Source organism: Paenibacillus sp. FSL K6-2393, from assembly GCF_038002545.1.
Taxonomy (GTDB): domain Bacteria; phylum Bacillota; class Bacilli; order Paenibacillales; family Paenibacillaceae; genus Paenibacillus.
Map to the genome: position 1 here is coordinate 5,132,762 of NZ_JBBOCU010000001.1, position 57,671 is coordinate 5,190,432.

At 45.2% G+C, this 57,671-nt stretch carries 65 protein-coding genes and 1 riboswitch (2 of these 66 running past the window's edge); of the genes, 4 read left to right on the forward strand and 61 right to left on the reverse strand.

What is annotated here, in order from left to right:
• From MHI14_RS22615 to MHI14_RS22650, 8 genes are all read right to left on the reverse strand, one after another.
• Positions 1 to 507, reverse strand: the 5' portion of a protein-coding gene (locus tag MHI14_RS22615; protein WP_076327086.1) for a carbohydrate ABC transporter permease. It extends 393 nt beyond the left edge of the window; the window shows 507 of its 900 coding nt (coding positions 1-507); its start codon is at positions 505 to 507; its stop codon lies off the left edge, out of view.
• A complete protein-coding gene (locus MHI14_RS22620) occupies positions 504 to 3,089 on the reverse strand; it encodes a DUF5696 domain-containing protein (RefSeq protein ID WP_341131238.1) in 2,586 nt (861 codons plus the stop codon). The genes MHI14_RS22615 and MHI14_RS22620 overlap by 4 nt, the downstream gene beginning before the upstream one ends.
• Positions 3,090 to 3,103: 14 nt before the next feature.
• A complete protein-coding gene (locus MHI14_RS22625) occupies positions 3,104 to 3,724 on the reverse strand; it encodes a YIP1 family protein (protein WP_341131239.1) in 621 nt (206 codons plus the stop codon).
• Positions 3,705 to 5,171, reverse strand: coding sequence for an NHL repeat-containing protein (locus MHI14_RS22630; protein ID WP_341131240.1), 1,467 nt, complete (start codon positions 5,169 to 5,171; stop codon positions 3,705 to 3,707). Before MHI14_RS22630 ends, MHI14_RS22625 begins: the two co-directional genes overlap by 20 nt.
• Before the next feature lie 11 nt (positions 5,172 to 5,182).
• Positions 5,183 to 6,046, reverse strand: a complete 864-nt coding sequence (locus MHI14_RS22635; RefSeq protein WP_017689719.1) for a carbohydrate ABC transporter permease — start codon at positions 6,044 to 6,046, stop codon at positions 5,183 to 5,185.
• 2 nt (positions 6,047 to 6,048) lie between these two features.
• A complete protein-coding gene (locus MHI14_RS22640) occupies positions 6,049 to 6,960 on the reverse strand; it encodes a carbohydrate ABC transporter permease (protein ID WP_341131742.1) in 912 nt (303 codons plus the stop codon).
• Between the two features lie 75 nt (positions 6,961 to 7,035).
• The gene (locus MHI14_RS22645; RefSeq protein ID WP_341131241.1) at positions 7,036 to 9,963 is read right to left on the reverse strand and encodes an extracellular solute-binding protein; all 2,928 of its coding nucleotides are present in this window, start codon (positions 9,961 to 9,963) and stop codon (positions 7,036 to 7,038) included.
• 124 nt (positions 9,964 to 10,087) lie between these two features.
• A complete protein-coding gene (locus MHI14_RS22650) occupies positions 10,088 to 11,470 on the reverse strand; it encodes an ABC transporter substrate-binding protein (RefSeq protein WP_445670351.1) in 1,383 nt (460 codons plus the stop codon).
• A 529-nt stretch (positions 11,471 to 11,999) separates the two neighbouring features.
• On the opposite strand from MHI14_RS22650, the gene MHI14_RS22655 reads away from it, so the two are divergent.
• Positions 12,000 to 13,037, forward strand: a complete 1,038-nt coding sequence (locus tag MHI14_RS22655; RefSeq protein WP_091032990.1) for a LacI family DNA-binding transcriptional regulator — start codon at positions 12,000 to 12,002, stop codon at positions 13,035 to 13,037.
• Between the two features lie 149 nt (positions 13,038 to 13,186).
• Here the strand turns inward: MHI14_RS22655 and MHI14_RS22660 are convergent, their stop codons facing one another.
• Complete coding sequence (locus MHI14_RS22660; RefSeq protein WP_341131242.1) at positions 13,187 to 14,365, reverse strand: DUF4272 domain-containing protein; 1,179 nt, start codon at positions 14,363 to 14,365, stop codon at positions 13,187 to 13,189.
• 249 nt (positions 14,366 to 14,614) lie between these two features.
• Entirely contained in the window at positions 14,615 to 15,835 is a 1,221-nt protein-coding gene (locus tag MHI14_RS22665; protein WP_091032995.1) for an RtcB family protein, read from the reverse strand.
• A gap of 298 nt (positions 15,836 to 16,133) precedes the next feature.
• Here MHI14_RS22665 and MHI14_RS22670 point away from each other — a divergent pair, with 298 nt between their 5' ends.
• Positions 16,134 to 17,576: an erythromycin esterase family protein gene (locus MHI14_RS22670; RefSeq protein WP_091032998.1), complete on the forward strand. Its 1,443-nt coding sequence runs from the start codon at positions 16,134 to 16,136 to the stop codon at positions 17,574 to 17,576.
• Positions 17,577 to 17,631: 55 nt separating this feature from the next.
• Here MHI14_RS22670 and MHI14_RS22675 read toward each other — a convergent pair whose 3' ends face one another.
• The 20 genes from MHI14_RS22675 to MHI14_RS22770 all read right to left on the reverse strand — a co-directional run bounded on the left by MHI14_RS22675 (position 17,632) and on the right by MHI14_RS22770 (position 35,636).
• Positions 17,632 to 18,069: a GNAT family N-acetyltransferase gene (locus MHI14_RS22675; RefSeq protein WP_091033000.1), complete on the reverse strand. Its 438-nt coding sequence runs from the start codon at positions 18,067 to 18,069 to the stop codon at positions 17,632 to 17,634.
• A 40-nt stretch (positions 18,070 to 18,109) separates the two neighbouring features.
• Positions 18,110 to 18,535 (reverse strand): GNAT family N-acetyltransferase, encoded by a 426-nt coding sequence (locus MHI14_RS22680; protein ID WP_091033004.1) that lies wholly within the window; start codon positions 18,533 to 18,535, stop codon positions 18,110 to 18,112.
• A gap of 156 nt (positions 18,536 to 18,691) precedes the next feature.
• Complete coding sequence (locus MHI14_RS22685; RefSeq protein ID WP_341131243.1) at positions 18,692 to 20,770, reverse strand: S-layer homology domain-containing protein; 2,079 nt, start codon at positions 20,768 to 20,770, stop codon at positions 18,692 to 18,694.
• Between the two features lie 136 nt (positions 20,771 to 20,906).
• On the reverse strand, positions 20,907 to 23,576 hold the full coding sequence (locus tag MHI14_RS22690) for a LuxR C-terminal-related transcriptional regulator (protein ID WP_165980129.1): 2,670 nt from the start codon (positions 23,574 to 23,576) through the stop codon (positions 20,907 to 20,909).
• Between the two features lie 192 nt (positions 23,577 to 23,768).
• On the reverse strand, positions 23,769 to 24,308 hold the full coding sequence (gene pgsA / locus MHI14_RS22695; protein ID WP_341131244.1) for a CDP-diacylglycerol--glycerol-3-phosphate 3-phosphatidyltransferase: 540 nt from the start codon (positions 24,306 to 24,308) through the stop codon (positions 23,769 to 23,771).
• Positions 24,308 to 24,853 carry a ClbS/DfsB family four-helix bundle protein gene (locus MHI14_RS22700; RefSeq protein ID WP_341131245.1) on the reverse strand — a complete coding sequence of 182 codons (546 nt, stop codon included), beginning with the start codon at positions 24,851 to 24,853 and terminating at the stop codon, positions 24,308 to 24,310. The genes pgsA and MHI14_RS22700 overlap by 1 nt, the downstream gene beginning before the upstream one ends.
• A gap of 198 nt (positions 24,854 to 25,051) precedes the next feature.
• A complete protein-coding gene (locus MHI14_RS22705) occupies positions 25,052 to 26,977 on the reverse strand; it encodes an ABC transporter permease (protein WP_341131246.1) in 1,926 nt (641 codons plus the stop codon).
• Complete coding sequence (locus MHI14_RS22710; protein ID WP_036610294.1) at positions 26,974 to 27,729, reverse strand: ABC transporter ATP-binding protein; 756 nt, start codon at positions 27,727 to 27,729, stop codon at positions 26,974 to 26,976. Before MHI14_RS22710 ends, MHI14_RS22705 begins: the two co-directional genes overlap by 4 nt.
• 116 nt (positions 27,730 to 27,845) lie before the next feature.
• The gene (locus tag MHI14_RS22715; RefSeq protein WP_289391763.1) at positions 27,846 to 28,850 is read right to left on the reverse strand and encodes a sensor histidine kinase; all 1,005 of its coding nucleotides are present in this window, start codon (positions 28,848 to 28,850) and stop codon (positions 27,846 to 27,848) included.
• Positions 28,847 to 29,536 carry a response regulator transcription factor gene (locus tag MHI14_RS22720; RefSeq protein WP_341131247.1) on the reverse strand — a complete coding sequence of 230 codons (690 nt, stop codon included), beginning with the start codon at positions 29,534 to 29,536 and terminating at the stop codon, positions 28,847 to 28,849. The genes MHI14_RS22715 and MHI14_RS22720 overlap by 4 nt, the downstream gene beginning before the upstream one ends.
• A gap of 185 nt (positions 29,537 to 29,721) precedes the next feature.
• Entirely contained in the window at positions 29,722 to 30,486 is a 765-nt protein-coding gene (locus MHI14_RS22725) for an SDR family NAD(P)-dependent oxidoreductase (RefSeq protein ID WP_341131248.1), read from the reverse strand.
• Positions 30,487 to 30,533: 47 nt separating this feature from the next.
• Positions 30,534 to 31,253 (reverse strand): class I SAM-dependent methyltransferase, encoded by a 720-nt coding sequence (locus tag MHI14_RS22730; protein WP_341131249.1) that lies wholly within the window; start codon positions 31,251 to 31,253, stop codon positions 30,534 to 30,536.
• Between the two features lie 220 nt (positions 31,254 to 31,473).
• Positions 31,474 to 31,857, reverse strand: coding sequence for a VOC family protein (locus MHI14_RS22735; protein ID WP_249911329.1), 384 nt, complete (start codon positions 31,855 to 31,857; stop codon positions 31,474 to 31,476).
• A 155-nt stretch (positions 31,858 to 32,012) separates the two neighbouring features.
• Positions 32,013 to 32,486 carry a GNAT family N-acetyltransferase gene (locus MHI14_RS22740; protein WP_341131250.1) on the reverse strand — a complete coding sequence of 158 codons (474 nt, stop codon included), beginning with the start codon at positions 32,484 to 32,486 and terminating at the stop codon, positions 32,013 to 32,015.
• Positions 32,487 to 32,497: 11 nt separating this feature from the next.
• Entirely contained in the window at positions 32,498 to 32,800 is a 303-nt protein-coding gene (locus MHI14_RS22745) for a DJ-1/PfpI family protein (protein ID WP_445670376.1), read from the reverse strand.
• A gap of 27 nt (positions 32,801 to 32,827) precedes the next feature.
• Positions 32,828 to 32,909: riboswitch (ZMP/ZTP riboswitch) on the reverse strand.
• A gap of 55 nt (positions 32,910 to 32,964) precedes the next feature.
• On the reverse strand, positions 32,965 to 33,480 hold the full coding sequence (locus tag MHI14_RS22750; RefSeq protein WP_091033036.1) for a GNAT family N-acetyltransferase: 516 nt from the start codon (positions 33,478 to 33,480) through the stop codon (positions 32,965 to 32,967).
• Between the two features lie 34 nt (positions 33,481 to 33,514).
• Entirely contained in the window at positions 33,515 to 34,039 is a 525-nt protein-coding gene (locus tag MHI14_RS22755; RefSeq protein ID WP_341131252.1) for a YfiT family bacillithiol transferase, read from the reverse strand.
• A 47-nt stretch (positions 34,040 to 34,086) separates the two neighbouring features.
• Positions 34,087 to 34,626, reverse strand: coding sequence for a GNAT family N-acetyltransferase (locus MHI14_RS22760; RefSeq protein WP_133385909.1), 540 nt, complete (start codon positions 34,624 to 34,626; stop codon positions 34,087 to 34,089).
• Positions 34,627 to 34,634: 8 nt separating this feature from the next.
• The gene (locus tag MHI14_RS22765) at positions 34,635 to 35,174 is read right to left on the reverse strand and encodes a hypothetical protein (protein ID WP_091033043.1); all 540 of its coding nucleotides are present in this window, start codon (positions 35,172 to 35,174) and stop codon (positions 34,635 to 34,637) included.
• Between the two features lie 21 nt (positions 35,175 to 35,195).
• Positions 35,196 to 35,636, reverse strand: a complete 441-nt coding sequence (locus MHI14_RS22770; protein WP_341131253.1) for a cupin domain-containing protein — start codon at positions 35,634 to 35,636, stop codon at positions 35,196 to 35,198.
• 185 nt (positions 35,637 to 35,821) lie between these two features.
• Here MHI14_RS22770 and MHI14_RS22775 point away from each other — a divergent pair, with 185 nt between their 5' ends.
• Positions 35,822 to 36,595, forward strand: coding sequence for a sporulation protein (locus tag MHI14_RS22775; protein ID WP_341131254.1), 774 nt, complete (start codon positions 35,822 to 35,824; stop codon positions 36,593 to 36,595).
• 95 nt (positions 36,596 to 36,690) lie between these two features.
• Here MHI14_RS22775 and MHI14_RS22780 read toward each other — a convergent pair whose 3' ends face one another.
• Positions 36,691 to 36,975, reverse strand: a complete 285-nt coding sequence (locus MHI14_RS22780) for a hypothetical protein (RefSeq protein WP_341131255.1) — start codon at positions 36,973 to 36,975, stop codon at positions 36,691 to 36,693.
• Positions 36,976 to 37,038: 63 nt separating this feature from the next.
• Positions 37,039 to 37,608, reverse strand: a complete 570-nt coding sequence (locus MHI14_RS22785; protein WP_341131256.1) for a DMP19 family protein — start codon at positions 37,606 to 37,608, stop codon at positions 37,039 to 37,041.
• Between the two features lie 212 nt (positions 37,609 to 37,820).
• Here MHI14_RS22785 and MHI14_RS22790 point away from each other — a divergent pair, with 212 nt between their 5' ends.
• Positions 37,821 to 38,978, forward strand: a complete 1,158-nt coding sequence (locus tag MHI14_RS22790; RefSeq protein WP_341131257.1) for a glycosyltransferase family 4 protein — start codon at positions 37,821 to 37,823, stop codon at positions 38,976 to 38,978.
• Positions 38,979 to 39,273: 295 nt separating this feature from the next.
• Here the strand turns inward: MHI14_RS22790 and MHI14_RS22795 are convergent, their stop codons facing one another.
• The 29 genes from MHI14_RS22795 to MHI14_RS22935 all read right to left on the reverse strand — a co-directional run.
• Entirely contained in the window at positions 39,274 to 39,945 is a 672-nt protein-coding gene (locus MHI14_RS22795) for a DUF3298 and DUF4163 domain-containing protein (RefSeq protein WP_091033072.1), read from the reverse strand.
• Positions 39,932 to 40,456 (reverse strand): NUDIX domain-containing protein, encoded by a 525-nt coding sequence (locus MHI14_RS22800; RefSeq protein ID WP_133384059.1) that lies wholly within the window; start codon positions 40,454 to 40,456, stop codon positions 39,932 to 39,934. Before MHI14_RS22800 ends, MHI14_RS22795 begins: the two co-directional genes overlap by 14 nt.
• Before the next feature lie 299 nt (positions 40,457 to 40,755).
• Complete coding sequence (locus tag MHI14_RS22805) at positions 40,756 to 41,418, reverse strand: HAD family hydrolase (protein ID WP_091033077.1); 663 nt, start codon at positions 41,416 to 41,418, stop codon at positions 40,756 to 40,758.
• Complete coding sequence (locus tag MHI14_RS22810; protein ID WP_341131258.1) at positions 41,405 to 41,674, reverse strand: GNAT family N-acetyltransferase; 270 nt, start codon at positions 41,672 to 41,674, stop codon at positions 41,405 to 41,407. Before MHI14_RS22810 ends, MHI14_RS22805 begins: the two co-directional genes overlap by 14 nt.
• Positions 41,671 to 41,865 carry a hypothetical protein gene (locus MHI14_RS22815; RefSeq protein WP_341131259.1) on the reverse strand — a complete coding sequence of 65 codons (195 nt, stop codon included), beginning with the start codon at positions 41,863 to 41,865 and terminating at the stop codon, positions 41,671 to 41,673. The genes MHI14_RS22810 and MHI14_RS22815 overlap by 4 nt, the downstream gene beginning before the upstream one ends.
• A gap of 95 nt (positions 41,866 to 41,960) precedes the next feature.
• On the reverse strand, positions 41,961 to 42,131 hold the full coding sequence (locus MHI14_RS22820; RefSeq protein WP_094030640.1) for a YHYH domain-containing protein: 171 nt from the start codon (positions 42,129 to 42,131) through the stop codon (positions 41,961 to 41,963).
• Positions 42,132 to 42,240: 109 nt separating this feature from the next.
• A complete protein-coding gene (locus MHI14_RS22825; protein ID WP_341131260.1) occupies positions 42,241 to 43,017 on the reverse strand; it encodes a Cof-type HAD-IIB family hydrolase in 777 nt (258 codons plus the stop codon).
• 94 nt (positions 43,018 to 43,111) lie between these two features.
• Complete coding sequence (locus MHI14_RS22830) at positions 43,112 to 44,674, reverse strand: PH domain-containing protein (protein ID WP_341131261.1); 1,563 nt, start codon at positions 44,672 to 44,674, stop codon at positions 43,112 to 43,114.
• Positions 44,671 to 45,168 (reverse strand): PH domain-containing protein, encoded by a 498-nt coding sequence (locus MHI14_RS22835; RefSeq protein WP_047842183.1) that lies wholly within the window; start codon positions 45,166 to 45,168, stop codon positions 44,671 to 44,673. Before MHI14_RS22835 ends, MHI14_RS22830 begins: the two co-directional genes overlap by 4 nt.
• A gap of 132 nt (positions 45,169 to 45,300) precedes the next feature.
• Entirely contained in the window at positions 45,301 to 45,861 is a 561-nt protein-coding gene (locus tag MHI14_RS22840; protein ID WP_341131262.1) for a GNAT family N-acetyltransferase, read from the reverse strand.
• Positions 45,862 to 45,888: 27 nt separating this feature from the next.
• Positions 45,889 to 46,311, reverse strand: coding sequence for a hypothetical protein (locus MHI14_RS22845; protein ID WP_341131263.1), 423 nt, complete (start codon positions 46,309 to 46,311; stop codon positions 45,889 to 45,891).
• 103 nt (positions 46,312 to 46,414) lie between these two features.
• Positions 46,415 to 47,095 carry a zinc dependent phospholipase C family protein gene (locus MHI14_RS22850; RefSeq protein ID WP_341131264.1) on the reverse strand — a complete coding sequence of 227 codons (681 nt, stop codon included), beginning with the start codon at positions 47,093 to 47,095 and terminating at the stop codon, positions 46,415 to 46,417.
• A gap of 136 nt (positions 47,096 to 47,231) precedes the next feature.
• Entirely contained in the window at positions 47,232 to 48,011 is a 780-nt protein-coding gene (locus MHI14_RS22855) for a hypothetical protein (protein ID WP_133384053.1), read from the reverse strand.
• Between the two features lie 108 nt (positions 48,012 to 48,119).
• On the reverse strand, positions 48,120 to 48,263 hold the full coding sequence (locus MHI14_RS22860) for a hypothetical protein (protein ID WP_341131265.1): 144 nt from the start codon (positions 48,261 to 48,263) through the stop codon (positions 48,120 to 48,122).
• A gap of 178 nt (positions 48,264 to 48,441) precedes the next feature.
• Positions 48,442 to 48,771, reverse strand: a complete 330-nt coding sequence (locus MHI14_RS22865) for an HIT domain-containing protein (protein WP_176872724.1) — start codon at positions 48,769 to 48,771, stop codon at positions 48,442 to 48,444.
• A gap of 19 nt (positions 48,772 to 48,790) precedes the next feature.
• Entirely contained in the window at positions 48,791 to 49,243 is a 453-nt protein-coding gene (locus MHI14_RS22870; RefSeq protein ID WP_133384052.1) for an NUDIX hydrolase, read from the reverse strand.
• Positions 49,244 to 49,289: 46 nt separating this feature from the next.
• Entirely contained in the window at positions 49,290 to 49,880 is a 591-nt protein-coding gene (locus tag MHI14_RS22875; protein ID WP_341131266.1) for an HD domain-containing protein, read from the reverse strand.
• 30 nt (positions 49,881 to 49,910) lie between these two features.
• Positions 49,911 to 50,750, reverse strand: coding sequence for a GNAT family N-acetyltransferase (locus MHI14_RS22880; protein WP_133384050.1), 840 nt, complete (start codon positions 50,748 to 50,750; stop codon positions 49,911 to 49,913).
• Positions 50,751 to 50,974: 224 nt separating this feature from the next.
• A complete protein-coding gene (locus MHI14_RS22885) occupies positions 50,975 to 51,736 on the reverse strand; it encodes an aminoglycoside adenylyltransferase domain-containing protein (protein ID WP_341131267.1) in 762 nt (253 codons plus the stop codon).
• A gap of 26 nt (positions 51,737 to 51,762) precedes the next feature.
• Positions 51,763 to 52,656 carry a PhzF family phenazine biosynthesis protein gene (locus MHI14_RS22890; protein WP_341131268.1) on the reverse strand — a complete coding sequence of 298 codons (894 nt, stop codon included), beginning with the start codon at positions 52,654 to 52,656 and terminating at the stop codon, positions 51,763 to 51,765.
• Positions 52,649 to 53,314 carry a Type 1 glutamine amidotransferase-like domain-containing protein gene (locus tag MHI14_RS22895; RefSeq protein WP_341131269.1) on the reverse strand — a complete coding sequence of 222 codons (666 nt, stop codon included), beginning with the start codon at positions 53,312 to 53,314 and terminating at the stop codon, positions 52,649 to 52,651. Before MHI14_RS22895 ends, MHI14_RS22890 begins: the two co-directional genes overlap by 8 nt.
• A gap of 20 nt (positions 53,315 to 53,334) precedes the next feature.
• Entirely contained in the window at positions 53,335 to 53,877 is a 543-nt protein-coding gene (locus tag MHI14_RS22900; protein ID WP_341131270.1) for a GNAT family N-acetyltransferase, read from the reverse strand.
• A gap of 26 nt (positions 53,878 to 53,903) precedes the next feature.
• Positions 53,904 to 54,419 carry a nucleoside deaminase gene (locus MHI14_RS22905; RefSeq protein ID WP_091033118.1) on the reverse strand — a complete coding sequence of 172 codons (516 nt, stop codon included), beginning with the start codon at positions 54,417 to 54,419 and terminating at the stop codon, positions 53,904 to 53,906.
• Between the two features lie 93 nt (positions 54,420 to 54,512).
• Positions 54,513 to 55,082 carry a phosphoglycerate mutase family protein gene (locus tag MHI14_RS22910; RefSeq protein WP_341131271.1) on the reverse strand — a complete coding sequence of 190 codons (570 nt, stop codon included), beginning with the start codon at positions 55,080 to 55,082 and terminating at the stop codon, positions 54,513 to 54,515.
• Positions 55,083 to 55,097: 15 nt separating this feature from the next.
• Entirely contained in the window at positions 55,098 to 55,589 is a 492-nt protein-coding gene (locus MHI14_RS22915; RefSeq protein ID WP_341131272.1) for an NUDIX hydrolase, read from the reverse strand.
• Positions 55,586 to 55,771, reverse strand: coding sequence for a hypothetical protein (locus MHI14_RS22920; protein ID WP_076327133.1), 186 nt, complete (start codon positions 55,769 to 55,771; stop codon positions 55,586 to 55,588). Before MHI14_RS22920 ends, MHI14_RS22915 begins: the two co-directional genes overlap by 4 nt.
• Positions 55,772 to 55,809: 38 nt before the next feature.
• The gene (locus MHI14_RS22925) at positions 55,810 to 56,649 is read right to left on the reverse strand and encodes a hypothetical protein (protein ID WP_341131273.1); all 840 of its coding nucleotides are present in this window, start codon (positions 56,647 to 56,649) and stop codon (positions 55,810 to 55,812) included.
• Between the two features lie 62 nt (positions 56,650 to 56,711).
• Positions 56,712 to 57,173, reverse strand: a complete 462-nt coding sequence (locus MHI14_RS22930) for a hypothetical protein (protein WP_341131274.1) — start codon at positions 57,171 to 57,173, stop codon at positions 56,712 to 56,714.
• Positions 57,103 to 57,671, reverse strand: the 3' portion of a protein-coding gene (locus MHI14_RS22935; protein WP_341131275.1) for a class I SAM-dependent methyltransferase. Its footprint extends 247 nt past the window's final position; the window shows 569 of its 816 coding nt (coding positions 248-816); its start codon lies off the right edge, out of view; the stop codon is at positions 57,103 to 57,105. Before MHI14_RS22935 ends, MHI14_RS22930 begins: the two co-directional genes overlap by 71 nt.

Below are 57,671 nucleotides of genomic sequence, written 5' to 3' on the forward strand. Positions count from 1 at the left end.
CAATCCCACATCCGCCAGCATCCGTACAATGGACACCACATTGAACGAAGCCCCGCCATCAGCAGACGCATCGACCGCACTTGCATCTCCCATCAGATTGATTAATCCCGCAGACTCAGCTGCTGCAACTGCACTGGAAGCCAGAATAACCGGTAAAAAGAAGATTGCACGTGCCATCGTTCTGCCTCTGAACTTCTGGTTGAGCAATGTCGCCGTAAACAGACTGAAGAACAAAATCATCGGCACATTCAGCAGCATCGCTCCAACGGAGTCGACCAGAATCCGGTTGAATGTAGCGTCAACCAGAAGTGCATCCTTGAAATTTTTAAAACCAACGTATTCCAGGACGTATCCGCCCGGAGCAACAGACAGATTACTCAGACTGAATCGAATTGATTGCAGGAGCGGTGTGGCAAAGAGGAAGATGAAGCCGACCAACCACGGCGATATAAATGCAAGTCCAAGCAAAGCTCTCCGTGACTTCAGCGATAATCGAATGGTTCTCATCGGCTCACTCCTTCCACCACATAATCCGTCCCGCCAACTGTTGTTCCATCCACGGTAACTGCATCCGCATTGTAATTCACAAGGATAGATGTACCGCCAGTATAGATGATCCGGACAACGCCATCCTGAATGCGTTCATGCTTGAGAATCTGCTCGTTCGCCAGATTTCCCAGCACTTCATTGGCCTGCTTATACAAGGCAACGGCTTCATCCACCCAATAGCTGTACTCCGTTGCGTAGGCCGAATCATAATTCGTAAGTTTCAGCCGGGAAGATGGTTCATATGTCCATTGAAAATACGGAGCTGCCCCCAGCTCCAGGCTACGCAGCAATTGTTTGCGGAGATCCTGATCCCCCGATGTGTTCATCGGAGATGCCGCATAGTTCATGTATCCATGAATGACCATCGCATAAAACGGAACTTCTTCATCGGTAATATTGAACCGACTCGACCCTGCGGGAACATTCACAACATGTTGTGCACTACCCCAAGCGTAGCTATTTGCGGCAGATATCATCAGGTTCGGATAAGACTGTGCCAATTTTCCCAGCTGCTCCTTCACAATGTGCTTCGCCGTCTCCCGATGAATCACCCGACTATCCCGGTAATCTGAAGTCAGGGCCTGCCCGAGATCACGAAGGGATAATCCGCCGAGGTCCAGTTGATTGAATTTGTCAGCAAACTCACTCACTACATAAGGAAGCTTGGCCGCTGAGAGCAAATAATAGCTGTCCCTACTCTGATCCATGCGATTAAGCGCAGGATTGTATGGATACAGTTCTGCTGTCTCCTTCGTTACAAACCGCGCCGCATCCGAGGAAGGAGCAAAACGCATATCATCGTGATAAATGTGCTGGAAAGCCACATCCGGGAACAAAGCTCCCCCCGACTGCTCCAGCTTGGCGGACAACGCCTGAAGTTCGGAACGACTGCCTACTTCACTGTCCAACTTCACCTGGGTTGGCGTATGATGGCTGATGCCACCGCCGAACCATCCCTGATAACGCATTTGTACGCGGTTCACACCTTCTTGCTGTAACTTCGCCGCCATTTCGGTGGCCTGTTCGTACGTCGTCATGGCTAAAGTGGTCCGATAAGGCACGCTTAGGAACGAAGCCTTTTTGTCCACTGCACCAAGTACATCCACATAGAACGGCAACTCCATCTGTTCTCCGAGCGGCTTCAATACATCCTGCTCTATCAACTGTTGCTGATATAGGCGGGCCATCCCCGAGTAACTGGCATCTTCTCCATGAAGGAAATGATAGCGGACCTGAATATCTCCACGGAAAGGCTCATCGCTAAGCAGCTGAATCTCCTGCATTTTCTGCGAGGTGTACATCTCCAGCTCATCCTCACCCCGCAGGGAGAAGGTCGCATGCACGTGGTTGTAACTGTTCTGCCTGCCTCCAATATCTGCGGAGATACTGGCGATGCCGTCTCCTTTTTCAATGACTGCAAACCAGGCATTCTCCCCGTTTTTCAGACCAAACACAGGCATATACGCGGATTCACTAACCTGAGGACGACTGAGCGAATTATCATTTGGGTCTGCGCCGTATACGCGCTGTACATACTGTTCTTCCTGGGTTTTCCCATTGTTCAGGTGGATCAGGCTGCCGGAACCATCAGGAACGAGCATGTAGCCCTCTCCTTTCGTATCCGCAGCACCAAAATAAGCGAGCAAATCAATATTCCGAATGCGGTATTGCCCACTTTCCTCTATCTGGCTCAGAGGCACGGTCACAACAAGTGCTCCCTGCTCCAGTCGGTATTCCACTGAAATGACAAAGCTGGGCTTATCGGATACGCCCCCGCCTTCAACCCCGTTCTCCTGATTGTCAAAAGCGAGATCGTCCGCCGTATACCCCGCCGTCTCAAAAGCACCCAGCATCTTGTTCAACACAAGCTGCTTCGAGATCTGTCCATCGAGCCGTTCCAAAATATCTGGATTATTCTTGGTTGGATAATAACGGGCAGACGTGTATCTTGCGACAGTAGCGTCCAGCTTGGAAAGAACCTTCTCCTCCAGTCGCTGCTTGCTAATCAGTTTCGGAAGGGCATCAATACCAAGTGATGTATCACCAAGTGTATAGTTAACCCGAATCCCTTGATCGATCTGACCCACTGTGAATTGTTTGTTGCTTATACTCGAACTGAAATTTGGAAAGTTCTCCAGTGTGCCCATTGAATCTCGGAAAGACACGTTCAACTGGGAGGACAGCACTTCTTTTTCATATGCAGAAGCAAGACCATCCTCAGCCCGTTCTTTCGGATTGCTGTACCAAACCTCTCCACTTTTCGCGTCACGTACTGCAATTTCCGTTGTCTCCTCGTTATAGTACAGGGCCAATCCCTGATCCTCTGCGACCAGCTGCATACCAGGTACACCCTGCGAAGAGTCGCTAAGGAACTGCAACGGGTCCTCCGTGACGGGCATGGCTGTGGTTGTCGTATCCAGATAAGCTGCGGCTTCTACGGCAGGAATCCCCCTGTTGTTTATATACAGCAGCCCGGCTGCAATCATGATTACAGCTGCACCACCAGCCAGCACCGTATATAATCGTTGCCTTTTGTTCACGGATGCCGCCTCCTTTAGGTCCGAAAAATCAACTCGCGGTAAATGTTATAACCGAATTCGTACAGCTGTTGCAGCATGCTGAAGACCAGTGCGCCAAGGAATACAATAATGCCCATCACAATGAGTGTCAGCACCATCGTAATGATCGTTCTAATCACCGTGTACTGGTGCACCGTCATCATGCCAATGAACAGAAGCAGTACAAACCAGAAAAAAGCGACGCTATTAAACAGATAATAAAAAGCAGTCTCCTCCTGCACCATGAACCGGCTGATCACGATCATTGGGGCATAGATCAGAATAACCGGAATGAGCGAGTAACCTGTCGCCAGAACGATTTCCCTGAACTTGCCTTCTCCTTCCATTAAGGTCGTTACAGCCCAGTTGGCCATGCACCATAGAAAGAATGGCACTGCAACCGTGGCGATCTCGATGATGCTGTTAATCGTACGAGGATCGATGTAATTAACGAGAAATCCTGCGTACTGCTTTTGCAGAATCATCATAACAATGGTAAGCGCCAATGCTGCAAAAGCAACAAGCAGCCGTCCCCGGTTATCCGATTTGAGGTCCCAGAATGCATCAATGGGGTGAAAAATGAGATGCAGTGGAAACTTAATGAAATCCTGCTTCACGATCAACCTGCCTCCTCCGTCTCCATTTAACCGCCACCCGGGTCAGGATCAGAATGACAATCAGCGCTATTACAGCGGTCAGGAATGTACCGAAATGTTCCTTCATCATCTCCCGCCGATGCCGCTTAAACGCGACAGAATAACTCTTGCGATCCATTCCAAGTTCGAAGTAACCTAGCGCTTCCTCGTTTTTCTTCTCCATTAATAAGGACTTGCCGATACCGATATAAGCGATGTCATAGTTGGCATTCAGCTTCAGCACTTCTCTCCATATATTTACGGCCTCCGTGTCCTCGCCCCGATAGTGGAGTGCCACCGCTTCATTCACACGGGCACCAAAACGGGTTGGCTCATAGACAACAAGGTTGTTCTTGCCCCGATCCAGAACCAAGTGGTGCTCACCCGATTGTTCAATCGCGACAGGTGTTTTGAGCGTGCCCACCTGATTTCCTTTGCCACCATATATGTAGAGCAGATGACCTTCATCGTCGTACGTGAACACCCGGTTTTGTGTCGCATCCAATACACTGTACATGCCGTTACCCAGCACTTTCACATCAATCAGTTTGGAGGGACCCGGATTGTTGCGGAACCGGATATCGCCTTTGACGTCATAATAACCAAACCGCTTCAGTACATCTTCGCCGGACGGGTTAAGCCGCTTGATCGGTTCATTCGAGCCGGGATCAATATTCGTCGCATACACGAATCCTTTGTGGTCAATATCCGTATTGGAGAACTCCGTTGGGACAAATAGGACCATCTGTGCGCGCTGGGCTTTGGTGGACAACATGCGCCAGATATATTCGCCGTAGTCCCGCTCCACTTTGTTGGTACCGACGTATCCGATAAATTTCCCACTCTCGTCAAACTGCATAATCCCTTCGTAGACCCCCTGCGCCACAACATACACTCGGCCTACATGGTCCACCGTCAGTTTCAAAGGCTGGAACTGGAATTGGGTCGATAGGATATCCGACTCAGGCTTCGTGATGGTTTGTATCAGCATCCCCTCTCCATCAAGGACAACCACACGACTGTTTCCCGTATCGGCGACATATATGCGTTCTTCTTCATCTACAAACAATCCACCTGGAAGGTTAAAGGTCTCCTTGCTACCATCCATCATGAATCCATCGATTACGCGCAGCAGCTTAAAGTCTGGTTCCAATACGATGATTCGATTGTTGCCGCTATCCAAAATATAGATCAAACCGGAGGGTGAAACGTTCACATCACCGGGGTCTTTGAACTCACTAATGCCGAGGTCACGGCCTGATAGAGTACGCTCGGGCAGATAGGCATCTGGTGAAGGTACAGCCTCTTTCCAGTAGTTGTAGTTATAACTCTCATACGGCGCCGGGGAGGCCGCCGCAGGCACGGCATTCACCAGCAGCAGAGATACTGCCGCCAGGAGAACAAGCCATCTTTTCACTGTGCGTGCCATATCGTTCCCCCTTAATCCTTCATGCCCGAACTCGCCATCGTCTCAATGATTCGGCTCTGAGAGAAAATAAATAGCGTGATCGGCACACTCATCAAAATCAGTGCTACCGCAGCACCCGCTCCTGCCCGGGATATTCCGCCCTGAATAATCTGACCTGCTGCATAATGCAGAGTCTTGAGCTGCTCGCTGTAGATGTATCCATTGCCATCACTGCCCCATAACATCTGGAACAGCAGGATGATTAATGTGAGCCACGCGGGCTTCACATTAGGCATAACAATGGACCAAAAGATCCGGTATTCACTGGCGCCGTCAATCTTGGCTGCTTCCAGTAGTGCATCCGGGATCTGCTCCATGAACTGTTTCATCAGATATAACCCGAGTGAATAGGCAAATGCCGGAATAATGACGGCCCAGTAGGTGTCTATCCATCCGAGCCATGACATGATCATATAGTTCGGAATGGCCGTCACCGCAGGTGTGAACATCAGTGACAGTACGACCACCTGGAACATGAATACTTTGCCCGGAAACTTATGCTTGGCAAGCGGGTACGCCGCTGCGGAAGCTAGCAGCACATGGCCTACGATACCGATGCCTGTTATAAATACCGTGTTGAATATATAACGTGAGAACGGCACCCACGAGTCACTCAGCAGATTCAGCAGATCTGTAAAGTTGCTGAACGTGGGATTTTTGACAAACAAAGTTGGTGGAAAGGTAAAAATCTCATCCAATGGTTTGAATGCATTGTTGATCGCATAGATCAACGGCAGCACCATGAAGGCACCAAATACGAGCAGAAGGGCAAACAGGGAGAGGCTTCCCGATAGCGAGCGATTCACCCGCTTTTTGCCTGTCGCAATTGCAGCCATAGCTATTCTCCCACCCTTCGAAGCAGTTTCTGTACCAGCAAGTTGGTGCCCACCATAATCATGAACAGTACGGTGGCAATTGCTGATGCATATCCCATCTCAAACCGCGTAGTACCAAAGTCGATCAAATGGGTTACCACCGTCTCTGCCGCATAGTTCACGCTTGGGAACCCGGCCAGTGCGATCGACACATCGGCCACAGCAAACGAGGTTGTGAGCTGAATGACTGCGCCGAACATGAGCTGAGGACGCATCGAAGGCAAGGTAATGTACCATAGCTCCTGCCAGCGATTCTTAATCCCATCCACCGCTCCTGCTTCGTACAATGTCCGGTCCACCGTCTGCAAACCGGCGATAAACGCCAGAAATCCGGTTCCGAGACTCAGCCATAGCTGCACGAGAATGAGGATAGGCATAATGTAGGCTTCCGTCTTCAGCCACTGGATTGGCTCCAGCAGAAACCCCCATTTGATCAATAGCCCATTGGCAATACCATAACGATCTCCCGAGAAGATCATCAGCCAGATAAAATACACATTGCCCGAAATGGAGGGCGCGTAGAAGATCAGTGTCATGAACGCTCTCCATTTCGGTGTTAACTCATTAATGATCCACGCGAAGACAAAACAGGCAATATAACTGATCGGTCCGGTAATGATGGCAAACAGCAGCGTATTCTTGATCGCAATCAGGAATACATCATCCTCCAGAAACAGGCGAGTGTAGTTCTGCCAGCCAATAAAACGTGGAAATTCCAGCATGTTAAAGTAGGTGAAGCTGAGTATAATCGAGATGACAACCGGAATCACGGTAAACATGAGGAACAGGAGCATATAAGGTGCAAGCAGAACATAGGAATGTTTGCTGGCCTTCATTTCCTGGAGCTTCCAGCCCCACCACGATTTCATGCCCATCCTTGACGCTTTCTCAGGAGGACTGTTTTGTCCGTCTCGGAGTGATATTTGTGGCACGATTAACCCTCCCTCTGTTTACGGAAGACCAAATTCATTACGTTTGACGCGAATCTCGTCCTGAATATATTGGGTATAATCCATAATGGATTCCCTGGCTTCCACTTGGCCAACAACGGTTTTGTAAAATGCATTGAACAGATGGCGGCCTGTAAAATAACCACCGGGTACTTCAGGAATGCCCTTCACCGTTTCGAATTGTGCCTTGAGATTGGCGTAATCCTCCGCAGGCCACGGCAGGGAATCCAGCGCCTTGATGTTGGCCGTTGGATAACGGGCAGCGGCACCCATCAGTCCTTCCATCTCCCGTCCGAATTCAGCCTGAGTCGTTGTACTGGTCCACCACTTCATGAACTCCCACGCCGCGTCCTGCTCCTTGGCACCCTCCAGCATCATGACTGCGCTGCCTCCACCCGGTACATCCCGATTCAAGGTTCCATCCGCCTGAACGGTTCCTGGTACAGGAACGAATCCCCATAATCCCCGAATCTCCGGTGCAAATACGGACAACTGGTTGTACATGGTGTAATCCGTTAACCCAATGGGCATCTGTCCTGTCCGGAAACGGTTGGCAAAATCATATTCCCGCTCCAGCTTGTAATCGGTATAAAACTCCGTCCACTGCTTGAACGTCTCAATTCCGATCCGGGAATCCAGATCCGACTCCTTGTCATCATTACGATAGAAGGCGCCTCCGTTCTGAAGCAGCATCGTGGCATACTGCGAGTTCGGCGGAATATTAACCCCCTGCATATTCGCCTGGGTTACTATCGGCATACCAAATTCCATATGATTTTTGCTCAGAATCGCGAGTAGAGCCTCGACATCTTCCCAGTTCTGAGGCACTTCAAGCCCGAGTTCTTCGAGCACGTCTTTACGATAAAACAGCATGTTAAAGGTTTGTGTTTCCGGCAGGGCATATACGCCTGAATCATAGGCATACGGCACGATTGCACTTTCCCTGAACTCCTGTTCCACGGCGTTATAATCACTGAATTGCGTCAGATCTACAGCCGAGTTCCGCATCGCAAAGTTCACCGGCAGATCATTGCCGATCTGCATCGCTACATCCGGACCTTCACCGGACAAAGTCGCTGGCAGCAAGGTTCCCATATTCACCAGCTTCAGATTCACGTTAATGCCACTGTCTGGTGTGAAGGTCTTGTCAATCATCGCTTTCATCGTATTCGCCTGGTCACGTCCGCTACCAATCCAGACCGTTACCGTGCGCTGATCTTCTGATGTGGCTACATTGCCAATCTGGTTATAATCAATGAAGAACGAATGATAGAATATCTTCGCTTCATGACCGAGCTTCGCGAGTGGCCCCATGCCTGTTCCGGGAATATCACGGTCGATCGAAGTGACGTACAGTGCGTCAATCTCCAGAGGCTGCTCTCGTGCCTGCTGCACCCATGTGCCGAGACCACCTGTGTTGGTTTTGTATGCCGCAAGCCGTCTTGGAATGGTATCTGGCTTGTCAATCATCTCGTCCAGTTGCAGCGCCATCGTCTTAATCAAGGCTTCCTGATCGCTGGACTGGCCTGACAGGAGACGAAGCTGTGCGGCCACGTCTTTGAGTCGTTTACTTTCCCCACTGAACACTTCCAGCAGGTTCGGAATCTGTTTCTCCACCCGGTAATCCCGGAATTCATCAGGCTTCGTACCTGTAATCATCAGAATTCGTCGGTACATGGAGTTCAAGTTGTACAGACTGTCCTCCACATTGCGGATAAGGGGTGCAAAGTCACCGAGGCTGTTCTCCAGCCGTAGCACATGTTTTCCTTTTTCCAAGTGAAACTTGTATGCTGCCTTGCCGCCCATGACGTCAATGCGATAGTCGCTTTGGTAATGGAAAGGTGCTTTCGCCATCTCTGCAAACGGAACTTCACCATCGATGGTCAGTTTGCGTGTAGAATAGATGCCTTTGACAAAATTCTGCTGTGCGGTAAAACCGATATGATAAAGTCCGCTCTCCGGCACATCCACTTCCCATTCAATCCACTGCCCTGGCAGACGCCAGTTAAAGCCACCAATCGTATTGATGCGTACCTGGGAAGCGCTATAAGGAGATACAGCAGAACTTGACCTTTCGCTGGTCGGGTATAACGTAGGTGAAGATTTGGCAATTGCGGCTTCTCCTTCAATGCGAATAAGTACATCCTTCGGCTGCCCGGAAGTATCCGACTGTTGTGCCCCCGCAGTCTCTGCGTAAGGAACGGCTGTCTTCTCATTGAAAAGACGAATGGATCGAATCACCATGGGTTCACGCGATGATTTTAGCGTTAGCGTGTGTTCCCCTTTTTCCAAATAAAACTTGAATGGAGCCTGTTCATACCCGTCTGAGTCCTGAAACGTTTCTTCCATCCAGCGAGGTTCCTCCACTTGTCTCGGGCGAAGGTCGTTACCTTGATTGTCCTGCTCCACGACATCTTTCTCATTCGCCCATACCCGGTCAAATTGCAAATAGGCGGCTTCCGCAAAAGGAAGTTCACCGTCGATGTACAATGCACGCTCAATGGCCGAACTCTTGCCTTCAACGGGATAATAGATGGCGGACAGGTTATACAGCCCGGTCTCCGGCACGTTAATGTTCCAATTGACTTGTCCGGTCTCTCCGGTATGGAGAGATACCCCTTCCATTCCCTCATAATTAGTCAGTTTGTGGACGTCTTCACCTTCGGCTTTTATGTAATCTCCTGCTTCAATGGTGATGTCCACATTCGGCTGTGTAGCCTGATCCGTTCCGGATCGATACTGTTCGTATCCCTGTTTCTGCCGGGTCTGCTGCAAGACTGCATCCACTTCAATGGCAGGCAGACTGCCAGGTGGAATGTTTGCACTCTTTCCATCAGCGCCGGAAGTTACATATAGAATGATACAGGCTGCCGCCACGATGATTACTGTGGACAATATCCAAGTCTTACGTTGTAGAATTCCAGCCATCCTACGAGTCCTCCTCATCAAGGCTGATGCCAGCAATGCCGATTTGGTGGTTCAGGAAAAGGGGCTCCGTCCAACTTTGCCGACACGAGCCCCTGCCTGAATCGTTTGCTGGTGATAAGTGTGATTATTGTTTGCCGAGTTTATCAATCGCAGCTTGTGCCTGTGCTTTGTATTTCTCGGCTGTTGCTGTTACGGAAGCGTTGTTTTTGATGATATCGTTCACGTAATCTCCAAATGGGTAACCCGTGTAAGCATCATCCAGCAAGATACGGCCCGTTCCGGCGATGTGCTCGCGAATGATGGCGATATCCTTCTCGTCGGTATAACGACTCTCCAGATAATCTTGACCTGGATACTCTTCAATCTGCGGGATGTCGAAGGTCTCTTCATAGATTTGGTAGACGATCTTTGGATCTTCCACACCTTTCGGAATGAACTTCGCCGATGCTGCGTTGTTTGCATACGTTACCTCTTTGCTACCCTGTGGCCCGTTCGGAATCGGTACAACACCAACAGCAAAGGTGAGATCGCCCAACTGCCATTCAGCAGCAGTGAACAGAGCTACGTCTCCATCCTTGAATGTATTGCTTTCCTCCCAGTTGGTTTTGTCGCCGGTTTTGACCTTCACGACATTTTCCACGTTATACAGGCGTTTGACGAATTCAGCAGCTTCAATCGTTTTCGGATCGGACAATCCTTCTTTGCTATTGGTATCATCCACGATCGTTCCACCATTGGCAGCGGTAAAATGACGAACGACATCAAGCGCCCAGCCAGAAAATCCGTATACGTCAGTTTTGCCGTCGTTATTGGTATCTTTGGTTGCCTGTTTGGCAAGTTCCATGAATTTGTCCCAATCCCATTTGCCTTGGTTATACAGTTCCTGCGGATCAGGCAAAGATAATTTTTTGAACAAGTCACGGTTATAGTGAAGTCCCAGACCAATGCTGGTTGGAGATTCGAAGGCGTATTCGTTGCCTGCAATGGCAGGATATTTTGCAATCAGATTAGCCTCTTGGTTGATGTTATTCTCAGGTGTAGTGAATTCGGAGATGGGCAATAGTTGCCCTTTGAGGATGGCAGGTAGTGCGGATTTGTACTCCATCTGAACGATGTCGGCGAACGGTTCGCCAGCCAGTGCAGACGTTGTGAATTTGTTCATGTATTCTTCAAAAGGTACGTTAACAAACTCCAGTTTTACGTTGTATTTCTTCTCGACCTCTGCAATTTTATCAAGTCTGGCCTTATCGGAGGCCGTCTCTCCCGCCGGTTTCAAGTCCCACCAGGCCGCGACCTTGATGACACGCCCACCCAGATCAGGCACATTAACCACAGCTTCTTCCGCTCCGCCCTCTTTCTCTGTCTCAGCGACCTCGGTGCTGTTACCTGAGTTCGTTGTTCCCTCTGCTTCGGTCCCCGTCTGCGCTGTCCCCCCACCACTGCAAGCGGATACAAAAAGAATCACGGCCAATAACATCAGAGGTAGAACATTCCATCTTCTCATCATGATTTTAACAACCTCCCCGAATGTGTATACCAATCATGGTTCACCCTAAATCGTTAACCCCATTCATCAACCAATCGAAAATGAACAACCACCACCATTTGTTATTTTCTTGTTTGTTTTTGACAAACAAAATTTAACACAGCAAAATGTAAGCGTCAACATTTTTGTTGTTAACATTTTCTAATTATTCTGATAAAATGCTGATAAAACTGTAATATACCCGTATTACAGCTTATTCAACATCCTGAACTCTAAGTACACACTTATTAAAACCATGATTCCAACTTTGTTTATTTTGTTATTTTTATAAAATAACAAAATAATAATTCAGCAGACAAAATTCGTCATTCTATCTGAAAATATGCTTACCGTCACGTTGAACGTTCATCCTAAAATACTGTGCATCACTAACATTTTGAATCTTCTGTCCGTTATTAGATTAAGAGAAATACATCATGTTATACTAGGATCAGTTGGATATCGCTCCAAATAAGGAATACGGCAGAACTACGAGTGTAAGGATGGTATGATGAAGACAAAGGTAACAATTCAGGAGATTGCACATTTTACGGGTTTGTCGAAATTCGCGGTGTCAAGAGCTTTGTCTGGAAAATCAGGAGTTAGCGATCAAACGAGGGATGTCATTCTCAAGGCCGCTGGCAAACTTGGATATTTCAAAGATAACAGCATGTTGTCTGGTGAACTGTATAACAACCATGAACTTCAAGAACCGAAGAACACACGTTCAAGCGGTACCATCTTGATTTTGTTTCCCAATGTTCGGTACCAAAATCAAGATTCCGTATACTGGGGACCCGTCTTTAACGGGATTTCTTCCAAGCTGAACCAAAAAGGGATTAATATTCTGACCTTAACGGAACCCTCAGCAGACCAGCTATTTACCCTGCTCAACCCGGATGCCATTCGAGGAATCATTACCGTTGGCTCTATCTCGACCCCGATTCTGCTTGAAATCAAACGTCTCAGTATTCCGGTTGTGATGGTGGATCATCTGGACCCTGTTTTTCACAGTGACAGCATATTCACCGATAACTTTGCATCCATGCGCGAGATCATGCTCTATTTGCTCCGCAAGGGCTTCAAAACATTCCAGTTCGTTGGCAATATTGGGGATGCTCATAGCTTCTATGAACGCTGGATTGCTTATACTTCTGTGCTCATGGGCCATGGAATGGAGATACACCAGATTCCCGAGCTGAGTAATCAGGCATTGGATGAGTTCCGCCAGACGTTCACTTCAGTGATCAATGAGGTTAACCTGCCTGAAGTGTTTGTATGTGCGAATGATTTCTATGGGCTATACACCATAGAAGCCCTTGAGAGTATGGGTATTCGTGTACCCGATCAGTGTGTTGTCACGGGATTTGATAATCTATACGACAATATCCCATTACTTGCCACAGTTAACGTGAACAAGGAGTTGCTCGGTGCGCGTGCAGTGGATCAGATGTTATGGCGCATTGCGAATCCAGAGAGCAACGTCGAGAAAAAATTAATTCTTGCTGACGTCATTATTCGTGAACAGTTTGGCAGGCATAGTGGATAAAAGCATATATGGAATAAAGCTTATGTCCACACAGAACAGCACGCCAAACACCCCTTTAACCGTATTCGTGCGGCTATAGGGGTATTTGCATTGTTGTATGTTGTGTCATGTTTATTGATTATTACATTAGGCCGTAACATCATCCAGTTCTACGTGTCTGTACGCACATCATCCCACTCCTGATCCAGATAACAGATCAACCAGTTCAATGCACGGTGACGTTCATAAGCCACTCCACCATTCAGTCCAGCGGGAGGTGTTTTATCATTCACACGACTATCGACACACACCCAGTTATAACGGTATATTAGATCTGCTTCATCCAGAATCTCGCTCTTGTTACGCAGAGATGCATCGGAGAGAAAGTCGGTAAAACTATCCTTCTGTTGCAAATAACCGACATCCTTCCCTACGTTACATAACTCCGCTGGTGCACCCAATTCCTTCACATAACCAAGCGCCCACAACATTACGTGGTACGCTTCATATCCCCAAGAGAAGGAGATGATCTCCTGCTGCTCTGCTCCGTGCTGGTCGATAAACCTCTTCTCTACGGGTGAGAAAAAGGATTCAGCCTCATACTTGTCGATCACTTCCTGAACCAGTGCTGCGGTATCATCCGCACTTTCGCCTGCTCCCAGACACTCACCCTTAAGCGCGGCAAGACATAGGGCAACCGCACGGCGCGCAACTTCCTCTTTACTCCGAATCGTGATGTGCTCGTCTCCGGCCCTTGCGGGCAAGTTCGCATTATACGGAATGCCTTGTTCAGTCAACCGTTGCTCTGAACGCGCTTTACGTTGAATGCCAGACTCCGACTGGGGGCTGTCACCGTCAAGGAAACTGGTGTGCGCTGTCACCGTGTAATCCTCTACCTCAGATTCTCCATTCACATCCAGCAACAACTGGCCTTGTGCGTTCAGCAGAGATCCACCTCCCCAGAAGATAACAGCATCCAGAGCATCAGCCAATCGCAATAACTCGCCGAAGAATTCTTCCGATATGTCCTCTTCCGTCTCAATACCAACCACCATGTTCAATGTGGAACATTTGATCAGTACCTTTTCCTGGAGCGAAGCATTGCGTCCCTCAATCTGACTCAAAAATCCAAGCATCCCCTGAATCATTGTCGTAAATTCCTCAGGATGCGTCTGGCTGGTCATGATATTAAAGCCTTTGGTTTTTTTACTGAACCATTTCTTCTGAGTCACTTGAATATGAGTCTTGTCTTCCCGGCGTTTAATCGTCCCCTCAGGATAAATGGATTGAATCACTTCAAACAGCTGATCCAGGTCAAACTGAGAGCTATATATCGCACAATTTCTCATGAAGTTCACCCTCTCTCTATATATAGTTCAACTAATGAATATTTACACTGGCACTCCGATGGCAGAATAACTTTCCGATCGCTGTTATCCCCAGATTTTTTTATTCCTTTTTTTGAAAGGGGAAATCCGGTGATAGCGTATGCTTCCGATGTAGCTTTCTTTTAGAAAGCTTTTAGGCGAACGCTCCGCTTCTTCAAGTTATTTCTGCCCTCTCCGTTATCGTGTAAATGTTCAGTTGAACATATATGACTAATCTTTATACGGATCGAATTCATTACCTCCGGCCATGGCCACGCCTACTGGGCGCAGCACATGGTTGATTTTCAACGTATTCGCATGTGCGTTCAGCACGTCTTGCAGTTTCTTATAAACAAACGGACTTTCGTCTGTGCCCGCTCCCCGCAGCTCGACACCATAGGCACGAATCGCCTCATGCATCTGTGCTTCGCTAATCTCGCCGCCCATACGTGTGCGCAGCTTGTAATTCATTTTGCCAGCCGCCTGGGTTCGGCTCATCGTGCGCCCTGCCCCATGTACGGTGCTGCGGAATGACTCGGTATTCTCCTCGCTGTGGATTCCCTCCACAATTACCGAGATATCGCCCATACTGCCTCCAACAAAACCGAGTTGCCCGGGTGCCAGTGGCGTTGCACCTTTGCGGACCACAACTACCTCTTCACCCATGTGTTGTTCTTTCCAGGCAAAGTTGTGATGATTATGAACGGCATATTCAGCACTTGCCCCGAGAATTCCGAGTACCTGTTCAATGACATAATCACGTCCTGCATAGGCGTATCTGCCCGCCAAAGTCATTCCATCCCAATACATATCACCCATTTCGCTGTTCAGGTCAAACAACGTAGGCGGTTGATCCATCGATTCGCCCGGCGCTTTGCCACTGAACTGACGCCCTGCGGCAAGGTTAAGGAACCCACTCGCCACTTTGTGACCAAACCCGCGGCTGCCAAAATGATTTGCGATCCACACCTTTCCCGTTACCTCTTCTACAAAAATATCCACGAAATGATTACCACTGCCTACGGTTCCAAGTTGGTTGCGTGCAAGTGTCTTCAGCTTATGGTTTAATCCCGGTTCAATGGTATCAAACAGCTTCCAGCTCGTGTCGTCGAACAGTTCATGATCCACGGGTGTTGGATTGTTACGACCCACGCCGAAAGAAATGGTCGAATTGATGTCATCCATAATTGTTACAATCTGATCCCGCATATCTTCCCACATCAGATTTGTGCGCACAGCCTTGTTGCCGCAGGCAATATCATATCCGACCCCTGATGGACTGATCATATTCCGATAAGCAACAACACCACCGATAGGCTGTGAGTAACCTTTGTGATGGTCGGCCATCAGAGCCACACCCAATACATCTCCATATTGCGAGCAAGTCACTGCCTGACTTACGGCGTTCTCCAGCGGCTCCCCCCAGACTTTAATGTTATCTACGATACGCATGATTGTGTTAACCTCCTATGTACTTTTTTTAACTCGTTTAATTTAATCCATTCTATCAGAACTCTGACTCTGAGACACGAAACCCGTATATGGGGAGTATAGGCCAGCTACAGAGAGCCAATTCCATATATATATATATGTATATGGCCTGCTCCTATCATCCTAAATTCACTAGATAAGTCCCAACATTTGCAAAAATACAACATTAGTACTAATATTAAATATAGTGTAATTAAATCCATATATAGCCTTTATCTCAATCATTTTCATTTTATTCGCTATTAAAGGAGGTATTTATTTGTATCATTTCAGAAAAAGGAAAAGAGTTGCCGCTCTTACATTAACCACAGTTATTTTGGCTACTGCAACGTTGTTCCCCACAGGGCAAGTCCATGCCCAATCTTCCATCGAGACCATACAGGGTCATGTGACTGAAATACAGACAGCAAGAACATCAGATGAAAAAATTAAACTGTGGAAACAATGGGCCAGAGAACATGCTTACCGGATCAAGAGTATTACACCTGTTCATGAAGATATTGAGAGTAATAGCTTTACAGACTTGGATATGTTAAAACCACTGCTCCAGGATAAACGAATCGTATTTCTGGGTGAAAGTTCCCACGGAGTAGCAGAATTCAACTTAGCTAAAACCCGATTAATTCAGTTTCTACATAAAGAGATGGGCTACAATGTGCTCGCCTTTGAGAGCGGTCTCTCTAATACATCACTAGCTAACGCCATAATAAATCAAAAAAGCGCAGAGCAAACAATGCAAAGCTCCATTTTCGGCGTCTGGTGGTCCAAAGAAATTTTACCCTTGTTTGATTATCTCAAAACGAGTGCTCAAACTGAACAGCCATTAATTCTGACGGGTTTTGACATGCAACTGCAATCCCCCCTACTTGATGGTCACTGGCTGAAAGATCAGAAACTCGCCAAACAACTAGCACAAACAGAAAAACAATTGTCCGAGTTTTATATCGGGGCTGACCTTCAATCCTACCGTGCAAAGAAACAGGAAATGATTCAAACGTACAAAAATATTTTAAAATCACTGCAATCCAAAGAGAACCAAACCTATCTGCAACAAGAATATCCCAATCATCCGGAACTATCCAAGTTGCTGGAACGAAGCCTCGAAGATCGAATTCGTTTGGCTCAGGAGTATATTGAAATTTCTATCCGTTCCATGATTGAATTGGAGGAAGGGAAGATGGATGCATTTCTGGACTCCCTTGTTTGGCGGGATAAAGCCATGAATGACAATCTGATCTGGTTAGCTACGGAAGTATATCCGAACGAAAAGTTCATTGTGTGGGGTCATAACGATCATATACGTAAAGCAAACAGCAAAGTGATGGATTCTTCATATCCAGTTCCACTAATGGGAGAGATCTTCCCCGAGGAATTGAGAGAAATCAGCTATGTTCTGGGGTTATATGCTTCAAGTGGACAAACAGCGGATAATGCAGGCGAAGTTCACAATGTCGAACCAGCGTTGCCTGGTTCAATTGAAGCTATCATGTCTGCGACAAATACACCCTACAGTTTCCTTGATCTTCGTTATCAAAAAAGAGAGGCAGGGAACGCCTGGATGTTCGAACCTCGATTTGCTTATAGCTGGGGCATATATCCAGAGAGCTTTGTTCCAAAAGAGCAGTTTGATGGTATTCTCATGATCGACAATGTCCATCCACCTCAATATATGAGATTCAACTCGTCTAACTCGAAAGAGTAATTGTAAAGTAAGATCACAAAGAGAGAGAGCCACTGCCTCTCTCTTTTATGCGTCTTTAGTTAAAGTGTTTTCGGTAACCCTGCACCTTCTCATCCTTGAAACCTAATTTCTCATAAAATATATGTGCTTCCTTACGCTGATCGCCAGACACCAGAATCATGTAACCACAACCCAGATCCTTCGCAATCCGCTCAATCTGGAGCATTAACCTCTGCCCAATGCCCTGCCTGCGTACCTGATCCGATACAATCACATTCTCTACAACCATGAACGGTTTGCATGGCCCTACCAGATCCATACACTCAATCCCCATAACGGACCCAACCAGTTTGCCATTGTAGAATGCCCCAAGCACATGATAATGGCCATTCTGCTGTATGTAATGAAACATCTTTTTCATCTGCTGTTCATTGGTAGGCATTCCCATCAACTCATTGTATAGCTGGCTTAGTGCCGGTAAATCTTCAAGTTCGATCCCTTTAATGGTAACCATTATAACCCTCCTGATTTTGTCCTATTTCGCATGTTTTGTCTTAAGTGAGGTCCTTTTTAAAATAATAATGACTGTGTCCAGTCGGTGCATTCTCGATCGTTGTGATCAATTGGTAGCCATGTTTCTTGTAAAATTCCGGTGCTTGATAGGAGAAAGTGTTCAACATAACAAAATCACAAGATTTCTCTCGCGCAATTCGCTCAACTTCAAGCAACAACTGTGAACCATATCCCCGATGCCGTTGTTCAGAATCCACCCAAAGAATATCAACCTCCAGCCAGTTCCAGCAAAGTGTACTAAGCACACCTGCAACAATCTCGCCCGTCTCATTTTTGATATTAAAATTCAGTTCTTCGTAACGATGCCTTAATTCCTCGCTCACATGCGCAGCATTAAATGCGATAAGTTGCTCGCGAACATACTCTGAATCCTCTGAAGTACTTGGATTAATATTTATTTGAGACATCCTCTTCCCCCCTGTCGTCATTACTCACAGCCTCATTCATTTCTTGCATATTTTAACATAAAGTCATCCCTTACAAAAATAAAAAAACGCACCTTCCATAGCGGAAGGCACGTTGATGGAACTTGCATTTGTTCACATATGCTGTTTTAAAATACGCTACTCTATTTCTCTCAGATCCACGTACACGTGACCTACACCAACTCTGCCCAGAGGGTCCGTAGCCTTCACCTCAATCCGAAGAGGCTCACTACTCGTCCCCAGTGCAGTAACGTATAGTTTCTGTCCAACCATTCTGACATCTGCCAATTGTGGATCAGGAGAGTCAGCCAGTAGGATTAGGGTCGACCTGGCGTCATCTTCATCCTCAAACATAAAGGACAGGTCGATCTCAATCTCATCTCCATGAACATAAGCGGTATTACCCGCAGGTGCCTCCACCAGTACAGGGGGAGCATCATCAAAATCGTACATGTCCAAACGTTGCAGCAACGTCTGGTGTAGAGCGAAATCAGGCTCTTCTCTCAGGGGTATGGCATTGTTACTCACATCCAAGTATTGCAGATCAGACAGCCCAACAACTCCAATCGGTAGATGAACAAGCTCATTACTGTTCAGATGTAGTTCTTGCAAGGAGTCTATTCCACTCACATCCAATAAAGGAAGTCGATTATTCGCGAGATTCAGATACTCCAGCTGGTCCAGTCCTGTCACATTAATTTGCGTCAGTTCATTACGGGATAAATCAAGCCAATTCAAACGATCGAATCCAGAGGCATCCGCTTTGCTTATATCGTTTCCGGACAGATCAATTTCGGTTACATTTAATCCTTTGAATATCTCGACTCCTGTCAGATCGGAAATGCCAGCATTTCTCGCATACAATCCTCCATTGGTCTGAATGAGAGCTTCCACCAATTCATCTTTGGTCAGTGGATCATCCACATCCTTTTGCAACCAATAAGCAATCGCTCCAGCCAAATGTGGATCAGGAAATTGGCGACTTATCGTATTGGCCTGTACCTTAACCTTGAGTTGTGCCGTGACACTGGCGCCCTGGACGTCAACTGCTTTGATCGTCAGCGTTGTTTCTCCAGCAGCCTGTGGAACGAGTCGAATCACTTTTTCTACCACAGTGGAGGAAACAATGGTTTCATCTCCGGCTATGACACTGAATTGCAATTCATCACCATCTGGATCACTAAAATACGTCGAGACGTTCAAGTCCAATGCGGCATGATCTAGTGTAAGTTCCTGATCAGGCAAACCACCACTAATAACCAGTGGCGCCCTGTTCCCCGTACCTGGATTGGACGGAGTGGAAGGATTCGTCGGAGTAGTTGGCGTAGATCCACCTCCTCCACCCGTGCTTCCATTTCCATTTCCATTCCCTGGTGTCACACCGGAATTACCGTTTGCGTTTCCTGTACCGTTCCCTGCGTTATTGCCGTCTGAAGTTGTACCCTGTACCTCAGTTACCTTTCCTGACTCATTAGGATTGGATTCCGAATTGGTGCCCCCATGACTCGCAGCTTCATCAAGCGCTTGAATGACTTCAGTTGCGCGTAATGCGATCACGGCCATTTCCTGTCTGGAAGTAGAACGCTTCGGCGCAAAGTTTCCATTGTCCCCTTTCAAGATTCCCAACTTAACAGCCTGTTGTACACTTGGCAAAGCCCAGGCACTGATGTCGGAAGTATCCTTAAATGACAACTCTTTGGTCAAATTTAATGTTTCATCATACCCTTTAGCCTTCAGAGCCCGGATAATCGTTGTTGCCAGCTCTTCCCTTGTTACCAGACCGGCAGGACGAAACGTACCATCCGGATAACCATTCATAATTCCAGCCAATTGAAGTGCACGAATATAGGAACCATGCTCAGCGTTACGATCCAGATCCCTGAATAACTGATCTGGAAGCTGGACCGACGACGGCACGTTCATCTCCAATAGTTGAGCCAGCGTGTACGCAAGGTCACCTCTTGTTAACGTTGCGCTCGGGTTGAAATTCCCTGCTTCGTCCGCCAGAATCATCTGTTGCTCGGCAGCCCTTTCAATCGCTTGTTTGGCCCACGGCGCTGCCTGCTGCAAGTCACGAATGTTTACTGCATCGGACGCTGCATGCACTGTCCCGGGCACAGTAATGACGGATAAAGACAGAAGGGCTGCAAGATAAGGCGAGACCTTAAGGATCTTATTTTTCGTATGAACTTTTCGTTTGGATATTCGTGTTGACATCTTTTAACGCTACCTCCCACATGAACATAAACCCTGGTGTCAGCAAAGACTCGTCAGAGTTATTTAATTATCTTCATTGTAGGAGAGACCTTAGCTTGCAAACAGTCTACAAAAGAGTAGACACTGTTTCACAAAATTATAATAATCCCCGTTGCTCCGCAATTTGAACAGCATGAGTACGACTACTCGCACCCAGCTTCGCGAACACTCGGCGAATGTGTGTATTAACAGTTCCGGGAGAGATACCAAACTCGGCAGCAATCTGTTTGCTGGTCAGGCCCTCAGCGATGTGACCGAATATTTTTTGCTCCATCGGGCTGAGTCCCACTTCCTTTGTATCCAGCTTGGCCTCCCCTGCAGATGAGGGGCCTCTCAATCGTTTGTCTCTTGCAAAAGCAGATAATAACTGCTTCACATAAGCCATTTTCACACCATCATCGTGTATCGCCTTTGTACGACGCAGATAGAGATAGTGCTGCAGCAACTGTTTCATCTGTTCACCTTCAGCAACAAATGAACGGATATATCCTTCGGGTCCTCCCAGCACCAGAGCACGGGATAACGCCACAACACTGGCATCTGTGAATCCCTGCTTTTGCAGCATGATTGACTCTAACAGAGCACACTCTACCTGTTCCGCAAGCAAGTCCCGTTCTTCAGCCTGTTTACGGAGTCGTCTCAGTTCCTCTCGTGCATAATCATACTGCTCAAGTATGATCATCGCACGTATGCGAACCATGGAACGGAAGAACTGATCACAGCTGATCTCAGCAGCCACATCTCCTTCATTTGTAGGCGTAGCCAGAATGGTGTGGGCTGATTCCACCGGACTCATTTCAATTAAAATACGGTATTGATGTGTTTCCAGTGCTGGCTGCCAGTACTCCATATCCTTCCCAGATAATAAACCTGAGACCTGCTGAAGCAGTTTCAAGCCTTCTTCAGGTCGACTCAGTGTAAGTTCAAGTCTGGCTTTGAGTACATAAGCTGGAACGAGTAACGCAGCCACCTTGATCTGCAAAGCCACTTCAAGCGCTCGGTCCGCATAACTGATCGCTTCTGCAATTTGATCCTGTTCCATTAATATCTCACCATATCCAACACCATAGTAGGACGTTACATAGGCATGTTCAGCATACCAACGTTCCGTAATCGCTCCGAAGCAAGCTTCCCCACGCCTCAAGTAACCATTAACGCCATGGAAGCTGCGCAGGCGCATACTCTCTCTCCGATCATAGTCCATATACTGAAAGGCAATATCATCAGGATAGCCCTGATCAATGTAGGACACCAAATAATGAGCCAGCCCATCCAAATCTCTATTCAAATAGGCCATGTATGCTCGCATCACACATATTACTTGCAACAAATAACCGATGATCTCAGGTTCCAGCTGCCCTTGAAGATGCACCCGGATCACTTGTTCCAGTTCATCCAGCTGCTTTACCATCTGTCCATAAGGCATCTCACGTGCAACAAGGAACAGGTACGACATATATAATTTTGGACGTGATTTAACGATCTCCAGTGGCAAAACATCAAAATATCGCCGGAGCGTCCACCACTCTCCCATAATAAAATGGGCAAACAGCTCTTCCAGCAGTCTCGCTGCATCCTGCATATGTTGTCCGAGAATATAATGATCTAACGCTTCAGCCAGGTATCCTTGTTGCTCATACCACAGTGCAGCAAGAGCATGTAATTCATTTACTTTTTCTGTACCACAACGATCCAGCTCACGCTTTAGGAATGCAGAGAACAAATGATGATAACGATACCAGTGTGCTTCCCGATCAAGTGGAACAAGAAAAAGATGTTCCTTCTCCAATTGCCTTAACAATTGTGGGGCTTCCTGCATATCACTTAATACCTGACATAAACTGCTGTTCATTCTTCTTGTGATTGCTGTTCGGAGCAGAAATTGCTGCATTTCCGGTGACTGACGCTGGAACACCTCTTCAAGCAGGTAATCCGAAATCGTCCTCTCGCCAGTTGGTCCATGATCTTCACGAGACAGAGGTGACGATATCGAATGCATGGGGCTGAGCATCGCGTTTCCACCCCATGCATGAGATAAAGCGAGCAGCTTCAATCCGGCAGCCCACCCCTCCGTCTGCTGTACCCAACCACGCGCATCTCCCCCGGCAATATCCAATTGCATGATCTCTTGGCAAAATTCAATGCCCTCTTCTGGCGTAAATGCCAGTTCGTGAAGCGTAAATTGCTTCAATTCACCTCTCAGACGCAGCTTTTCAAGCTTGAATGGAGGGTATGTTCGACTAGAAAGGACTAGATGAATGGTTAGGGGAAGGTTTTCAATAAAGTATTGCATCTGTTCATGAATCTCCGGCTGGGTCACTGCATGATAGTCATCCAGAATGAGCAGCGTATGTTGATTGGTCAGGGCAACACGGTTCAACAATAAAATCAAAGCTGATCTGGGGTCTATCGGGTACCGTTGCAAAAAATGTGGCAGTACATCACCGCAGAGTTCCTTGCTCACTCGATCCAGTGCATGAATAATGTAGAGCCAAAACTGAAGCGGGTCCTGATCTTTATCATCCAGGCAGACACAGGCTGCATGAACAGCTTCACTTCTCACCCAGCTGCCTAACAGTGTTGATTTCCCTGAACCCGCCGGGGCAGTCAACAAAGTGACTTTGGATTGGAACAATTCTTTGCGTTGCAAACTTAGCCGTGGACGGTCCATTGTATCTGCTGGCAAGGGTGGAAGTTCCAGTTTGGTTGTTAAAATCATAAATTGAAGCCAGTCCCCGTGGAGACCAGCGGTATGTTCCTGTTGCATGAGATCCTCCTGAATCAGCACCATGGTGCACTTTTTTCCGATTCATTATATGTACATTCAGATACCCTAAGTATACAAGGAACCATGACTATGCCCCACATATTTTTGAACAGAAACAAACGATAAATAAACCCTGCACGTTGAATGCAGGGTACCATTTGCGTTGTGAAGCCCTGATCCAATCGAAGCTTTCTATCTTCCTGTCTGTAGCAACTTATAGTTTACTACAATATAATTCAATCCCGATAACAGCGTAACTCCTGCCGCCAGCCACAATAAAATTACATCAACCCGCACCTCAGTCAGCAAACTAAACGGAACATTGTTCAACAAAATGGCAATGATGGCTGCCACCTGAAGTACCATTTTGATCTTGCCATATCGATCCGCTGCAAGAGCAATGCCCTGCTCTGTGGCTACCATTCGTAAAGCTGTAATCACAATTTCACGTCCTATAATGATTACAGCAATCCATGAACTGATCATATTCTCCTGAACCATCATGATCAGCGCCGCTGCAATCAACAGTTTGTCCGCTAGTGGATCAAGCAGCTTGCCCAGATTCGTAATTTGATTATATTTTCTTGCCACATATCCATCCAGTTTATCCGTGCCTGCCGCTACTGCAAAAATAAGTAGTGCAGTTATCGTGCTTTGTTGATTCAGAAAAGAAATCATAAACAATGGAATCAAAACGATTCTAGCCAAGGTGATTTGATTTGCCAGATTCATTAGATATCTCCACTCCTCACATCCATGCCACCTAACTGACCTTTTTTCCATTTACGAATTCGGGTCCGAAAAGATTTGAAAGGGGCTACCGAATTAATCTGAATCCACTTCACCATAGCCCACCCGGGCTTCATTCCCGTCCACTGCCTCATCCCTTGTACAAATAATTCTTCTTCGCTCAGTGAGTTAATCCAGTTCTGCCACTGTTGTTCTGTCTCCCGAAACAAAGAGAGTAGCTGCTCCAGTGTATAGCCTGAATACTTTTCGTAAAATAATTCATTTAATGGCCCCAGTTGGTTCCATTTATATCCTAGTGCCGGCATATGAAATTCATGACCCAACTGCTCATTTCGTTCCCAATCCATCACCAGGTTCATCCATCCTAACTGGTAGGCGATCATCTGGGCAGGGGTCTTATCCACACCTTCAACCCGCTTATCTTTGTCGCTGTTATGGATGTCCTCGAATTCACCCTCAAACAATACATAGGTGCGCCGAATCGTCTCACTTAACTCTTTCTTCGATGAATAGAGAACTCCAGGCACGCTACTTCACTCCCCTCGTTTCACCGTTATACATGAATCAGATTCATGGACTCTATCATCATTTCGACTTAATTCCATAATCATCCTTTTTTTCATGAGGCATTATACTTAGAAAAAGAAAAAAGAGCAGTCTGTAAATAATACAGCTGCCCTTTACTCATCCTATCTTGTTATATCAGCATACTCCTGATGCCTATTCTACAAAGCTTCCTTAATCACCCGTTTATAGTACCACACAGACAACAGACCAAAAATCGAATATAACAATGTATAGACTATCATGACAATGACCGTGGGTGTCGCCAGCTCCGAACCAAAGAAAAACCAACCTGATTTCACGGCAAAGTAACTATGGCTCAGTCCCACGATGAGTGGAATACCAAAGTTAAACAACTGCTTGATCTGAATTCCACGCAACAGATTGCCTTGAGTAAATCCGAGTTTTCGCAGAATGGTATAATTGCCCTTCTCCTCTTCACTCTCATTCATTTGTTTAAAGTACAGGATGCATCCCGATGTGATTAAGAACGTCAGCCCCAGGAAACCAACAATAAACATAATCAGTCCCATCGTGGTACGCTGGTTATTTCTGAACTCAATCTGGGAGAAGCTTGGGGCTTCCAACTCCTGCTCCTTATATACGGCATATGCCTCTTCAGCCTGCCCCTCGTTCACAATACGGACACCATAGTAGTCAGCCCACTCGGCTTTCTGCAGCTTGGGATCGAGATCCTGCCTCAGTTGCTGATATACCGTCTCATCTACAACCGCTACAGGCGTGCCCCCAGTATAGTACGCAGGAAGAACTCCACGTTTGGTTGTTCCGATCAGTTGTTGTGCCAGCGTATGTTTCAACCCGTGCAAGACGATTGGACCTTTCTCCTGAATGGAAATTAACTGCTGAACAGCATTTCCATATCCCATGAAGACCACTTCACCCGCTTGCAAATCAATGTTGTCTACCATGTTGTCACTCACCACACTACTGAACAGGTATTGTTCCGTCATGGACTCATCCATCACTTCTTGAGCATCAATTTCAATATAAATCGGCTCTCTGTGATTCTCTTCATATGGAATCTGTTTGTTATCCAACTCCGCTACAAAGCGATTTTTTACATCCACCTGAGCAAAAGAAAAATCCTCCGGCAAACTTTCCTTGGCCTGCGCCTCTGCCGAGTAATACGAAATGTAACTGAGTGACAACATGCCAATAGCAAGCGCCGACACGGTTGTAATAATCGTGAGCAGCAATGCATTAGATTTCATGCGAAACATGATTGAAGATAAAGACAACACCTCATGAATGGATAGGTAGCCATTTTTACTTTTGCGAATCAGATTAAAAATAAAACTTACCGAACCCTTATAGAACAGGTATGTCCCCAGTATGACCGAGAAGAGAATCAGGATCATTGTATACATCAACTGCTGCATATCCATTGCCTCACCGCTGAACAACCGTGCAGACATGAAGTATCCATACACAATCAGAGCAATGCCCAAGACGCCAACAATCATCTGTCCGACAGACATCTTCTGCACCTGCTGCTCCGAAGTGGCCGACACCCGAAAGAGCGAGAGAATGCTCTGTCTCTTGATAAAGGTGTAGTTCATCAGCATGATGAGCAAATACATAATCGTAAAGACAATCACCGTTTGCATCAGTGCCATCGGAGAGAAATACAATCTCGTAATCGCGTCCACACCGAGAATTTTGAACAATATCATCAATACAAGCTTGGACGCAAGAAACCCAATTAACACACCAATGGCCATGGAACCAAAATAAAGAATACTGTTCTCCGCACTCAAAATACCAAAAATTCTGCCTTTCGTCAGTCCGATCAATTGAAATAATCCAATTTCTTTGCTACGCCGCTTGATAAAGATCGTATTGGCATAGAGCAAAAAGATGCCGACAATGACGATTAACAGTACCGAAGATGCGCCTATAGCCGCCGCACCTTTCGTTGAAGCAGCCACCTCATCCATGGAAGGATCATACTGTAACGTCACAAAGGAAAAATACAAGGCCACACTGAACACAAGCGCAAATACATAGAGATAATAATTCTTTAGATTTTTCCTGAGATTGCGGAAGATAATATAATTCAAGCTCATTGCTGTACACCACCCAATACGCCCTGGGTTTTGATAATATCGTTGAAGAACGATTGCCGTGACTCGTCTCCTTTATTCAACTGGGTGTAGATCTGACCGTCTCGAATAAAAATCACTCTGCTGCAATAACTTGCGGCAACCGGATCATGGGTAACCATAATAATGGTCGCCTTTCGTGCGCTGTTCATATCACTTAACTTGCCGAGCAGATCCGAAGCGGACTTGGAATCCAGCGCCCCTGTCGGCTCATCCGCAAAAATGATACTCGGCTCGTGGACAAATGCTCGTGCTGCCGAAGTCCGCTGCTTCTGACCCCCTGAAATCTCAGATGGATACTTGTCTTTCAATTCGTAGATTCCCAGTTCACGCGCGATCTGTTCAAACTTCCGGTGTGCCTCCTGCTTTGGAATGCTCGTAATCGAGAGCGGTAATAATACATTTTCCTTCACCGTAAGGGTATCCAGCAGATTGTATTCCTGAAAAATAAAGCCCAGATGATGTTTGCGGAACTCAGCCAGCTGTTTCTCCTTCATTCCGGTGAATTCCTTGCCCTCAATATCAATCGTGCCCTGACTCACCCGATCAATGGAGGAAAGTACATTAAGCAGCGTTGTTTTACCCGAACCCGAAGGCCCCATAATACCAACAAACTCTCCCTTACTTACCCCAAGATCAATCCCCTTCAGCACTTCCTGTTTATTCAGTTTATTCCCATAGACTTTATGAATTTTTTTGGCTTCCAGTATCCACATATCCCACTCACTCCTCTTAGATCTTCTGCAAAATGCTCATGTCTATATCATAGGCGGAATGTGCAGTGTTATCGTGTGATTCACCGAACAAAACCAAAAAGCATGTGACATTGTTGTCACACGCCTGCAAGATGCACCATGTCGTTTTTTCGCGGAAAAGTAAGTGTGACGGTTGTGCCCTCGCCAAGAGAAGACTCTACATGAATCTTCATATGAAGGGTTTGGACCACCTGACGAACCAGATACAGCCCCATCCCGGTAGCCGCTCCATCCATTCTGCCTCGGGTAGACGTAAATCCTTTATCAAATATACGCGGCAGATCTTGAGCTTCAATCCCTCGCCCGTGATCCTGAATCATGAGTATGATGTGTCCATCCTGTTCCCGACTTTCAATGAGGATGTCCGATGAATCGCTATATTTCACCGCATTGCTTAACAACTGCCGGAGGATGAAACCTAACCATTTGCTGTCTGTGAGCACACTGGATACCATTAAAGACACATCAAAGCCAATGCCCTTGGATATGCACCACGATTTCAGCGCTCGAATCTCACTATTCAATACCGGTTCAAATTCCGTCTCTTCGATGAACAGATCATTATGCATGAACGGAATACGCTTCTGATGAAGCTGCTGATCCAGCAACTGATGGATTCGTAACCATTCATATGTCATTTGGCTCTGCAGCTTGTCATCTGGCAAGCGCTCGATCATCAGTTGCAACGCAGTCAGTGGGGTCTTCACCTCATGAATCCAGGACAACATCTCGTCCTTCTCCTGTTCCAGAGCGATAAAATGATGTGACGACTCCTTACGATACCGCTGTGTCTGGGAACTGACGGCCTCATGTACAATCTGCTCATATGGACTTTCGGCGATCTCGAGTTCTCTCAGATCATAGGTATGATCCCAGGTGCTCAATTTTTTATAGAAACGGGTCTCTTTCAGGTATCTCGCCCATATAAAAACAAGACATACCACCACATTCAGTCCTACGATATACACCACAGATTGGAATGGAATGGACGAGTCCAGGTAGGCCACCAGTAAAATAATAAGTTGCATGCTTACCAGTAGCCATAACCAACTTGCCCTTTCTCGTATGTACTTTCCGATCATGATTCTGCCTCTTCCGTTGCCATGTACCCCTGCCCTACTTTGGTTTCAATGTAACGCTCCAAGCCGATGGGTTCAAGCTTCTTCCGTAACCGATTAACGTTAACCGTTAGCGTGTTGTCACTCACGAAATGCTCGTGATCCCACAAGCTCCGGATGAGGTCCTCACGGGTAACAATCTGATTTTTGTGCTCGACCAGCACTTTAAGGATGAACATCTCATTTTTGGTTAACAGAACAGATTCATCCCCGCAGGTCAACGTATTTTTCACATATTCAATAGCAGCACCACGCCAGGTTCGAAGTTCAATATGCTCTGTATTATAGTTGTACACCCTCCGCAAAGTCGCTTGAATCTTGGCAATCAATACATCGAAGTGAAAAGGCTTCTGGATAAAATCATCCGCACCCAAATGCATGGACATAACCATATCCGCAGGATGATCCCGTGAGGACAAAAAGATAATCGGCACATTAGAGTGCGAACGAATGATCCGGCACCAATGGAACCCGTCATATTGGGGTAACTGAATATCAATAATGACCAGTTGCGGCTGAATTACGCTGTACTCCTGCAATACCTTTCCAAAATCCTGCACACCATACACATCATACGACCATTGGGACAAACGTTCCTTGATTTCATTGAATAATGATTCGTCGTCTTCAATGAGCATAATTTTAAACAAGAGACTTCACCACGTTTCTGATCTTCTAAGGTTGAATAAGGTGATCAGACTCCGTTGTTGCAGGATCACCTTTACCGTTACGAATCGTTCTTCCAATCGCTGATTCCAGTGTACAGGGAAGTTGGGATTATATCAAAAGGTATCCATACTTCGTAAAGAAAACGAGACGAAATACATATATCATATTAGCTCTCAATACTGTGTATAACATGGTTTGCATCAAGGTGTTCGTCCATCCGCTTGATCAACTGCATCGCCACATCTCGTGGCGATCTTAATTGGCCTGCTTCATATACTTGATTGAACATACCTGCAAGAGCGAACTCCTCTGTACTTTTGCCTCGTGCAGCAGCCTGTAACTCCGTATCAACCATCCCCGGATCAAAAGCAATAATCTCAACAGGGTTCTGTCGGCCCGTTTGCTCCAAAGCTACGCATTGGGTGAACATGTTCAAGCCTGCCTTGGATGTACAATACACTGCCATTGATGGCGCGGGATAACTTGCCGAACCCGATGAGAGATTGACAATTTTACGTCTGGCGGACAGGTGATTCGTATGTTGAATAAAAGATGAACTCAATATCATTGGTGCTGCAAGACTGATGTTAAGACTCTGACTTATCTCTGCCGCACTGCATTGGTCTATGGGTCTTAGAGGCTCCAGCATCGCTGCATTATTAATGAGTCCAATGCAATCGGCTTCCTGAGACGGAATTACGTCCAATACACGTGTAACCACATCATCAATCCCGGTCAGGTCGGCTAGATCGTACTGAACATGGCGGTAACGCCCGCTCCATTCCTCGCTTGATTCCAACAGATCCGAACGTCCGCGTGAAATACCGTAAACGTAATCCCCCTTAGCCAATAATAACTCTGCAAGTTGTAAACCGATCCCTTTGGATGTACCTGTAATGATAAAGTGTCTTCTTCCTGTTCCTGTTTCCATTCCGAAACCACGCCTCCTCTATTTTCAATGATATAATTCCCCTACTCTTACGAGTTTTTCTTTCTCCACAACGTGGCCCAGAGAAAAGGTACACCAAAATACGGTTCATGCTGCTCCATCGCCTTCATCTCACGGAACTCCACACATTCGAAACCATCTTCCAGCATGTAGCGAAGCTTCTCCTCCGTGAATGCAAGACCACCTCGCATCGACTTCTCTTGATACACCTGCCAATCATTCATAACGATCTCCGGTCCACCAATATCGCCGTAACCAGGAGCAAAACAAGTCATTCCAAAGTATCCTCCAGGCCGGAGTGCATTGTGGATCATTTCTATGTAGGGAATGCGCTGATGAGGTAACAGATGGTGCAGACAACCCGAGTCGTAGACAAGATCATATTCTTGCTCTGGGGCCAGTTCGAACACGGAGCGACATTCAAAGTGCACGTCCAGTTGCTCTTCTGCCGCCCTCTCTTTAGCCCAGGCAATCGCTGTCTCGGAAAGATCATAAGCATCTACCTGATAGCCTTGGCGGGTTAAATACAACGCATTTCTGCCCGGTCCACAACCCAGTTCCAGTGCCTTGCCACCTGTCAGCAGACCTGCGTTCACATGAGTTACCAGATTCTCATCCGGTTTGTTTGGGAAAAAGGGGATGGGTCTGTTCCGATCCTCATAGAATGGCTCCCAAAATTGCTTGGCAGATCTGAAGTCCGCATCGAGCATATCATACAGATCCTGTACACTTTTAATCGTCTTTTCCACAACCACATTCCTCCTTAAATTCCCCACCCAAACCTTCATATCCGACTATTCATTTCTCGTAATTCTCATTAAATCAGCCACACTCTATTATAACATTTTTACCCATTAATTCTCTATTTTTCTTGCGTTTTTCTACTCCAAAACACAAGCTTTTTCCCAACAAAAAAACGACCGACATGGATGTCGATCGCTTACAATCGTAGCGGTTTTGGGTTGTAATTTACTTCGCCCTTTCCAAGACTGCAAAGTAATTTCCTTCGTTATCAGCAAAGTTGAAGACACGCCCGGTGGGCATCTCGACAATCTCTCCAACCGTTACATGTTTACCAGACAAGTCGGCATATAACTGATCCAGATTTTCGGTGAAGAACATTAACGAAGGTGTGCCCAGATTTACACCCGCCGACATCCGTTCGACGAACTCTTTGTCATGGAGAATAATACTCGTCTGCGAATCTGCGGTAGGCGCGATCTCAATCCATCTCATGCCTTCGTCAAGGTTTACTTCATCCACAATGTGGAATCCTGCGACTTCAGTCCAAAAAGCCAGTGATTCATCTTGATCATTGACATACAACATAATTTGGCCGACTTTGCTAAACATGGATCAATCACTCCTCTGATCATCTAATCTCTCAACATCCTGCTTATCATTCCTCAAATTCCAATAGAGTATAACATGCGGGACAGCTTTTTTATCATAAGTGGATTTATTTATGAGTATCAATCTTAAGTTATCAATGAATCTCCTGAAGTTACTTATAGTGTTTTAACAAGTGAAAGTCTATGAAACCCCGAGGTATAATAATTCATATCGATACTTTCCTTTTGAAAATTCATTCGTTCATAAAATACAAGCGCTGCTTCATTTTCTTCATGATCAAGTGTGTAAAGCATGACATCACTACATCCAAATTCAGCTATTTTAATGCATATTTTAGTAATAAGTGCACGTGCTACTCCCTGTCGAAGGTGCGATTTGCATGTAACAACGCCAACGATTTCATATCGATTAACAGTAGCCTGAAAGATATAACCAGCATGACCTATGACAACATCTGCTTCGTCAACCATGACATAATAAGCACTGATACGTTCATCCGTCATTTTTAAAAATGAATCCCAGCGCGCAGGATACTGATCGCGTATAAACGAAGGAAATTGAAAATCATGATCCGTCATCATTTTCAGCACTGCTGGCTGATCAATCGCTTGAAAAAGGCGAATAGTCATCTTTTTATCCCCTACCCCTTAGTGTGCATATAGATATCTTTTAAGTTACCGGCTTCATAATATGGATACTCTAGTTTTTGTTGAACTTGAAGGACGATCTCCGTAGACGTTAACATTTCGACCAAGTATAGTCCCAGATCAATGGAAGCCGTAACCCCCGCACCAGTTACGGTATTACCATCACGCACTACACGCGCTGAAATTACTTCTGCACAATAAGGAGTCAACAAATCATAAGCAGATGAGTTGGTAGTAGCCCTTTTTCCATTCAGGAAACCTGCTGCCCCCGCCAGTCCTTTCGTTCCCTGAATAATAAATAAAGTGTTTGATCAAAAGATCAAACACTTTTCCCAGGCGTACGGCATATAATATATGTGCTTCCTCGTGGTTCACTCCACGTTTACGCCAGTCACACACAACAGATATTTAACAACTAGTATACATGACATCTTTCATCACTGTATATATATGATGAAAATTATTGCGCGTCTTTTAACTTCTTCGTAAGATAAAGTACAACATCGTCGTCCATAATCGTTTCTTCACCCGGCTGAATGTAATGATCATGTTTGTGTACACCGTGACCGTCTGGTATGTACCCGCGATGGGCATATAGAACTTGCGCTTTGCCATAATCAGAAAATACGCCTACACCAATGCCTGCTACATCCGTTCGTTCCAGAATAACTTCCTCTGCTCGGTCCATCAACCGTGAACCAATACCTTGGCGCTGGAACTTCATCAGCACATTAAAATCGTTAATTTCGGGAATGCCTTGTTCCCTGAAAGACGGGTAGCTGGAATACCACAATACATTCACGTATCCGGCAAATTCTCCATTCAACTCGGCTACCAAGGTTACGCGCTCCCCATTCTGTTGTTCAGCCAAGTAACGAAGATACTGCTCAGCGAATCTCCCCCAACCCTGCTCCTGAAACGCCTTTGATATGATTACAGGATCGCTCTCATTTAATAGTCTGATATGTACACTCAATGATGAATCCTCCTTAAAAAGATATTTCTTCTTGCTATATTCCCAGTCTATCCCGAAGCGATGTGATGTGAGCAACATGGTGTTTGCCATGCCAAGCATACATGCCCAGATTATAATCCAGTCTTGTCGTTTCTTCCGATGAGGGATGATAAAATTGTTTGGCATAATCTGCATCTGTCAGCGCGTTTAACAGAAACACCCAACGACGATGGAGCGCATCCAGAATCTGAAGCGAGAATTCGACATCCAGGTCCCTTGAATCACTCAATTCAGCCCAGCGCTCTTCATAATAAGGCCGAATCGTTGGTGTATCCTCTGTCAGTGCCAACTTGAAACGAATCATACTGTTCATATGGCTGTCTGCCATATGGTGAATGACCTGTTTGAGCATCCATCCACCTTCTCGATACGGCAGACTTAATTGATCTTCACTCAATCCCTTTACCGCTTCTCGTGCGCGTTCAGGCAACTCAGCAATGTCCTGAATCCACTTCTCCCGCTGTGCCAAAGTAACTTCACCCGTGTGTACAAATGGTCCTATCGGAAATCTTTCATCCATCCATTATTCCTCCTTGTTTCTATGATTCAAATAACTTTTAACATTATCTAAGGAGCATATTCCATAAGCCAACAGTCTCTCATCTGTCCTTCATGCTGCTCATGTTTCTCCAACAGTTTAATCTTTTGGAAACCACATTTCTCGTAACAGGATATCGCTCGCAAGTTCCAGGATTGAGGGTCCATAACCACTTTACGGGCTTGTCTTTCATTAATCAGATAAGCCAGCATGGATTGCATCAACTGTGTACCAATGCCTTTATTCCAGTAGTCTACCTCACCAATAAACTGATCCGTTCCATAGATGATTTCATCCGTATCTCCATAACCATACTCCGTTCGTTCTTCTTCCTCAAGCTCATAGAACTGAATGTATCCAATCGGATGTCCTCCATACTCAACGATACAACGAGTAGCATCATCTTTCTGATTGTAAAAATGTTCTCTCACTTGCTCCAAATCATGCGGCCGATCACGCCCTTCATAGTATTGAAGAACTTCCGGGTCTGACAGCCACTTCACCAGATGTCGTTCATCTTCTGTGTCCAAGAAACGTACGGTGATTTCATTCGATTCATATACATTCATCATTCTGATTACTCCTTATTGATCTCCAGATTCTCACCCGTAACCCAACTTAGATCCTTCCCTAACAAATGTTCGTTGTGAACATAATACACCATGGGATTCTCAAGCGGCTGAGTCGTTCCATCCAAAGATCTGAGCGTTAACCGCAACTTGTAACTCCCTATCTCATCAGGTATCGCAAATCCTATCAGATTATCAGCTGATTTCATGGTTTTCCCCTGCGCCTTCAGATACTTTTCCAGAATGACTTGATCAAAATAGGAGCTGCCGACAGACGAAGGCATGTACCACGCATCATCTTGTTCTTCAGTAAATGTGACCCCTTCCCATCCTGGGACAACGGGATACACCATATGTTGATCCTTATCTTCTCTTTTTCGCGTTATCTCTAACTCTATCTCAACTGCATCCGTATCAATCTGCCTGATTGTGCCTGCCATCACAACATCCTGTGCACTCACACTTGGAATTACATAGCTGTATATGAGCAGAGTCACCAAGAGAATTATCGCTATTCCCGTAATCCAAAATATTGTACTTTTACGCATCTGTCTGATCCTCCCCTCTGGTTAATCATACTTCTGGAGTAGCTTCTTCTCTGTTAAAGATTGAGTTAACCTATCCAACTCAGGTGATGCCATCCAATCACTGGAGGTGTTCAATCCATGCTTAATGGTATGTATCGCGCTATGTGCAGACATGTATATATTATGGTGGACTCCAGGTTGGACAATGATGTGCTCTCCTGCACGCATCACTCGAATCGAAAACATCTGATCGTCTCCATAACTGGCATAAGCAATCCATCCCGATTGCACCACATAAAACTCCGTTAGATGGATATGTACATGACTGTTTTGCCATGCTCCGTGGGAAGAAGCAACGGTTCTACAATAATAACTGCCATCTTCTGCGATCATTTTATATTTCTGTTCCCCGTTCGCCATCTGCTCGAAGCTGGTTTTGACACCAGTCTCACCATATTTCTGTTCTGAGAATTCTGTGTTCAATCGCCTTCATCTCCTGACAAAAAATCCCTTTATTCTAACATTCGACATAGGTAAGTCGATTCTCCTGTTTGGATATGCGATATATCTTTGCTAAAATATGAAACGCTTCTCTTCCAGCTTCCGTATTAAGGTCGAAGCCGTATGTATCCCCAAATAGTAAACCATCTGATCTGGAGGTTGAGCGCATGTCATTTTTTAAGAAAATGTTAGCCAGTGTAGGTGTTGGAGCAGCCAAAGTAAATACGGAATTGCATACACCAGAGGTCACGCCTGGAGGAATCATCTCGGGGGTTGTGTACATTGAAGGTGGAGATGTGGAACAGAACGTAGATCGAATCTATCTTTCAATCAAAACCCATTACATACGGGAGCACGATGATCGTAAAGTAAAAGAAACAGCCGTTATAGCCAAATATCTGCTCACCGAAGGTTTCACATTACAGCCTGGAGCCAAATTGGAGAAAGACTTCTCATTTGACCTGCCAGAAAATCTGCCAATTACACTGCATCGTGCAGAGGTATGGGTAGAGACGGGCCTCGATATTTCAAGCGCTGTAGACCCCTCAGACCGGGACAGACTGCATGTTGTTCCTAGCAAAGACATGAACACCGTGCTCGATGCAATTGATATCCTTGGTTTCAAACTACGTGAAGTAACCAATGACTACGCACCAAAGCTGGGCGGCAATCTGCCATTTGTACAGGAATTTGAATTTGTACCAACAAACAAATTCCGTGGGCATCTGGATGAGTTGGAAGTGCTGTTCTATCCGATGGGCGATTCGCTGGAGCTGCTATTACAGATCGATCGCCGGTCTCGTGGGCTCAGTGGAATATTCTCCGAAGCCATGGGTACGGATGAGAGCTTTGTCCGCCTGCATCTGTATGAAAGACATCTGGCGCGAGGGACGCATTCTGTCGCTCAAGGACTGGAAGAAATCATTTCCAAACATATCTAATCTATAGTTTGTGTTAACGAATAAAAACCGTCCTCTATCAGACAAATCTGATGAAGGACGGTTTTTTGGTTGGTTCAGTTTCACAAGACAATACTTCAAGAACGCTGTGTCCAACGCTGCATTCCTGATCGAAGCCCGTAATATGCTGTGGCAAGCAAAACGAATCCGGCAACAACCATGATCATGGATGTTGTATCCCACCGAACAATAGTTCCAAAAGCAACCTTGGATTGCAATGGGTTACCGTAAGTAGCGGTGTTTGTCAGATCAGGTACGTAATTCATAGTCATGATCATTCCTTGAATGACATTCCAAGCTGCAAAACCGATGATGAATAACAGGGTAACCAGAACGGATTCCATCGCTAATCGTTTGTTCATGCTTGTCATTTACCTCCTCAATTATGGTTAGGAAGGATTGCTTTATACGAAGTCTCTTTCCATTTAATTGGACAAGATGTGCTGCATCTCCTGTTTTAGACGATCTTTATTTTCATCCACATATTGATACAGCAAGTCGAAGCTTTCTTCGTTATCCGATTGCATGCTCAAATTCGCGGCTTCCAGTTCAATCTGCTGTAATACCTCATGAATCTGTTCCCCGTGTGTTTGCAGGCTTGTCGTGATGTCGTTCTCGGACAGCCCATTCACATTATCTCGTAATTGCCCGTGCGTTACGCCGCTTTCAGACAACATCTGCTCTATCTTCTTCAAGATCACGGCATCTGCATCATTGCCGATCCGCTCCATAGCTGTTATCGTCTCACCCAGGTACTGCCCGCTGGCATTCTCAAGGAAACCGGTCATCCCGTTCATGGACAGCTCGGTATCGAGATCGATGATCAGAATGATATCTCGCAATACTTGCGGAAGTTCCTGCCCACTTTCTCGAATTGTCGCAAATTCAGCCCGGTAAAGGTCCATGGCAACACTCCCCACCACTTCTTCACCTGACATCTCTTCAAGCTGATCGAGTGGTAACAACTCCTGCAATTCTTCTTGTAACTTGTTCATCTTTCTCTGCCTCCTGTATCTCTCTGTCTATATATACGCCGACACGTTATTACATCATAGCAGAATACGCTATACAAGTTGAACTTATGGAAGTTTACATGTTGGTGCCGAAGTCATTTTACAGGGAATATCGTCAAGTTAACGTGCACTTGACCTCAGGAAAATGTTCCGCTGTTATGATCTTGGCATCACGAGTCTTGGGAGGGGTAATGATGCGCCTGGCCTTGTTCACAGACACCTATCTTCCGGAAACCAATGGTGTTGCTGGCACGCTCCACCGCTTGAGTAACCATCTGAACCGCAGAAGAATTGAACATCTGCTATTTACTCCGAACTCCGTCATTGAAGGAAGCCATGAGACTCAAGTCAGATCGGTTGCCAACATCCCTTTTTTTCTGTATCCCGAATGCCGCATCGCTCTACCCAACAGAGCAGACATGCACAAGCAGCTACAAACCTTTCAACCCGATCTGCTGCACATCGCTACGCCTTTTAATATGGGGCTGCTTGGCCTGAGGTATGCACTCAAACACCATCTTCCGCATGTTGTCTCCTACCATACCCACTTCGATCGTTATCTCGAATACTACCGGTTGAAAAGCATGATTCCGCTCTACTGGAAATATATCCAATGGTTCCACCGCGCCTGTGATGCAACCCTAACTCCATCGCAGGAAACGTTAAACACCCTGCAAACCCAAGGCATTCAGCGTCTGAAACTTTGGTCTCGCGGGATTGATTGTAACCTGTACTCCCCTGATAAACGCAGCTCGGATATCCGTGAACGATACCACATCACCGCTCCCCTTATTCTACTCTACGTTGGTCGCATTGCCCCGGAAAAAGACATCGCTACGCTCACAACTACCATGCAGCTGTTGCCCCAGGAAATGCAGTCCCGTGTACACTGGATTATCGTTGGCGACGGCCCATCTCTTCCCAAAATGCGTCTGCAATCCCCACCCAATGTCACCTTTACAGGATATATGCATGGCGAAGAACTTGCTGTTATGTATGCTTCGGCAGATCTGTTTGTGTTTCCTTCCTCTACGGAGACATTTGGCAATGTAGTGCTGGAAGCGATGGCTTCCGGACTTCCTGTGGTGGCGGCCAATGCCGGAGGTGTAAAGGATCTGGTATCCCACCACCGTAATGGTGTATTATTCGAGCCAGGTCAGGCTGATGCACTGATTCGGGAGATATGTCTCTGGGGAAATCACGGGAACCAATTGCGGATGATGGGACTGGAAGGCAGAAAGCTGGCTGAGCAACGGTCGTGGGAGCACATTTTTGACACACTGATCGGGGATTATGAGGAAGCTATAGAACATCGGAACAGAAAAACAAAAGATCGAATTATTACAGCATAGTCTGATGAAATCATCTTCTTCCAATAACCCATAACTACCGCCTCTGCCCTATGCAAAGTTATACCGGTGCGTCCGTTCAGGCTGCCGCAGCATGTGCACGCTGCTACGGTCGGCCTGAAACATGTTTGCAATACGTTTCATAACAAAACCTGCATCTTGGAATGGGTTGAGCTATTACACGGTATGTAGACACATAGAGCCGCAGTTATTAGAATTATTTAAAATATTTTAATGATTGTATATAGAAAAAGACATGACCTCATCGAACTGGATCATGTCTTTTATTGCATACGATCTATTGGTTGAATTTACTGTACGGGACTTTGATATCAACAAACCCTTTAGCGTAGGGTGCAACCTCATAAGGATAGAATCGGATGACGATCCCTTTATCATATAAAAAGAATTCAGATGTTTGATCAAGCTCAAAATCATAAATATTTTCTTCAAAAATAGAATCTCCTGCATTATACATGGCTAATAGACTGTTTGAAATTGATTTCTCTACCTTCTCCATCTGAGTATCATCTTTAACATACTCACTTAGCTTCAGTTCTTTCCCCGTTCTTAAATCATAGTTATATGATTTTGTCGCATCCATTCCATGTGCTCCGCCAGTGTACACATGATCTTCATATACCACAGATAACTTTTCTTTTGCATTGTATTTTACACTGGCCATGGTAATGTAGAAATAATTTTTGTTTAATTTCTTTTCTTCTTTGTCCAGGCGAGCTGCTTTCACTGCGTGAAGTTTAAATGTCTTGTTCAGCTTATCCGTCACAGATTTATTTCCACCTGTTAGATGTATGTATGGCTGTCCTTTGTAATATTGGACCTTCGTTTTCACTGTAATCGTGATGCCTGCCTCTACATGACTACTCGGAAGAATGATAGCAATCAGTACAGTGATCAGCAGGTAATTTATCCATCTCCATTTTTTTCTTTCCATTCTATAATTCAACATTATTGATAACCCCCTTTGGCTCAAATGATATCGTTTCTTGCATTCTGTTCCATATTACCTGTGGAGTACCCTTTAGGTCTGTTCCGCTCTGAACGTTGCCAATCCATATATCTTCTGCTCCCGGATGTTGTAAATAGTGCCTAAGCGTTGCTTTGATCAGAATAGACGAATGTAAGTCCAACACCTCATCCAATGGTATCCAGAATAACTCGCCTTCATCCGAGGGCACAAAATGTCGATGCGTGGTCTCTCCGAAATATACAAACTGCTGCCATATCTCACCACCGTTAACCTCCAACAGAATATATCGAAGCCGAAAGTGTTCGACATCCTCTTGCGTGAACCCGGTCTCTTCTTCAATCTCCCGATAGCTGGCGCTCATGGGTATGTTCAGTTCCCCTTGTTCCAGATGCCCGCCAATGCCACCCCAAAATTCAAAATCAAATAGTCTGCTACCCGCCTTCTTCATCATCAGCATGTCTGAGCCATTGCTCAAAAACGCTGTAGCCATCTGTCTAATCTCCATATGTATGTTCCTCGCTTTCCGGACTGTGATTATAGTAGTCTTTATCTATATAAACTGAACTAAAGAATATTTACACTAGTCACTCCGATGACAGAACAACCTTCCGATCGCTGTTATCCCCAGATTTTTTGATTCCTTTCCTAAGGGGAAAAATCCGGGGATAAAGGCGAGGTGTATGCTTCCGAAGTAGCTTTCTTTCAGAAAGCTTTTAGCTTCGCTTTTTTAGGTTATTTCTGTCCTCTACGTTTTGTGTAAATGTTATATTCAATTTATATAACCGTCTTCTAAAGCAGTTTCTTCAACTCACTTAGATGTGCAATCGTATGTAAAGGACCCGACGTAATGCTGTCCTGCCACGGCTGGTTGACCTTGATCCAGATGGTGCTCATGCCTACGCTTGCTGCTCCTTCAATATCGTTCACGGGATGATCGCCAATGTAAATGCATTGCTCTGGTCTTAGACCGAAATGATCGAGCGCAAGCTGAAATATCCGTGGATCGGGCTTTTTGACTCCAGCCTCTTCTGAAACAATAATATGGTCGTAATCCTCCCGGATACCGAGTTGATCGATTTTTCCATACTGAATATCGGTCTGCCCATTGGTGATTAACCCGGTTTGGTATTTCCCCCGCAGATGCTGAACGACTTCTCGCGCCTGTTCCATCAGAACTGAACTTCGCACATACTCTCTGCCATAGAACTCCATCAGTTCTGCATGTGGCGGATGCTCTGCCCAGGGCAGTTCATGCAACAACTCGTTGAACAGAAAGGGTTTGTCCTTATAACCATCTTCATCGAGTTCAATGATTCTTTTGAGGATATCCTCCGTGGACTCAAGATGGGCAAAATAGGTTTTAATCAAACTCCGAGCGAAGCCGTCAAAGGTCATCGTTCTGTTCAGAATTGTATTGTCCAAATCAAAAATAACGGCTTTAATATGATCCATCTTCCTTCTCCCCCAATTCCAGTACATGTGTTATCTTCTCCATACTCGTCACTTCTCTAAATCCCAAGTCGCGATAAAAAGAGCCGGCAACCGGTTGATCCGTGTACAGAACCAGTCGAGCGTAATGTTTTTCCGCTTTTTGAATAACCGCATCCATCAGCCTGCGCCCAACCCCATGTCTTCGAAATTCTCTCATCACATAAAGTCTGCGAATTCTTCCGGTATCAATCATTTCAGAATAAGGATCTCTGTTCAAACCGCAGATCCCAACCACCTTATTGTGCATTCTGCATTCAAAAGCGCTTCATCTTCTTGCTCAAATGTATTGATTCCTGTCTCATATTCATGGATTAATCGCTCGATATGTCTGAACCCCTCACTGGAGCTTTCGGCCAGCACCGGCACTAATTCGTCATGATTCCATACCGATATCTCCTGAATCCGCATGGTGTAACCGCCTCCAACATGTTAAATCAATGGTACACATGCAAAACCCAACCATACATTGAATGATGGCCGGGTTTATCTTGTACAGCTCATTCTCATTTTTTCTTTTTGTGATAGTGATAACCCGTGCACAGACCCTTTTGCTTGGATTTGGCTGAACAGTTATGTCCACCGTTCTTGTCCAGTCTGCCTGGATGAGCATAAGCGGAAGAGGATACACCAACAAGTACAACAAGAGACAGAATTACGATAACAACCTTTTTCATAAGTCACCCTTCGATCAACACCCTATGCTTTAGGGCTTAATACATGCTATATCATTCTACATGAAAATCCACATTTTGGATATCCTTCATCTTTTTAGCCGATCCATTCTCATAAAATCTTATATTGCTTCAATGCATAGGTGACCCCATCTTCACTTGCCCGCAGGGTGACATAATCGGCGCTTTGTTTAATTCGTTCTCCGCCATTTCCCATCCCAATTCCGATTCCCGCATAATCTAGCAGATCCACATCATTCTCCCCATCGCCAAAGGCCATTGTATCCTCTCTGGATATCTTCAGGTAGTCGAGAACTTTCTCTGCGGCTATAGATTTGCTGACTTCGCTCGCTTCCAGCACATTCACTACATACGGATGGAATCTCACGAATCGTAAGAAAGGAAATCTGGACTGGAATTTATCCGTCTCCGCCTCATCCGCATATAAGCAAATACAATATACGTCCTGTTCCAACGTGCTGATTTTCTGCGGAAAATCCATGAGTCCAAGCGTATCTCTTAAGGCCTCAGAAACACGACCATCTGCTGTACACAACCCGTTCGTCTCAAATGACTCTGTAAAATATGAAATACTATGCCCTTGCAACTCGGCAAACTCACTGAATGCTCTAACCATCTGTGCTGAAAGTACAGACTTATGTATCACTTCATCACCTGCTTTGGTCAATGCCCCATTAGCCGAAATGATCGTATCGATTCCGAGATTTCTGAATTCTTCGCATAAATTATAGGGCCTGCCTGTGACAAGTACGACTTGAACGCCTTTACGAATCAATTCCCGGATCGACTCTGCTGTACGCGGTGATAAACTCCGATCTATCTCGCTCAGCAATGTACCGTCTACATCAAAGAACACAGCTTTCATCAAAATGACCTTCCTCCTCTAATCTGCTTCCTGGGACTTCAAGTAAAAAGAGCAAGTACAGAATAACCTAATGTGGTCTTCCTGCCTTGCTCTTGCGTTAACGGGTCTGAACATCTTGGGTACGTCCCATGTACCATGATTGAAATGATTCCGCCGTATTCAGGGGAATGTCATGTGCCTGATGATGCAGAACAGGTTTGGCACGGTTTACCGTATGAATGGAAGCCACACCGAACCAACGCTGTAACACATTACGGGTGATCTGCACTTCGATGACTTTCTCACGTTTGGAGATGAAGAGTGTTGAAGTGAGCGCACCGGTTCGAAGTTGAATGAAATTCTGATGCAGAATGTATCGGGTATGGAAAAAGTCCATCACTCTGCATGTTGCAATCCATACGAGGAGAATCGCAGAAATCATCCACCAGGCATGTTTCTGCCCAAACACCAATGGTCTGAAATACCACAATAAACCCGTGATCATGATCCACCCCCAACTTGGTTTGAGCAGGCGCAGCCATAGCGATATTCGTGGAAGTTTTTCCATCTCCTGCGTAACCCGATAGGATGGTAGAATCTCCTCAATCAGGGTATATGCTTGCTTCACAGGCAGGAAAGGATATAGTGAGTTGACCTCCTGCTCGGACTCCCCCAGACTACCCGCAGTGGTTAGTTCTACTTCCGCCAGTCCAAGCAGCCTTTTCATCGGTGACTGTGTAATTTTGACGGCCTGGACTCGTTCTTTCAGGATTGAAAATGACGTTTGCTCCATCATGCCCTTCGAGATATAGATCCGCTTGGCATCCGAGGTGATCTGGAAATTGCCATACTTTACGAAGGTTCTGACTATGCCCAGAGCAATAGATATGATCAATAAAACCAAAATCATCAAACTGGCAATCAACCAGGAATCAAGCCAGGTTAATAACAAACTTTCCGTTACTTCTTCATCAGGGAAGAAGTCCTTCACCCAGGAATAGAGCGTAGCCAGGACCGGAATCAGTACGAGAAAGCTGAGCGAGGTAAAGGATGCTTTGAATATGTCCTTGCGGGTGGAATGATAATGAACAATCCGTTCCTGTTTTTCTTTTGCAGGTAGAGACATGGCTTCATCAGTTATAACAGGGGCGGATTGCGTCTCTCCCTCTTCCATATCCTGAACTGCATCCAACGTATCACGTTCCTCTGTTGCTCCTACTGTTTCTGCATCTTCTGCCAGATAACCCGCTACAATCTTCTCCAACTGCTCCGCTTCGGAAAGTGAAACAACGTGTAACTGGAAGGTAGCATCTTCTCCCTTGATTCCGGTCTCGAATCGAATCGACGTCACGCGGAACAACCGATGAAACAGCGTCGTATGTCGGTTCACGTTCTGGACCTTGGTATACGGTATCGTTCTTCGAGTACGGTTGAACACACCACTGTAGATGTGAAAGGCCTTATCGTCTGCTGTATAACGAGAAGTGAACCACTTCCAGATGATCGACACGATGCCGATGGAAATCCCTGCATAAAAGGCGATTCTTCCATAGAAGAGCCATTGGGACTCTGAGCCCTGACGGAAGACAAACAAAAACAGGATGATCGCGAACGAATTCTTCACCAGTTTCCATAGACTCCACAGCATGGTTAATGGATGATGTCGCTTCATATCGATCATTCATCCACCTCGTTAATCCGCGCATAGGACGCAATCTGATGACGAAGTGCAAGCGCGACTTCCTCTGGCAATGCCGGGATTTCATGTGATGAACCCATCGTGCCAACCGATACGGAATAGAGTCCATATTTTCGCATCAAAGGTCCCTGATTGGTTGTAACCGATTGCACTTTCGCCATGGGGATGATCTGGTGTACCTTGGTTAGCGCCCCACGCTTCAATTGCAGGAACTCCTCATTCACATCATAGTACCAATGCTTGTATAACCATGACGGCTGGATGAAAATATCCCACACCGCATATAGCACAGATATGGCCGTGACGCCCCACAAAATCCAACCAATCCACGTCTTCCATCCATAGATGGAGTCGAGTATTAACAGTACGGCAAGAATTAGAAAGCCTATCACATTCCATATGATGGCGCTAATTCTCCACAAGTTTACCGCATGAGGGGACAGCCGTTGCTCGGGTGTATTCCACTGGATTGACATATGTTCACTCCTTTTTTCCTCGGGTACATAAAAACACACATGGTACACTGTACGAACAATCGTTCACGATCGATGCAAAAAGATAAAGAGATGACCCCTATATAATACAGGTCGTCATCTCTTTTGTACGTTTCATTTTAGTATAAAATCCTGTACTTCACACAGCCAAACCATATGATCTGTTCCTTCGCCCCAGTAGTTCTTTGCCACGACATAGGGTTCACCGAATTTGCGTTGCCACTTCTTCTGTGCGATCTGGTAACCGCTATCCAGGCAGAATTGCTGGATTCCCAGCCGTTGCAGTTCAGTAACCAGTGCAAGAATGAGCGCCGAACCACCCCCCTGTCCTTGAACCTCGGGCAACACATACAGGCTACCCAGTTCTCCGATATCATTCAGCCGGCCCTCTGTACATTCTCGAATCTCCTCACCACAAGGTCCATACGAGATTGTGCCTACAATAACATCTCCCATTTTGGCGACGAGGAAAAACACACTTGCTTTGATGTTGTCCTTTGCTTGCAATGCCTTGTGAATCATCGCTTTTTTCTGTGTTATTTCACCTTGAATATCATCCAGAAGCGAGCCTATTCCCTCCTGATCAAATGCTGCGGGAATGGTTGTCTCGAACACCTGATACGCTCCATCTGCATCTGATTGCGTCAAAGGTTCAATGGTAATTTTGTCATCCACAGGTTCTTCTCCGTTCCATATACCTTCTTAATCTGTACGTCTCTGAATCAGTCTTCTTAGTTGATTCGAATCCTCAAGAGGAATGCTATATCCAGTATGCGTTTCTTCCTGGTTGACTAACAGGCCTTGCATCTTGGGATCCATTCCTAATGAAAAATCATACCGTGTTATCGAGCTGTCCGCATTTGTTATGCTCATGTCGTACTGTGTACCATAATCGAGAATGCCGGGCAAACGCTCAGCCTTATGTATGGCCTCCATCATGATCCGTATCTCATCAGATCGATCAAACTCAACATCTTGGCATGGTTCCAAAGTGAGGTCTGGATTACAGGTTAAGGTGATCAACAGAGGAAGTCCCTCTTCCGCGTTCGATTCATTTGGTTTACTGCACCCTGCAATGAACGTGGCAATGACAAAAACGAGCAACACTCCTACATATCTCACCATACTGCGTGCCTCCCTGACTTAGTATTAAATAAACTAGTAATGAGTAGAGAAGTACTAAATACAGTATATAATGAAATGACTCAATTTCACTAACTATCTATATTCATATCAAGTTACGTAACTCCGGGTCCCATGAAGACAACATAGCGATCAGTCGCTCTACGGTCTCTTCCACAAATACCTGAACTCTCTCACCCGTGATGAACTCAGGAGTAATTCCCGGTTCTTCCCCATTAAGAAAAGAAAACGTGTGGTCCCGCCAGCGTACAATCTCATCCGCAGTTAAACGATCCGTCATGTCATAACCCGGTGAACTGTTGAGCACCTGCCATACCTCTTCGCTCCAACTTGAACCTTGATAGAGATTAAAATCGATCTGGTCCGTCTCCTGGTAATATAAACGCGCTAGTTCATCCTTCGATCTGCTACTTCCTGTATATTGATCTACCTTGTTGACCCGTTCGACGAATTCAGGATGCACACTCCGGAACCAGTAATAGTCTGTCATCACATGCATAAAGTACCCACGAACAAACCACTTCCACCCTTCATCGGTATGTTGTTGCATATAGAATGAATAGAGTTCCTTCAGTTCACCAACGTAATCTCCATCATCTTTCGGGTTAAAATGGGTGTATTCCTTATCCTCTCTGGTTGTACCTTCACGCATATGTATAGAATCCGGGGCGATGTTCCCCAGATAGAATGAACCTTGTGCGGCCTGCATTTGCAGCGAGTCTGCAATCAGATTAGCAATATTGAGATGAACCATAGGTAACGGCATAGAGTTAATCTCCTTTTATCGGGAAGTATTCTACTATACTTAGGAAAAGAAACGATATAACCTACTAGTGCAACGTACAGATCACTGGAATAGTGAGACTTCGATGTTCCACCTTTTTTTCACCGTAGATGCGTGATTAACCCTGAATTCTCTCCACTTGCATGCGGTCAAACAGCTGCTCCAGATCCGTATGGTACTCCGGGTGCTCCTTCACAAGCAGACTAATATATTCCGACCCACACTCATAGAATACTAGACGATTAAACGGAGCTGTATCTCCAAAATGATTGCTCTCCTGCCCGAATTTTGCCCGAATCAGATTCTCAATATAACGCGCGTAACCCTCGTTCCACTCCAACCAGCTCCAGTACTCGGCTTGTTCTTCATTTAATGAGCTAAACAACGCCTTTCTAGCTGTGTGTACTAGTGTCAGGTCTTTACTCTTCAAAGCAGACAACAATGAGTTAATCCGCTCCATAACGATTTCATCTTCATACGGAAACTCATAATCCAGTTCCCATGTCACACGCTTCAGTTGGTCCATTTTATGTTTAATCTGAAGACGGTTCACGATCCGCTCATCATATTTCTCATATACATAACAATGAACATATTCGTGGAACAGATAAACTTTCTGCTCCAGATCTTTGAACGCTGTATCCGTTACAATCGCACACATTCGTCCGTCCATATGGTGCACCGGCATAGCGGCAAGGCATTCATCTGGAATATATAAATCGTCCGGAACCGTCTTCACCCACTCATATTGCTGCGTTTTGGACGAATAATCATAGATATATAATAAAGCTTCATAGGCTACAACGACTGGATAATGTTCTGCAAACAAAGGATGTAGGCTAACCAAGTCCTTCTGAAGCTCGTTTAACTCGTTAATTTGCTCTAAAAAAGCATCCATGTCATTAACCCTCTCTTTACTGGATTGATGCGTTAATCATACTAGATTAGGAAAGATAAAACACTGAGAGAAAAATGATAATTCTGTTCGAGTGTGAAATGGTGAACGTTAGAACCGCTCTCCGCGTTTCTCATACAGGTAGATATCCAGTGCCTGAATCACACGCCGGGCAAGCTTAATAAACAGGATCAGTGCATACACACCCAGTCCGTATAACAGCACATTAATCAACATTAGAAATATAGTAATCATAATTGTTATTCCTCCTATGAATCTATTAAACCACCACTCCCTATTCTAGCATATTTTTCCTCAGTTAACTTTTATGGTGGATGTAAAAGTCATTCGGTGTACTTATTGATTCAAAACGAAAAAAACTTCCACATCCGTAAGTGAACGGTGGAAGTTTGTTAATCCGGTATACAGTTTTCTAAGTTCGTTCACCACTGACTATATGCCAATGCTGATGCTTCGAGTCTTGATAACTGCCCAAGTTAGTTACAATCTTCGATGAGCCTGTCTGAGCTAACAAGTCAGCAGCTACTTTTTTAATGACCTGCATCATTTCTAAGAGCAGCTCATCATTATTCTCTTCCTCTTCTGAAATGAAGGACTGAATATGAATCTTGGGAATTACAACAATGTGATGCTTGTAGTATGGCCGAGTGTGATGATAAGCCATAACGTTATTTGTTTCCATGACAACTTTGACTTGCGTTTTACCACTCAGCACCTCATCACAATAGAAGTCCTGTGTCATAATATCCCCCCTCTTACTATTAAGTTCTGATATATCCTGCCTTCTTCAACACATATTCCGTAAACGGATTGATCTCAGGGATCGGCTGATTCAGATTAAAATATCGGAGTTCCAGACCTTCATCATCCATAATGGTTGGGCTGCCCTTGATGCCTGCAGCTTCATAAACAGCCATGACGTTGTAAACTTCATCACCATGTGGATACTGATAGTACATGTCCTCACCTGAAAAAATGCTAATGAGTTTGAACGATTCCGCTCTCAGTCCGGCCTCTTCATACAATTCCCGCGCAGCTGTTTCCTCCAAAGACTCCCCGGGTTCCATGGATCCCCCAAGTGTCCCCCAATCCAAGCTATCTGTACGTTTTTGTAGCAGCAGGTGACCTTCCTCATTGAACACGAGTACACATGAGCCCGCCATAATTAGAGGACGCGAACCCACCAGTTTTCTTAGCTCCATGATATATCCCATCCATGCTTCTCCCCCATCTTCAAAGTGCATACGTGAAAACGCATCCTTATGATTTGGTCAAGATTCCCTGATCCACGGATTTCTGAATAAGCTGCTGCGCATACTCCCACAATGTTTCGGAACCGTTTACAATCTCACGGTTTCTGTTTAACACCTGTTCACTTGTAATGTAATATTTCTGCCACGTATCTCCCTCATTCTGATGATTGTGGATAAGAGGCTGCAGCCGATCGAGAGATGAGGCAAATTGTGCTTCAGGCGTCTGCTTGGCTTCAAACTCTAACCATAACTGGAGTAATTCTTCAGTCTGTTCCTGGGGCAACATACCAAACAGCCGATGAGCCGCCTGGAGTTCACGATCATATTTATCCGTATTCCCCACCGTATCGTAGGCAAAAGTATCTCCCGCATCGATCTCAACCAGATCATGAACGAGAAGCATCTTAATGACTTTAAGAATATCCACATCCTTGTTGGCATGACTCTGTAAAACCAAAGCCATCATCGCCAGATGCCAAGAATGCTCTGCATCATTTTCAAGTCTCTCACCATGCATAATTCTCGTCTTTCGTTCAATCGTTTTGAGTTTATCAATTTCAATGAGAAATTGAATCTGATCCTGTAATGATTCGCTCACAGCACATCCTCCTTCATATCCGATACCCGTCTACGTGGATAGATCATACCAGTAAACTCTATAGTTAAAATCCAGTGACATGCCCACACCCTGTGCCAGACGAATTGAGCCAGCATTATCCGGTGAACAATCCCAATACGGATGTATGCCTACACGACCGCATTCTTCTACAAAAGCTTTTGCCACCATCGCACCATAATTTCTTCTTCTGTAGACTTCAACCGTTTCAATATCAACCGCATGTGTCTGATCTGCGATAAATGCAGAAAGGCAAACACTCGCGATATCATCATTATGCACTGCAATATAGCCAAAGCCATGTTGCAAAAAATCATCTATTGTCGTCCAGAAGTGAGAGATTTTATCCATCAGAAAAGGAGAATTGTTATATCTTTTCTCTCCTAATAGTACTTCATCTATCCTGAGAATTCTGACTTTCTCGTCCTGTGAATCACATATGTCGAGAGGTGCTTGCTGACTTATCAGATTTGGATTCAACTTGAATACATGCTGAATATCACTGGGGATATCTCTTTTCCCGGAGATGTGCCGAAGAACATCTTCCCAGGCTTCGTCCATCACACCAATTTCAACAGCATGAATATGTAAGTTTAATAATTCAGGTTCAATACGTTCCCGCATGTACTCTTTCAATTCATTCAGAAAGGGTTCACTTCGAGAATCTCCGATCAACTGAAAACCAGATTGTCCATGTATCCAAATTAGAGCTGCTGTGATATTCTCTGCATCATCTACATAGATCCGTCCCGGGTTCAAGCCATACGCCACCGCTTTGACTTCAATATTTTGACATGAGTCCGTGAGATGTTTTACTTTGTGGAAATCATGTTTATTAATCTCGGTAATCATAGGTTCATTCCTCCCGAATTCAAAACAAAGCCCTAAAGCGTGTGTAACCTCTATTAAATCGTATATTCATAGATTCTCGTCTCTTCATCATCAAGCAGATATCCTTTGCCGATATAGGCCCAGTTATGTGGAAGCTTGATTCCGAGCCCCATTGTTTCCAGAAATACTGTACTGCCTCTTGCAGCACGTCCGGCTTCTGCCGAATATCAAAAATTTGCAACATGTTAATTTCCCTTCACGTGGATCTGATTCAACATATATTCCGCATACTCCAGAAGTAAGGCTTCACTCAAATTCACATTCTCCAGATCACCATTGTACTTTGCAAGGCATTGTGAGATGACCTCCTTGTATTTAGAGGGAAGGTTTGTAAGTGCCCATTCTCCTGCTTCTCGCTTGGAGTGAATGACTGAATCTTTCACATACAAAAGAACCCGAGACAGACTCAATACATAGTAGACCGGGTTTTCCACAATTTCTTCAATTGCTGAACTCGCGTCCGATGTGATTGAGGCAATCATATGTTCACGATTTTCCGGTTGGAACAGATCCTTAATAGGTTTACCTTCCAGCACAATACCTCGATCATAGATGACCGCCATATGTGCTACCAGATCCGGATCTTCATATCCGCCACAGAGATATTGCTCATCCGTTCGATATTTCTCCCGGTGATAAGCAGAGTAATGAAATTCGAAAGGAGTAGGGTATGCCATGGCAACAATCGCAGTTTCCAGTACAACACTGAGTTCAAAACCTTTCGTAATGTGCATCTCATCTTCAATATGCATTAGCTTTTGTGCAATCCTTCGATAGGTGTCGGCAGATCGCTTTTCCCGGCTAACGACCAAAATATCGATATCACTCTGATTTGGATGAAAGCATCCCATGGCCATAGAACCGTGTAGATATATCCCCACCAAGGCATCCGTTAATTCTTCTTTCAAAACATGAGTAACGCTATCTAAAACAGTTTTTTCATTCAACAAGAGCAACTCCTTTATGTATATGTTCAGGTGTCCAATTCAACGTTTAGTTCACGCACAAAAACAGCCGTCCCCTTCATTCTGACATCCATATCCTCACCATCCCGAATCACACTCACTTGAACCTTTCCATCTCTACCAATCTCATGCCCTTGTTCTATCACAAACTGTACCTCATCGATCTCCGGTTTCACATAAGTTAAATAATAAGCACCCATCACCCCGGAGGCTGTTCCAGTCACTGGATCTTCCGTAGTACCTGAGTAAGGTGATGAAAAATGTCTGGCATGCATCATCGCATCGGAATCACGAGTTTCGAAACAAAAGGGATGCAGGGAAGCTTTGGGGTTCTCAATTAGAATTCCTGGGAACAGGGAAGAATCCGGTTTCATTTTCATAAAAGAGTTTAATTCACGAATCGGGATTAATAACGTCCAGGTTCCCGTACTCCCATAAACGACTGGCGTAGAAAGGTCGACATCATCCAGAGTTAGGTTTATGGCGCTTACCAGCTTCTCCATATCCCCCTGGAAAGGTATAAACTGCGGCTGATCCTGTTTCATTTCCATGTAAATGGTGTCGGCATTGCGCTCAAATCGTATCGGTAATATACCTACATTGGTTTCAATCGTGATCAACTCTTTGTCACTTAACATACCGCGTGTCTTCAAACCATACAGTGATGCCATTGTGGCATGACCACACAGATTAATCTCATGGCCAGGTGTAAAATAACGTAATCGGACGTCAGCTACTTCAGAGTTCAACACAAATACCGTCTCATTAAAACCAACTTGATAAGCGATCTGCTGCATCGCCGTCTCACTGAAATGATCCGCATCAAAAACCACTCCTGCAGGGTTCCCTTGGCCGGGAACTGTGGAGAAAGCGTCATAATGATAGACCGTAATATTACTCATCAACAGACCCACTCTCTCTGTAATCTACGAGACTCACATTTCCATATAACTCTACGCTTTCACCATCAATTACAAGCCCGCCACCATCTTGGCACACATAAACCGCCGTACGATTAACACGGGTATACTCTCTTAATGAATTCAGGGCGTCTTCCGAACCATCCCAGTGCGGTGCAAACTCAAAATCAACGAGCCCCAGCGCTTTCATATCATTCAAACCCACTTCATTTTCATCTGCATCTTCCCCATACCCTGCTATCTCTATCGTAGGTGTAGTCAGAATACTGCCTGCGCTGACCCCAATCAGAATGCCGCCACTCTTCACATAAGAACGCAGCAAACCAACCATATTTCTCTTCTTTAATAAACTTAGAAAATAAAACGTATTCCCTCCGGATAGATGAATCGCATCACATTCAAAAATAGAGCCAAATGTTCTCTCCTCGTACTCCAGATCAAGATCGAAATATTGAATGTTATCTATTCCTATTTGATTATAGTAACGTCTAGTGTGTTCAAAATATTTCCGCTCCGGGTCGGAGCACGAAGGGATATATCCGATGGAAGGCTGTTCACTGTTAAATAAGCTTCGTATTCTCTGATCCAATTTATCGTTAGATTCGAATACCAAATCACTTAGCAGAACCAACGTAGTCATCTGATTTCCTCCCGTACCTATTAGACTGGCTTAAACTCTCTATCCAAAATCGAGAAAAAATACTGGTCTGTCCACTGATTGTTCCACCATAGTTCTTCCTGGAAAACGGCCTCGCGTGTCATTCCCACATGCTGCATCAGTGCGGCTGAGCGAACGTTTTGTGAATTGCACATGCCGACGACCTTATGAGCTTGTAACTCTTGAAACGCAAATTGTAACAAAAGTCGGGTAGCTTCACTCCCGTATCCTCTACCTGCATAACACGAAAGTACGGCGAATCCAAGTTCCCAGCTTTTTCGGTAATCCACATAACTCCACATCTGAACGATACCAATGGGTGTATCTTCTGGATCATTCAAGCGGCGTATAACGAAATCATAGGCATACGGTTTATCATCTGCGACAGCAAAATGACTTCGATATTTCTCACGGACCTTTTCCTCATCCGTTTCAACAGTTTCCTCAAAGCTCCATATATTTGCGTCACATTCAAGTTGACATATGAAGTCGAGATCCTGCTCTTTGACTGTTGTTACTCTGACCTTCTCTCCCACAAATTCCATGTGGATTCATCCCCTTTGGGTTAGGATCATTGTTTGGGAATCTCCCACTCTGTATTAAGCAATCCTCTACCAATATTCCATTTGGCGAGCAATGCTCTCTGTTTATTTTCCAGATCAAGGTATGGTGCTGCAACACAGGATAACGTGTCGAACATATGGATAAAATGAGGCCCTTCCTTGAAACGTCGAAGCCCGCCATATTCTTCATCATCTGCTGCCCATACAATCTTCTTAATCCCCGACATTAATATGGTGCACGAACACATGGGACAAGGCTCACAGGTAGTATAAAGCGTCAAGTCTTTCTTCTTCGAGAATTTCTTCTTCTCTACATCCAGCAAATGTTTTCCTGCCCGACGAATGGCATCCACCTCAGCATGTGCGGTGGGGTCGCAATCCGAGAAGACTCGGTTCCGGCCTTTACTCACGACAATCCCATCCACATCCACGATTATCGCACCAATCGGATACGTTCCTTCAGTAAATGATTGTTCTGCTTCTTCCAGAGCCAAAGTTAGATACTCATAATCGGATAACTTCATTGAAAATCCCCCTAAGTGCAGTTATAGTCGCTTATAAAGCAGATTCCTTGTCTAATCTGTAGTAAAAGAGATTGTCGGGATCTCCTTTAAAAGTTAAAAGTTCTTGATCGTGTACTGCCCTGCTTCACCAAGAAAATCACTTTTGGTTACCCCTTCTTCTCCGAGTACCATCCTGTAGTTCGATATCGTACCATCATGGGAAATGATAAACGTATTGCCGCTCTGTTGCCTGCACCATTCAAGAAGCTGCTCAGCTAATATCTTGAATCGACGTGCATCCATCTGATTAATACTCTCTTCCCAACAATCCAATCCCAACTCAACCATTCTTAAGTCAGTATACTGATGGCTGAGTTCTTCCTTGGAGTAGGTCTGATCGCAGACGAAAGGTACAAACTCTGGATTCTGAGGAAACATTCTTGGGCCAACCAGCGGGCTTAAGAACACAAGATTTTTGTTAGGGATCAGAAGTTGTGCTGTTTCAATAGTACGTTTTGTTGGACTGACCAAAATGACGTCTTCAGGTGCAAAAACCACTTGTTTTCGCAACGCTATGACCTGACTTTTTCCCAATTCAGTGAGGCCAGGATGCAGACAATTTAATTGATTAGGATAGTCTTTCAAGTGTTCGCCATGACCATGACGAATAAATGTAATGTCCATAAGACCTCTATTCCTCTATTTCTGAATGAAGTGTTTGATACCTTTTGCATCAAGGAGAGTAGTCAGTTCCTTTTTCAAAAACACAGGATACACTTCCATCTGCTCCAGTTCGTCCAAGGAAAACCATCGGAAGATTAACTTACCGTTATCCTCTAGACCGTTGAATTCTATTTCACTATAAAGCTTATGGGCTTCCGGCAATGTGATGACATAATAAAAACCAACTTCATGATACTTCAGGCCATCATATTCAAAGAAATCTTCACTAACATATGCGAGCCTTTGCGCTTCTACATGAACACCCAGTTCCTCCATCATCTCTCGCACAATAGCCGCTTCTGTTGTTTCGTTCAATTCCACCCGCCCTCCGGGCAGATTCCAGAAATCATCCTGTTCAGTCGTATGCAAAAGAACTCTTTCCGCATCCATAACAATACCTGCCACACGGAAGTTGAATTTGTTGTTATTTTGTTCATACGATATATTATTGTTATCTGCAGTGGTCATCTCGCTGACCATCCATCAGCAAATCCGTCCATGAATCCCATGATGAATGAGGGAATAATGAGTACGAGCAATAAAATTAAACTGGCTATGCCCCATCTAAGAATTACTTTCCGTTTGCTTCGAACACCTATAATAATTAAGATTGCGGTTGTTGCAATTAAGGCTACTTCATAAAATGTCATCAAACTGTCCTCCGGTATGTATTCGTATTTCATTAAGGTTAGTCCAGAATCTTTTCTAGCTTGTGCCTACAAGCCTCGCGGTCATAATCCGAATTATCCAGCCATACCTTATCCATCTGAAGTAACCCATAGATTTCGGACTCCAGCTTCTTTCTTTCCTGCAAAACCTGTACCGTACCTTTAACACCCTGATAACCCTGTGCCTGCCCCAAACCCTGGTTCGTATAATAATTAATGAATCCCTCTGACCATTCTTTTGGTCTTTCACTAACTGCCTTATCAAAGGTATAGGATATATCCTTCTGGTCGATATAGATGAGAAGGGGATTCAGAGCATGAATGATACGACCCAGTTCCAATACATACTGCACGTTCTGCTCTTTGGATTGATTGCATTTTACGAGACCCATGGTTAGTGGATTCTGGATAAAACAACACTCAAATATCGTGATGCAATCATCATTCGCGTTTAACACGTTTTGGGCGAAATCTTGCCACTTCTCGGTGATCAGTTTAACATTTTGTTCAAAAGGAATTTCGTAAATATCTCGGCTGAAAATATCCTGTAGAAGGTGATCGGGCAGCTCTATTCCCCATTGTTCTTTCATCTTACGGTAGGGAATTAGGAAACCTTGATCATGGGCAGTCGCATTGCTTTCCAGAATCTCTCTGTAATCTTCATGCGTTTTCAATAAAGCTTCGAAGTCTCCAGCATAATAAAAAGATACGCCCTCGTAATCAGCAGGGTGATCCAGGTTCCCTTCTTGAAATAGTTGTACCTCCTTGCCTTTTCCCTTTAAAATTTCGGATACCATTTGGGCAACCGTTGATTTGCCTGAACCTGGTAATCCTTCAATCAGTATTAATTGCCTTGTCATCATTACATCATCCTTTATGTTGTGTGATGATATGGATCTTCCATCTATCAGCCACTATGTTATTAATCAATATCTGCAATAACCCATTGCGCAGAATCGCCATCTTCTTTCTTTTTCCAAAACACCATCGTATTGCTATACTCTTCGTTGTTCTCTTTTAACTCATTAACCGTCACCGCTGCCTGATAGAGCTTCCTTTGCTCCTGTATAGTTATGTCGCTCATGGAAGTAACCTTGAGAACTTTGTATCTTCCCATGCCCGATATAGGAGATTTTGGATCAAAAAGATTCATATATCGCTTTTCATCCTCTTCGTTTAAATAACGCATACGGGCATTCATAAGTTTGACGATTTCCAATTTGTCCCCTGTATAGTTTGTTTCATCGAGATACTCTGGTGGGATGTCTTCCTTCTCTTGGGATGTCGATATTTCTTCATCTTGCTGTGCATCTTCAGTGTTTCCTTTGTTCTGACAGGCCACCAGAAGTAGAAATAATAATGAAACTATCATTAACTTCTTCATATTCCATCCTCCAATCAGCATTCGTCTGATCTTCCAAACCTCCCACGATCATGAGCTGCGTTGGGCGCTGAATTCCGACTGTTTTCAAACGTTCGATGATAGAATTACCTTGTTCTGCAAAAGCGGCATAATCTTCAAACGCCTTGGCCCGTTCCATATGCTGTTTGCAGGCATTAGTAACCAAATGTATATCTCGTTCTGCCATAACATCCGGCTTGGGTTCGTCGTATTCGCATGTCCAATGTATACTTATACCACTGGCAGTAACGATATCCCTGACTTCCTGACGCGTGTATGTGTGATGATGGTATATTCCCAAACGCTGATCTATATCGGCACTGAAATGATGATATAAAATATGAGTCAGCTGGGCTTCATTCGGCTCATCACTGACTAATTCATTCATGAGAAACAGACCGTTTCTTTTCACAACTCGCTTCATTTCTTCCAGGACCTGTGCACCTGGCGGTAAATGATGCAATGCATTCGAAATACAGA

Coding starts and splice junctions, on each gene's coding strand:
- MHI14_RS22630 (WP_341131240.1), bottom strand. CDS start 5,171: ATGGCACGCACAGTGAAAAGATGGCTTGTTCTCCTGGCGGCAGTATCT.
- MHI14_RS22635 (WP_017689719.1), bottom strand. CDS start 6,046: ATGGCTGCAATTGCGACAGGCAAAAAGCGGGTGAATCGCTCGCTATCG.
- MHI14_RS22640 (WP_341131742.1), bottom strand. CDS start 6,960: ATGGGCATGAAATCGTGGTGGGGCTGGAAGCTCCAGGAAATGAAGGCC.
- MHI14_RS22645 (WP_341131241.1), bottom strand. CDS start 9,963: ATGGCTGGAATTCTACAACGTAAGACTTGGATATTGTCCACAGTAATC.
- MHI14_RS22650 (WP_445670351.1), bottom strand. CDS start 11,470: ATGATGAGAAGATGGAATGTTCTACCTCTGATGTTATTGGCCGTGATT.
- MHI14_RS22655 (WP_091032990.1), top strand. CDS start 12,000: ATGAAGACAAAGGTAACAATTCAGGAGATTGCACATTTTACGGGTTTG.
- MHI14_RS22660 (WP_341131242.1), bottom strand. CDS start 14,365: ATGAGAAATTGTGCGATATATAGCTCTCAGTTTGACCTGGATCAGCTG.
- MHI14_RS22665 (WP_091032995.1), bottom strand. CDS start 15,835: ATGCGTATCGTAGATAACATTAAAGTCTGGGGGGAGCCGCTGGAGAAC.
- MHI14_RS22675 (WP_091033000.1), bottom strand. CDS start 18,069: ATGGTTACCATTAAAGGGATCGAACTTGAAGATTTACCGGCACTAAGC.
- MHI14_RS22680 (WP_091033004.1), bottom strand. CDS start 18,535: ATGTCTCAAATAAATATTAATCCAAGTACTTCAGAGGATTCAGAGTAT.
- MHI14_RS22685 (WP_341131243.1), bottom strand. CDS start 20,770: ATGTCAACACGAATATCCAAACGAAAAGTTCATACGAAAAATAAGATC.
- MHI14_RS22690 (WP_165980129.1), bottom strand. CDS start 23,576: ATGCAACAGGAACATACCGCTGGTCTCCACGGGGACTGGCTTCAATTT.
- pgsA (WP_341131244.1), bottom strand. CDS start 24,308: ATGAATCTGGCAAATCAAATCACCTTGGCTAGAATCGTTTTGATTCCA.
- MHI14_RS22705 (WP_341131246.1), bottom strand. CDS start 26,977: ATGAGCTTGAATTATATTATCTTCCGCAATCTCAGGAAAAATCTAAAG.
- MHI14_RS22710 (WP_036610294.1), bottom strand. CDS start 27,729: ATGTGGATACTGGAAGCCAAAAAAATTCATAAAGTCTATGGGAATAAA.
- MHI14_RS22715 (WP_289391763.1), bottom strand. CDS start 28,850: ATGATCGGAAAGTACATACGAGAAAGGGCAAGTTGGTTATGGCTACTG.
- MHI14_RS22725 (WP_341131248.1), bottom strand. CDS start 30,486: ATGGAAACAGGAACAGGAAGAAGACACTTTATCATTACAGGTACATCC.
- MHI14_RS22735 (WP_249911329.1), bottom strand. CDS start 31,857: ATGTTTAGCAAAGTCGGCCAAATTATGTTGTATGTCAATGATCAAGAT.
- MHI14_RS22740 (WP_341131250.1), bottom strand. CDS start 32,486: ATGACTATTCGCCTTTTTCAAGCGATTGATCAGCCAGCAGTGCTGAAA.
- MHI14_RS22755 (WP_341131252.1), bottom strand. CDS start 34,039: ATGGATGAAAGATTTCCGATAGGACCATTTGTACACACGGGTGAAGTT.
- MHI14_RS22760 (WP_133385909.1), bottom strand. CDS start 34,626: ATGAATGTATATGAATCGAATGAAATCACCGTACGTTTCTTGGACACA.
- MHI14_RS22765 (WP_091033043.1), bottom strand. CDS start 35,174: ATGCGTAAAAGTACAATATTTTGGATTACGGGAATAGCGATAATTCTC.
- MHI14_RS22775 (WP_341131254.1), top strand. CDS start 35,822: ATGTCATTTTTTAAGAAAATGTTAGCCAGTGTAGGTGTTGGAGCAGCC.
- MHI14_RS22780 (WP_341131255.1), bottom strand. CDS start 36,975: ATGAACAAACGATTAGCGATGGAATCCGTTCTGGTTACCCTGTTATTC.
- MHI14_RS22785 (WP_341131256.1), bottom strand. CDS start 37,608: ATGAACAAGTTACAAGAAGAATTGCAGGAGTTGTTACCACTCGATCAG.
- MHI14_RS22790 (WP_341131257.1), top strand. CDS start 37,821: ATGCGCCTGGCCTTGTTCACAGACACCTATCTTCCGGAAACCAATGGT.
- MHI14_RS22795 (WP_091033072.1), bottom strand. CDS start 39,945: ATGTTGAATTATAGAATGGAAAGAAAAAAATGGAGATGGATAAATTAC.
- MHI14_RS22800 (WP_133384059.1), bottom strand. CDS start 40,456: ATGGCTACAGCGTTTTTGAGCAATGGCTCAGACATGCTGATGATGAAG.
- MHI14_RS22805 (WP_091033077.1), bottom strand. CDS start 41,418: ATGGATCATATTAAAGCCGTTATTTTTGATTTGGACAATACAATTCTG.
- MHI14_RS22815 (WP_341131259.1), bottom strand. CDS start 41,865: ATGCGGATTCAGGAGATATCGGTATGGAATCATGACGAATTAGTGCCG.
- MHI14_RS22820 (WP_094030640.1), bottom strand. CDS start 42,131: ATGAAAAAGGTTGTTATCGTAATTCTGTCTCTTGTTGTACTTGTTGGT.
- MHI14_RS22830 (WP_341131261.1), bottom strand. CDS start 44,674: ATGATCGATATGAAGCGACATCATCCATTAACCATGCTGTGGAGTCTA.
- MHI14_RS22835 (WP_047842183.1), bottom strand. CDS start 45,168: ATGTCAATCCAGTGGAATACACCCGAGCAACGGCTGTCCCCTCATGCG.
- MHI14_RS22845 (WP_341131263.1), bottom strand. CDS start 46,311: ATGGTGAGATATGTAGGAGTGTTGCTCGTTTTTGTCATTGCCACGTTC.
- MHI14_RS22850 (WP_341131264.1), bottom strand. CDS start 47,095: ATGCCGTTACCTATGGTTCATCTCAATATTGCTAATCTGATTGCAGAC.
- MHI14_RS22855 (WP_133384053.1), bottom strand. CDS start 48,011: ATGGATGCTTTTTTAGAGCAAATTAACGAGTTAAACGAGCTTCAGAAG.
- MHI14_RS22860 (WP_341131265.1), bottom strand. CDS start 48,263: ATGATTACTATATTTCTAATGTTGATTAATGTGCTGTTATACGGACTG.
- MHI14_RS22865 (WP_176872724.1), bottom strand. CDS start 48,771: ATGACACAGGACTTCTATTGTGATGAGGTGCTGAGTGGTAAAACGCAA.
- MHI14_RS22870 (WP_133384052.1), bottom strand. CDS start 49,243: ATGGGATATATCATGGAGCTAAGAAAACTGGTGGGTTCGCGTCCTCTA.
- MHI14_RS22880 (WP_133384050.1), bottom strand. CDS start 50,750: ATGATTACCGAGATTAATAAACATGATTTCCACAAAGTAAAACATCTC.
- MHI14_RS22890 (WP_341131268.1), bottom strand. CDS start 52,656: ATGAGTAATATTACGGTCTATCATTATGACGCTTTCTCCACAGTTCCC.
- MHI14_RS22895 (WP_341131269.1), bottom strand. CDS start 53,314: ATGACTACGTTGGTTCTGCTAAGTGATTTGGTATTCGAATCTAACGAT.
- MHI14_RS22900 (WP_341131270.1), bottom strand. CDS start 53,877: ATGGAATTTGTGGGAGAGAAGGTCAGAGTAACAACAGTCAAAGAGCAG.
- MHI14_RS22905 (WP_091033118.1), bottom strand. CDS start 54,419: ATGAAGTTATCCGATTATGAGTATCTAACTTTGGCTCTGGAAGAAGCA.
- MHI14_RS22910 (WP_341131271.1), bottom strand. CDS start 55,082: ATGGACATTACATTTATTCGTCATGGTCATGGCGAACACTTGAAAGAC.
- MHI14_RS22915 (WP_341131272.1), bottom strand. CDS start 55,589: ATGACCACTGCAGATAACAATAATATATCGTATGAACAAAATAACAAC.
- MHI14_RS22920 (WP_076327133.1), bottom strand. CDS start 55,771: ATGACATTTTATGAAGTAGCCTTAATTGCAACAACCGCAATCTTAATT.
- MHI14_RS22925 (WP_341131273.1), bottom strand. CDS start 56,649: ATGACAAGGCAATTAATACTGATTGAAGGATTACCAGGTTCAGGCAAA.
- MHI14_RS22930 (WP_341131274.1), bottom strand. CDS start 57,173: ATGAAGAAGTTAATGATAGTTTCATTATTATTTCTACTTCTGGTGGCC.